Origin of the sequence: Sphaerothrix gracilis Ecp01 (assembly GCF_030405905.1) — a bacterium.
Lineage (GTDB): Bacteria > Cyanobacteriota > Cyanobacteriia > Phormidesmidales > Phormidesmidaceae > Sphaerothrix > Sphaerothrix gracilis.
Window position 1 is genome coordinate 1 of the sequence record NZ_JASATW010000001.1, and the last position, 54129, is coordinate 54129.

General features: G+C 53.5%; 60 protein-coding genes, 1 pseudogene, 1 CRISPR repeat array and 1 riboswitch. Of the genes and pseudogenes, 25 read left to right on the forward strand and 36 right to left on the reverse strand.

Translation table 11 applies throughout. The annotated features are described in order from the left end of the window. The 5 genes and pseudogenes from QJQ48_RS00005 to QJQ48_RS00025 all read right to left on the reverse strand — a co-directional run. Window positions 1–107 (reverse strand): annotated as a pseudogene (locus QJQ48_RS00005) (IS701 family transposase); the annotation flags it as partial. A gap of 183 nt (window positions 108–290) precedes the next feature. After that, window positions 291–920, reverse strand: coding sequence for a cold shock domain-containing protein (locus QJQ48_RS00010; protein WP_346289122.1), 630 nt, complete (start codon window positions 918–920; stop codon window positions 291–293). Window positions 921–978: 58 nt separating this feature from the next. Beyond that, on the reverse strand, window positions 979–2070 hold the full coding sequence (locus QJQ48_RS00015) for a DJ-1/PfpI/YhbO family deglycase/protease (protein WP_346289123.1): 1092 nt from the start codon (window positions 2068–2070) through the stop codon (window positions 979–981). A 463-nt stretch (window positions 2071–2533) separates the two neighbouring features. Continuing rightward, window positions 2534–3061 (reverse strand): orange carotenoid protein N-terminal domain-containing protein, encoded by a 528-nt coding sequence (locus QJQ48_RS00020; protein ID WP_346289124.1) that lies wholly within the window; start codon window positions 3059–3061, stop codon window positions 2534–2536. A 153-nt stretch (window positions 3062–3214) separates the two neighbouring features. Next, on the reverse strand, window positions 3215–3469 hold the full coding sequence (locus tag QJQ48_RS00025) for a hypothetical protein (protein ID WP_346289125.1): 255 nt from the start codon (window positions 3467–3469) through the stop codon (window positions 3215–3217). A gap of 401 nt (window positions 3470–3870) precedes the next feature. On the opposite strand from QJQ48_RS00025, the gene QJQ48_RS00030 reads away from it, so the two are divergent. Together QJQ48_RS00030 and QJQ48_RS00035 are read left to right on the forward strand one after the other, a co-directional pair. After that, the gene (locus QJQ48_RS00030) at window positions 3871–5274 is read left to right on the forward strand and encodes a hypothetical protein (RefSeq protein ID WP_346289126.1); all 1404 of its coding nucleotides are present in this window, start codon (window positions 3871–3873) and stop codon (window positions 5272–5274) included. Between the two features lie 173 nt (window positions 5275–5447). Then, complete coding sequence (locus tag QJQ48_RS00035; protein ID WP_346289127.1) at window positions 5448–6230, forward strand: cobyrinic acid a,c-diamide synthase; 783 nt, start codon at window positions 5448–5450, stop codon at window positions 6228–6230. Window positions 6231–6388: 158 nt separating this feature from the next. Here QJQ48_RS00035 and QJQ48_RS00040 read toward each other — a convergent pair whose 3' ends face one another. Then, window positions 6389–7288, reverse strand: coding sequence for an alpha/beta fold hydrolase (locus QJQ48_RS00040; protein WP_346289128.1), 900 nt, complete (start codon window positions 7286–7288; stop codon window positions 6389–6391). A 139-nt stretch (window positions 7289–7427) separates the two neighbouring features. Between QJQ48_RS00040 and QJQ48_RS00045 the strand changes: the two genes are divergently transcribed. Then, window positions 7428–8486 carry a hypothetical protein gene (locus tag QJQ48_RS00045; protein WP_346289129.1) on the forward strand — a complete coding sequence of 353 codons (1059 nt, stop codon included), beginning with the start codon at window positions 7428–7430 and terminating at the stop codon, window positions 8484–8486. Window positions 8487–8577: 91 nt separating this feature from the next. Next, window positions 8578–9114, forward strand: coding sequence for a gamma-glutamylcyclotransferase (locus tag QJQ48_RS00050; RefSeq protein WP_346289455.1), 537 nt, complete (start codon window positions 8578–8580; stop codon window positions 9112–9114). Here QJQ48_RS00050 and tsaB read toward each other — a convergent pair. The 3 genes from tsaB to psb34 form a co-directional block, all read right to left on the reverse strand. Next, window positions 9111–9716, reverse strand: coding sequence for a tRNA (adenosine(37)-N6)-threonylcarbamoyltransferase complex dimerization subunit type 1 TsaB (gene tsaB / locus QJQ48_RS00055; protein ID WP_346289130.1), 606 nt, complete (start codon window positions 9714–9716; stop codon window positions 9111–9113). The genes QJQ48_RS00050 and tsaB overlap by 4 nt on opposite strands. Then, entirely contained in the window at window positions 9716–10633 is a 918-nt protein-coding gene (locus QJQ48_RS00060) for a pentapeptide repeat-containing protein (protein WP_346289131.1), read from the reverse strand. Before QJQ48_RS00060 ends, tsaB begins: the two co-directional genes overlap by 1 nt. Window positions 10634–10901: 268 nt before the next feature. Further along, window positions 10902–11072: a photosystem II assembly protein Psb34 gene (psb34, locus tag QJQ48_RS00065; RefSeq protein WP_346289132.1), complete on the reverse strand. Its 171-nt coding sequence runs from the start codon at window positions 11070–11072 to the stop codon at window positions 10902–10904. Window positions 11073–11300: 228 nt separating this feature from the next. Between psb34 and QJQ48_RS00070 the strand changes: the two genes are divergently transcribed. From QJQ48_RS00070 to QJQ48_RS00080, 3 genes are all read left to right on the forward strand, one after another. Then, on the forward strand, window positions 11301–11960 hold the full coding sequence (locus QJQ48_RS00070; RefSeq protein ID WP_346289133.1) for a hypothetical protein: 660 nt from the start codon (window positions 11301–11303) through the stop codon (window positions 11958–11960). A gap of 63 nt (window positions 11961–12023) precedes the next feature. Next, on the forward strand, window positions 12024–12542 hold the full coding sequence (locus QJQ48_RS00075) for a hypothetical protein (RefSeq protein ID WP_346289134.1): 519 nt from the start codon (window positions 12024–12026) through the stop codon (window positions 12540–12542). Continuing rightward, window positions 12443–12712, forward strand: a complete 270-nt coding sequence (locus QJQ48_RS00080) for a hypothetical protein (protein WP_346289456.1) — start codon at window positions 12443–12445, stop codon at window positions 12710–12712. The genes QJQ48_RS00075 and QJQ48_RS00080 overlap by 100 nt, the downstream gene beginning before the upstream one ends. A 7-nt stretch (window positions 12713–12719) precedes the next feature. Here QJQ48_RS00080 and QJQ48_RS00085 read toward each other — a convergent pair whose 3' ends face one another. The 3 genes from QJQ48_RS00085 to QJQ48_RS00095 form a co-directional block, all read right to left on the reverse strand. Beyond that, window positions 12720–13478, reverse strand: a complete 759-nt coding sequence (locus QJQ48_RS00085; RefSeq protein ID WP_346289135.1) for an aspartyl/asparaginyl beta-hydroxylase domain-containing protein — start codon at window positions 13476–13478, stop codon at window positions 12720–12722. A gap of 88 nt (window positions 13479–13566) precedes the next feature. Next, window positions 13567–14596: a CRISPR direct-repeat array (repeat unit 37 nt; unit sequence GTTTCAATCCCCGTGAGGGGTTTTTGGGGGTTTCGAC). Window positions 14597–14995: 399 nt separating this feature from the next. Then, complete coding sequence (locus tag QJQ48_RS00090; protein WP_346289136.1) at window positions 14996–16243, reverse strand: hypothetical protein; 1248 nt, start codon at window positions 16241–16243, stop codon at window positions 14996–14998. An 8-nt stretch (window positions 16244–16251) separates the two neighbouring features. Next, a complete protein-coding gene (locus QJQ48_RS00095) occupies window positions 16252–16713 on the reverse strand; it encodes a hypothetical protein (RefSeq protein ID WP_346289137.1) in 462 nt (153 codons plus the stop codon). A gap of 602 nt (window positions 16714–17315) precedes the next feature. On the opposite strand from QJQ48_RS00095, the gene QJQ48_RS00100 reads away from it, so the two are divergent. Next, window positions 17316–17579 carry a hypothetical protein gene (locus QJQ48_RS00100; RefSeq protein ID WP_346289138.1) on the forward strand — a complete coding sequence of 88 codons (264 nt, stop codon included), beginning with the start codon at window positions 17316–17318 and terminating at the stop codon, window positions 17577–17579. A gap of 64 nt (window positions 17580–17643) precedes the next feature. Here the strand turns inward: QJQ48_RS00100 and rodA are convergent, their stop codons facing one another. The 3 genes from rodA to QJQ48_RS00115 all read right to left on the reverse strand — a co-directional run bounded on the left by rodA (window position 17644) and on the right by QJQ48_RS00115 (window position 20642). Continuing rightward, entirely contained in the window at window positions 17644–18906 is a 1263-nt protein-coding gene (gene rodA / locus QJQ48_RS00105; protein WP_346289139.1) for a rod shape-determining protein RodA, read from the reverse strand. Between the two features lies 1 nt (window position 18907). Continuing rightward, on the reverse strand, window positions 18908–19981 hold the full coding sequence (locus QJQ48_RS00110; protein ID WP_346289140.1) for an Mrp/NBP35 family ATP-binding protein: 1074 nt from the start codon (window positions 19979–19981) through the stop codon (window positions 18908–18910). Window positions 19982–20111: 130 nt separating this feature from the next. Further along, window positions 20112–20642 carry an SRPBCC family protein gene (locus QJQ48_RS00115; RefSeq protein ID WP_346289141.1) on the reverse strand — a complete coding sequence of 177 codons (531 nt, stop codon included), beginning with the start codon at window positions 20640–20642 and terminating at the stop codon, window positions 20112–20114. A 317-nt stretch (window positions 20643–20959) separates the two neighbouring features. On the opposite strand from QJQ48_RS00115, the gene hemF reads away from it, so the two are divergent. Both hemF and QJQ48_RS00125 read left to right on the forward strand, forming a co-directional pair. After that, window positions 20960–21988 carry an oxygen-dependent coproporphyrinogen oxidase gene (gene hemF, locus QJQ48_RS00120; protein WP_346289142.1) on the forward strand — a complete coding sequence of 343 codons (1029 nt, stop codon included), beginning with the start codon at window positions 20960–20962 and terminating at the stop codon, window positions 21986–21988. A gap of 238 nt (window positions 21989–22226) precedes the next feature. Further along, a complete protein-coding gene (locus QJQ48_RS00125; RefSeq protein ID WP_346289143.1) occupies window positions 22227–22586 on the forward strand; it encodes an STAS domain-containing protein in 360 nt (119 codons plus the stop codon). Here QJQ48_RS00125 and QJQ48_RS00130 read toward each other — a convergent pair. Next, window positions 22583–23212 carry a chromophore lyase CpcT/CpeT gene (locus tag QJQ48_RS00130; protein WP_346289144.1) on the reverse strand — a complete coding sequence of 210 codons (630 nt, stop codon included), beginning with the start codon at window positions 23210–23212 and terminating at the stop codon, window positions 22583–22585. The two genes, QJQ48_RS00125 and QJQ48_RS00130, sit on opposite strands and share 4 nt — an antisense overlap. A 112-nt stretch (window positions 23213–23324) precedes the next feature. Here QJQ48_RS00130 and psb29 point away from each other — a divergent pair, with 112 nt between their 5' ends. Further along, the gene (psb29, locus tag QJQ48_RS00135) at window positions 23325–24056 is read left to right on the forward strand and encodes a photosystem II biogenesis protein Psp29 (protein ID WP_346289145.1); all 732 of its coding nucleotides are present in this window, start codon (window positions 23325–23327) and stop codon (window positions 24054–24056) included. Window positions 24057–24141: 85 nt separating this feature from the next. Here psb29 and QJQ48_RS00140 read toward each other — a convergent pair whose 3' ends face one another. The 7 genes from QJQ48_RS00140 to petN form a co-directional block, all read right to left on the reverse strand. Beyond that, complete coding sequence (locus tag QJQ48_RS00140; protein WP_346289146.1) at window positions 24142–25128, reverse strand: putative 2-dehydropantoate 2-reductase; 987 nt, start codon at window positions 25126–25128, stop codon at window positions 24142–24144. A gap of 2 nt (window positions 25129–25130) precedes the next feature. Further along, window positions 25131–25775 (reverse strand): C-phycocyanin alpha-cysteine-84 phycocyanobilin lyase subunit CpcF, encoded by a 645-nt coding sequence (cpcF, locus tag QJQ48_RS00145; RefSeq protein ID WP_346289147.1) that lies wholly within the window; start codon window positions 25773–25775, stop codon window positions 25131–25133. Between the two features lie 38 nt (window positions 25776–25813). Beyond that, window positions 25814–26863: a cobalamin biosynthesis protein CobW gene (gene cobW / locus QJQ48_RS00150; RefSeq protein WP_346289148.1), complete on the reverse strand. Its 1050-nt coding sequence runs from the start codon at window positions 26861–26863 to the stop codon at window positions 25814–25816. 5 nt (window positions 26864–26868) lie between these two features. Then, complete coding sequence (locus QJQ48_RS00155; RefSeq protein ID WP_346289149.1) at window positions 26869–27507, reverse strand: HupE/UreJ family protein; 639 nt, start codon at window positions 27505–27507, stop codon at window positions 26869–26871. 11 nt (window positions 27508–27518) lie between these two features. Next, a riboswitch (cobalamin riboswitch) is annotated at window positions 27519–27764 on the reverse strand. A gap of 95 nt (window positions 27765–27859) precedes the next feature. After that, a complete protein-coding gene (locus tag QJQ48_RS00160; protein WP_346289150.1) occupies window positions 27860–29197 on the reverse strand; it encodes a 16S rRNA (cytosine(967)-C(5))-methyltransferase in 1338 nt (445 codons plus the stop codon). A gap of 71 nt (window positions 29198–29268) precedes the next feature. Then, window positions 29269–29436 (reverse strand): hypothetical protein, encoded by a 168-nt coding sequence (locus QJQ48_RS00165; RefSeq protein ID WP_346289151.1) that lies wholly within the window; start codon window positions 29434–29436, stop codon window positions 29269–29271. 13 nt (window positions 29437–29449) lie between these two features. Next, on the reverse strand, window positions 29450–29539 hold the full coding sequence (gene petN / locus QJQ48_RS00170; RefSeq protein ID WP_075599400.1) for a cytochrome b6-f complex subunit PetN: 90 nt from the start codon (window positions 29537–29539) through the stop codon (window positions 29450–29452). An 83-nt stretch (window positions 29540–29622) separates the two neighbouring features. Here petN and QJQ48_RS00175 point away from each other — a divergent pair, with 83 nt between their 5' ends. Next, a complete protein-coding gene (locus QJQ48_RS00175) occupies window positions 29623–30078 on the forward strand; it encodes a hypothetical protein (RefSeq protein WP_346289152.1) in 456 nt (151 codons plus the stop codon). Here QJQ48_RS00175 and QJQ48_RS00180 read toward each other — a convergent pair. Further along, window positions 30075–30746 carry an SDR family oxidoreductase gene (locus QJQ48_RS00180; protein WP_346289153.1) on the reverse strand — a complete coding sequence of 224 codons (672 nt, stop codon included), beginning with the start codon at window positions 30744–30746 and terminating at the stop codon, window positions 30075–30077. The two genes, QJQ48_RS00175 and QJQ48_RS00180, sit on opposite strands and share 4 nt — an antisense overlap. Before the next feature lie 2 nt (window positions 30747–30748). Between QJQ48_RS00180 and QJQ48_RS00185 the strand changes: the two genes are divergently transcribed. From QJQ48_RS00185 to QJQ48_RS00195, 3 genes are all read left to right on the forward strand, one after another. Continuing rightward, window positions 30749–30979, forward strand: a complete 231-nt coding sequence (locus QJQ48_RS00185; RefSeq protein ID WP_346289154.1) for a hypothetical protein — start codon at window positions 30749–30751, stop codon at window positions 30977–30979. Between the two features lie 34 nt (window positions 30980–31013). Continuing rightward, window positions 31014–31622: an ATP-dependent Clp endopeptidase proteolytic subunit ClpP gene (gene clpP, locus QJQ48_RS00190; protein ID WP_346289155.1), complete on the forward strand. Its 609-nt coding sequence runs from the start codon at window positions 31014–31016 to the stop codon at window positions 31620–31622. Between the two features lie 136 nt (window positions 31623–31758). Continuing rightward, a complete protein-coding gene (locus QJQ48_RS00195; protein WP_346289156.1) occupies window positions 31759–32241 on the forward strand; it encodes a sterol desaturase family protein in 483 nt (160 codons plus the stop codon). An 87-nt stretch (window positions 32242–32328) separates the two neighbouring features. Here QJQ48_RS00195 and QJQ48_RS00200 read toward each other — a convergent pair whose 3' ends face one another. Together QJQ48_RS00200 and QJQ48_RS00205 are read right to left on the reverse strand one after the other, a co-directional pair. Further along, on the reverse strand, window positions 32329–32604 hold the full coding sequence (locus tag QJQ48_RS00200; RefSeq protein WP_346289157.1) for a hypothetical protein: 276 nt from the start codon (window positions 32602–32604) through the stop codon (window positions 32329–32331). A 290-nt stretch (window positions 32605–32894) separates the two neighbouring features. Continuing rightward, window positions 32895–33725: a Cof-type HAD-IIB family hydrolase gene (locus QJQ48_RS00205; protein WP_346289158.1), complete on the reverse strand. Its 831-nt coding sequence runs from the start codon at window positions 33723–33725 to the stop codon at window positions 32895–32897. Between the two features lie 97 nt (window positions 33726–33822). Between QJQ48_RS00205 and QJQ48_RS00210 the strand changes: the two genes are divergently transcribed. After that, the gene (locus QJQ48_RS00210; RefSeq protein WP_346289159.1) at window positions 33823–34782 is read left to right on the forward strand and encodes a cation diffusion facilitator family transporter; all 960 of its coding nucleotides are present in this window, start codon (window positions 33823–33825) and stop codon (window positions 34780–34782) included. Window positions 34783–34881: 99 nt separating this feature from the next. Here QJQ48_RS00210 and QJQ48_RS00215 read toward each other — a convergent pair whose 3' ends face one another. After that, on the reverse strand, window positions 34882–36198 hold the full coding sequence (locus QJQ48_RS00215) for a dihydroorotase (RefSeq protein ID WP_346289160.1): 1317 nt from the start codon (window positions 36196–36198) through the stop codon (window positions 34882–34884). A gap of 204 nt (window positions 36199–36402) precedes the next feature. On the opposite strand from QJQ48_RS00215, the gene lepB reads away from it, so the two are divergent. Beyond that, entirely contained in the window at window positions 36403–36960 is a 558-nt protein-coding gene (lepB, locus tag QJQ48_RS00220; RefSeq protein ID WP_346289457.1) for a signal peptidase I, read from the forward strand. Here lepB and QJQ48_RS00225 read toward each other — a convergent pair. Next, window positions 36957–37655, reverse strand: coding sequence for an MBL fold metallo-hydrolase (locus QJQ48_RS00225; RefSeq protein ID WP_346289161.1), 699 nt, complete (start codon window positions 37653–37655; stop codon window positions 36957–36959). The genes lepB and QJQ48_RS00225 overlap by 4 nt on opposite strands. A 224-nt stretch (window positions 37656–37879) precedes the next feature. Continuing rightward, entirely contained in the window at window positions 37880–39808 is a 1929-nt protein-coding gene (gene dnaK, locus QJQ48_RS00230; protein ID WP_346289162.1) for a molecular chaperone DnaK, read from the reverse strand. Between the two features lie 193 nt (window positions 39809–40001). Here dnaK and QJQ48_RS00235 point away from each other — a divergent pair, with 193 nt between their 5' ends. The 5 genes from QJQ48_RS00235 to QJQ48_RS00255 all read left to right on the forward strand — a co-directional run bounded on the left by QJQ48_RS00235 (window position 40002) and on the right by QJQ48_RS00255 (window position 43342). Beyond that, a complete protein-coding gene (locus QJQ48_RS00235; RefSeq protein ID WP_346289163.1) occupies window positions 40002–40271 on the forward strand; it encodes a hypothetical protein in 270 nt (89 codons plus the stop codon). Between the two features lie 29 nt (window positions 40272–40300). After that, complete coding sequence (locus QJQ48_RS00240; protein WP_346289458.1) at window positions 40301–40756, forward strand: cupin domain-containing protein; 456 nt, start codon at window positions 40301–40303, stop codon at window positions 40754–40756. Window positions 40757–40789: 33 nt separating this feature from the next. Next, entirely contained in the window at window positions 40790–41434 is a 645-nt protein-coding gene (locus QJQ48_RS00245; RefSeq protein ID WP_346289164.1) for a hypothetical protein, read from the forward strand. Between the two features lie 154 nt (window positions 41435–41588). Continuing rightward, window positions 41589–41837, forward strand: a complete 249-nt coding sequence (locus QJQ48_RS00250) for an NfeD family protein (RefSeq protein WP_346289165.1) — start codon at window positions 41589–41591, stop codon at window positions 41835–41837. Window positions 41838–41941: 104 nt separating this feature from the next. Continuing rightward, window positions 41942–43342 carry a peptidoglycan-binding protein gene (locus QJQ48_RS00255; RefSeq protein ID WP_346289166.1) on the forward strand — a complete coding sequence of 467 codons (1401 nt, stop codon included), beginning with the start codon at window positions 41942–41944 and terminating at the stop codon, window positions 43340–43342. Window positions 43343–43769: 427 nt separating this feature from the next. Here QJQ48_RS00255 and QJQ48_RS00260 read toward each other — a convergent pair whose 3' ends face one another. Further along, entirely contained in the window at window positions 43770–45320 is a 1551-nt protein-coding gene (locus tag QJQ48_RS00260; RefSeq protein WP_346289167.1) for a sulfatase, read from the reverse strand. 338 nt (window positions 45321–45658) lie between these two features. Then, a complete protein-coding gene (locus tag QJQ48_RS00265; protein WP_346289168.1) occupies window positions 45659–46588 on the reverse strand; it encodes an NAD-dependent epimerase/dehydratase family protein in 930 nt (309 codons plus the stop codon). A gap of 109 nt (window positions 46589–46697) precedes the next feature. On the opposite strand from QJQ48_RS00265, the gene hisIE reads away from it, so the two are divergent. Then, window positions 46698–47342 carry a bifunctional phosphoribosyl-AMP cyclohydrolase/phosphoribosyl-ATP diphosphatase HisIE gene (gene hisIE / locus QJQ48_RS00270; protein WP_346289169.1) on the forward strand — a complete coding sequence of 215 codons (645 nt, stop codon included), beginning with the start codon at window positions 46698–46700 and terminating at the stop codon, window positions 47340–47342. Between the two features lie 59 nt (window positions 47343–47401). On the opposite strand, the gene QJQ48_RS00275 is transcribed toward hisIE, so the two are convergent. The 3 genes from QJQ48_RS00275 to QJQ48_RS00285 are packed head-to-tail and all read right to left on the reverse strand — an operon-like array spanning window position 47402 to window position 50028. Then, entirely contained in the window at window positions 47402–47821 is a 420-nt protein-coding gene (locus QJQ48_RS00275) for an acyl-CoA thioesterase (protein ID WP_346289170.1), read from the reverse strand. Next, window positions 47821–49155: a M23 family metallopeptidase gene (locus tag QJQ48_RS00280; protein ID WP_346289171.1), complete on the reverse strand. Its 1335-nt coding sequence runs from the start codon at window positions 49153–49155 to the stop codon at window positions 47821–47823. Before QJQ48_RS00280 ends, QJQ48_RS00275 begins: the two co-directional genes overlap by 1 nt. A gap of 54 nt (window positions 49156–49209) precedes the next feature. Further along, complete coding sequence (locus QJQ48_RS00285) at window positions 49210–50028, reverse strand: biotin--[acetyl-CoA-carboxylase] ligase (protein ID WP_346289172.1); 819 nt, start codon at window positions 50026–50028, stop codon at window positions 49210–49212. 129 nt (window positions 50029–50157) lie between these two features. Here QJQ48_RS00285 and pgeF point away from each other — a divergent pair, with 129 nt between their 5' ends. Next, window positions 50158–50955 carry a peptidoglycan editing factor PgeF gene (gene pgeF, locus QJQ48_RS00290; RefSeq protein ID WP_346289173.1) on the forward strand — a complete coding sequence of 266 codons (798 nt, stop codon included), beginning with the start codon at window positions 50158–50160 and terminating at the stop codon, window positions 50953–50955. An 80-nt stretch (window positions 50956–51035) separates the two neighbouring features. Here the strand turns inward: pgeF and hslO are convergent, their stop codons facing one another. Further along, window positions 51036–51941 (reverse strand): Hsp33 family molecular chaperone HslO, encoded by a 906-nt coding sequence (gene hslO / locus QJQ48_RS00295; protein ID WP_346289174.1) that lies wholly within the window; start codon window positions 51939–51941, stop codon window positions 51036–51038. Between the two features lie 202 nt (window positions 51942–52143). On the opposite strand from hslO, the gene QJQ48_RS00300 reads away from it, so the two are divergent. Further along, a complete protein-coding gene (locus QJQ48_RS00300) occupies window positions 52144–52539 on the forward strand; it encodes a hypothetical protein (RefSeq protein ID WP_346289175.1) in 396 nt (131 codons plus the stop codon). A gap of 191 nt (window positions 52540–52730) precedes the next feature. Here QJQ48_RS00300 and hisD read toward each other — a convergent pair whose 3' ends face one another. Continuing rightward, complete coding sequence (hisD, locus tag QJQ48_RS00305; protein WP_346289176.1) at window positions 52731–54080, reverse strand: histidinol dehydrogenase; 1350 nt, start codon at window positions 54078–54080, stop codon at window positions 52731–52733. Window positions 54081–54129: the final 49 nt, after the last annotated feature.

The following is a 54129-nucleotide window of genomic DNA, read 5'->3' on the forward strand; positions in this document are numbered from 1 at the left end:
ATCTCAGCCAGTTCGCAACAGCCAGACCCTTGTGGTTGGGCCAGCAGATAGCGCACATAGAGATTGAGCGTGCAATGAGCGGTGGAGGGTTTAGTGAGAATACGCAAAGGACTAAGGGATGCAACACCTTTGAATTTCAACCCACAAATTTACTCAACTGTCAATGCGTAAGTCCTGTTCATATCCAAGATCAGCAATACCTTTGTCTGAACTTGCATCGCCCATCCTTTCAATGTCACAAGCGAATAGCAGGGATAGGGGATTGACCGATCACCCCCCTACCGCCTCATCTATCGCCAACCTGCCGGCGGCTTCGCTACTGTCGTTTCTTCCTCGTCAGCGCCTTTGCCCGCTCGCTCGCCTGGCTTGTTGATTAGCTGTACCGTGGTCGCCTGCGGCCCTTCCTGTCCGTCCGTCACCATAAAGCGCACGCCGCTGCCAACCGTCAAGCGATCGAAGTCATCGTGCAGCACGCTGTTTTGATGAAAATAGATTTCCTGACCCGACATCGACTTCAAAAAGCCATAGCCTTCATTGGAGAATAGCTTCGTGACAATACCGCCTACGGCCTGATCAGGATGCTGCTTAACTTTTTGCTGCTGGCGATCGACCAGCTCCGTTAGCTGCCGCTGGGCCGCTTCAAAGGCGTCTCGAATCAACGCCTCTGGTGGCTGATATTGGGTGCCTTTATCCGGGCTTTTATCCACCGCTAACTCATGTCCGGGGGGAACTGTCAAATTAATTCTGACCCGATAGGGAGAACCGGCCTCAGGGTGTTCGTGTACCTGCTCAACAGCAACGTGACAGCCAATGATGTGGTCGCACACCATTTCTAACTTGTCTACTTTCTCTTGAATGAGCGTTTCTAAAGCGTCTGTTTTTTCGACGCCGCGATAAACAGTTTCTAGTGGAACTTGCATGAAATCTCCTATGATGCTTCGTTTTTCAAATGGCTAAGCCAGCTATTTTGGGTCATAGCTAGCTCACAGCCAACGTGGTGGGGGTGGGCGGCTCAACCTGAGCGCCGGCCCGCGCCCGGTAGAAATCAGAAAAGCGTTGTTCGTGGCGAGCCAGATTGGCTTCGATTTGGCTCAAAACCTGAACCGTTGTCGGATCGGTGAGCTGACTGGCGAGGTGTAGGGCATCTACAACACCCGTTTGAATATCGCCCAGTGCCCGCCGGGTAATAGCCATTTCGTCGCTAGACTGGAGCCAACCTTGCAGCGTCGCGAAGGCTTCACTGCCCATCGCCTGCCAGGTCACCTGCTCGTCAAAGGCGGCCAAACGCTGCTCTAACAGGTTTACATGCTGCCGCTTGGTGGTAATGACTTCCTGCAGAATCACCTGCAGTTCTACGCCGCTAACCTTCTCAGCATATTTTTCAAAGGCAGCTAAGGTATAGCGTTCGCCCACGATAGCCGCATTGAGCGCATTTAAAATGTCCTGCCGGCTAGAGCCACCCCAATCTGCCGCAAGCTGCCACCAGCTATAGTGCTGATCGCTGGGGTCGGGCATGGCCTTGCCGCTGAGGTCAAGTCTCAACGCAGTGAGCAGCATGGTGGTAAACAGAGGCAAGTCGCCGGGCTGACGAGCGGTAATCAAATTGCCATCGACAATAACCGGCTCATCAATGTAGGTGGCACCAGCGTTTTGCATGTCTTTGCGAATAGAGCGATAGCCAGTGGCCTGTCTCCCTCGTAGCTGATCGGCCTCAATGAGTACTTGGGGGCCGTGACAAACAGCCGCCACCACCTTTTCCTGAGCGATCGCGTTCATGACCAAGCGCACCGCATGGGGGTTCATTCGCACGTAGTCTGGGGCACCCCCACCCGGAATGATAATGGCATCAAAGTCCTCAGAGCGAACTTCCGTGGGGGTCGCATCTGGTCTGATGGTCACCTGCTCTCGCTGGCCGACGTACTCATCGTTCATGCGTGAACCCAGCACAACTACTTTGACGCCCGCCTGCTTGAGGGCGTTGTAGGGGACCTGAAACTCAGAATCTTCAAACTGATTTTCAACTAAAATAGCAACTCGTTTTGCTGCGCTTCTATTGGGTTGAGAAACCATAGAAAAATCTCCTTAAATCTTGATGCCTAACCGCAAAGTGCTTGGCGTTCGGCTAAAAATTTGTAGACTGAGTGATCGTTAATTAAGTAGCAGTCAATTATTGTTTTTATAGAAAAATTAGTCTGTATTACTAAATTAACAATCTCCTAAGCGATGAACGTCGCTCTACGGGAAGATTTCGCCTCTATAGGGCTACCGATAGATTCAATAGCGAAGGGCAGCGCGGTCACTATTAGCCCTGTAGATCAAGATCGTAAAAATAGCGGAGTCATTGACTGACTCCGCCAGAGCTGTTAGTTAATCGGTAATAGCTACACTATCTCAGCCTGCTGGAATGACTGGCTTAAAAATGTAGGTTGAGCCAACAACGGAAATTTCAACAGAAGTTTTGTCGATGTTGAATTTCGCTCTGCTCAACGCCAACCTACAAAAGCCCTAATTGTAGCTGTGTCACGCCACTACTTTAGAGGCTGGGGGTTTTACCCGTTTCATTCTGAGAAGCGATTTCCTTAACTTCGCTGTAGCCCATGTTGCTGGCGGCTTCCCGGAGAACGGAAATTTGCGACTCAAACTCTAGGCTTTCGACTTGCTTAAGCGCTTGACTGACAGCATTGCTAGGCTCATAGTCTCCGGGCATGTCTACCACGCGATCGCCCATTGCCTCAGCCCAGATATACCAAACCAGTAGCTGATTGTTGTCAGTCAGGCCACCATAGGCACGAGACGATTCGCTATCTTTGCCTTCAACAATCTCTCGCATAATTGCGAGTTGAGCATCGTTATCCAGGTCAAAATAACCAGAGGCTAAAGTATCGACTATTTCAGGCTCAGCCGCGTTAGGTGCTGCCGGAGTCACAGAGTCTCCCATTTTTTCGTAAACATAGTAAAGTAACGCTAGCTTTTCGTCTGTGCCTAGCTTGCTATAAGCCTGATAAACCTGCTTGGCTTCATCTGAAAGCACATGAGATTGAGCATTGTTAGCAGAAACCATAAATAGTTTTCTCCAAACTTTTAATCTACGTAGCTAGCAGCTCTAAACTGATAGCTAGCCTCAGATTTAACAGATTGCGACAATCGCTTCTCCCATCCGAGGTTATAAATTTGGCTATTATGGCTACAACCTCCCTGCGTCCACTGTGGCTTTCTAAAGCTCTGCCGGCGTGTCAGGCGCTACCTCAATGCCGCCCTGCCGCTTTACCTGCTGCTGCTCGGTGACTAAATCTTCTAGCTGATTAAATTCGACCCCCATATTTTGACAGGCCTGCTTAAGGGTCGTGATGAAGCGTTCAGTATCCTCACCAAAGCCACACTGCTTGGCTGCCACTGCTAGACCCTGCTTGGCGTTTGACTTGGCACAATCAATGAGGATGACGCCCTCTAAAGGTTTTTCAGAAGCCATATTTATCTAAGTTTTACTCACAACTGACTGCTAAATTTGTAGCTATGGGAATAAAATAGCTTTCTCTGCAACAACAGAGATTGTTAGCGATCGCCCGCAAATTCGCATCTGTCTGTAGAGCGACTTAGCCTATAGAGTTTCGCTTTGTCTACCCCTAGCCAGATGTTTTTTAGGGTTAGAATCGCGTTTGACAACAGCAGCCTAACCGGGGCGTATTCCTCTAAAGTGTTTACGAGCAGCAGCCAACGGCTAACCAGGAAGATCTAAATTTGGGCAGGCTGTCTTGGCGATCGCCTAATGCATTCAAGCCTTGAAAGATGGCGGATTAGGGCTGTGCCAGCGGTACCCTGCTTATGTTCACTTATTTAGGGCATTCTGGGATCTAGTGAGGAGTCAGCAAAATGGAAAATTCGCAGCCAACTGACTGGACAAAAGTTTGGGGTAAGTTCATGGCGATTGTGATGATCGTCAACCTGCTTTTAGTCCTCTTTAATATTACATATATTCCTTTAAGAGACTTGTATCTAAAGCGTTTGCCGCTGATTGTTCGTCAGTACGATCAGATTAAAGGTATTGAAGCGAATGAAGTCACCGAAAATTATTTAAATACAGTTGAAAAATTAGATACAGCGATCGCTCAAAACGGCCTTTCAGCCGCCGAAAGTCTAGCCACACTGAAGCTGCTACAAAATCAAAGCCTTGCAATTGTTGATGAAAATCCGTTTTTGATTGCCAATAAATCAGCTACCTTTGCCCGCCTGAAGCGGCGCTTACGCGCTTATATTGGCACTGAGTCAAATCGGGAAGCTTTTCTGACTTTCTGGAGTCCAGCTTACCTAAAACAACAGGGATGGCCTAACGTTAAAGCTTTTTTTGATCAAAATCTGCGACCTCTCATTGCCTCTAACTACTTTCGAGAAACTAATGAAGTCGGGCAGTTTGTCGATGAATTTTGGCGGATAGATATTTACTTTGTCATCTTTTTTGCCATCGAATTTTTTCTGAGAACAGTTGCTATCAGCCGTCAAAAAGAAGGGGTTTCCTGGCCAGATGCGATCGCCCGCCGCTGGTACGAGTTGCCCCTGTTTTTTCCTTTCTGGCGCTGGCTGCGGGTGGTGCCAACAGCGGTGCGGATTCATCGCTCGCGGCTGTTTAACCTAGAACGGTTGCTGGGACAGGCCACCCACGAACCTGCCGCTTACCTGGCTGAGCGCGTTTCTCGCTTTGCTCTAGTGCGGGCGATTAACCAGGCCAAAGAAGCCGTTAACACGGGCAGCATTACCGCTCTAGACCAGACTTCTAGCCAGTACGTCCAGGTTGGCGACGCCGAAAAATTTGATAAGCTCACCGATCGCCTGCTGCAGTTAGTCATTTATCAGGTGATGCCCACTATCAAGCCCGATTTAGAAGCCCTGCTGCGCCATAGCCTGCAGAGAACACTGAAGGAGTCAGATCTATACGAAGGACTGCAGCGAATTCCAGGGGTACAGGCCATTCCGCAGGATATGGTAGCCCCCGTCTCCGATTATCTGGCTCAGGCAACTTGTGACGTATTGGCCAACTCCTATGCCGACGTTGAAGGCCGGGTGCTAGTTGATCAGCTCAGTGCTGACTTCCGCTATGCCCTGGGCCAAGAACTGCAGGCTGGCAGCAACCAGAGCGAACTGCAAAAGCTACTGAGCGATCTTTTAGAAGAAATGAAGTTGAACTATATTCAAAAGTCGAAGCAGCAGAATCCTGAAGACACTTTAGAAGAAGTCGATCAGCTAGATGAAAGTGCGCCTGCTGACTTTGATCAAGGCTGAAACAGGATAGGGAAAAGCCGCGTCTACACAAACAGGGGACAAAAGTTGAAGTCCGCATCAACCATCGTCCAGTTTGTAAAGCCTTTGCGGTAATTTTGGGCTTGCTAGAAAGAAGTCCAGATAAGCTGAGATTTAACCGAAGGTTGTCTGCAGCACCTATCAATTGCTAAGCGATGCATTCTCAAAGCCAGCTACCGTCGATCAAAGAGACAGACAGCGTTTTAGGAACGTTGCCTCAGCAAGCAAAGGAGTGGCTGGAGAGCTTGCCCTGGGCGCAGCGGCGCTATGTGCTGTCGCTCTGTCACCTGATGTGTGCCACCCCGCCTGAGATGCAGGCTCGCTTTTTAGACGAGTATACGGCTGATGGGCTGATCTCCCGCATTATTCAAGACCGAGATACCCAGCAGCGAGTCAACAGCTACTTGCAGCAGGTGCATATCAAAACCCATCTGAGTGAGCCAGTCATTAGACGCTATATCCGTCAGTTTTACGTCCATTCAGCCCAGGATTTACGCCAGCAGCCAGGTCTTTATTTAGAGTCCGCCTTGAAGCTGGTTGTCAGTACCGAAGAGCGTAATAGCGTTTTTCACTACATCTTAGGGTTTGAGATGATTAAGCTCATGTTTCGCATGAGCTGGTCGCAGCACGAACGGCTTTACCGCCTACAGATTAGCCAAGAAGACTTTATTCGGCAGTATATTCGCCCGATTCAGCACGCTCATCGACTCAACGGGTTAGTTATCCCCAAAGACGAAGGGCTGTTCTTTGCTCGCCGCGCCTATTTTGTGCAGATACCGAAAATTTCAGGCAAACGGCTCGTCGAACTGTGCATCGCTACTTTCTCAACCGAAACTGTTACCAGCTTTGGCTTTTCAATCATTCGTCATGCCAATGCTTTTCAGTTTGACTACGCCTATATCTACCAGTCAGAATCCACTGAAGCGATTTTGGAATAAGCCTGCGAGGCCAAGAAAAAATGGCTCAGGCAATCACTACCCAAGCCAGGAGTTGAAATCATAAAACGCACTTTCACAGTAACAGGCTGAAGCGGCGGCAAAGGGTGTTGAAAAACACAATCTTTGACTGAATACCGCATCGGCGGATAGGAAACACCCTACTCTGATAGAGCAGCTAGCCAGCTCAGGATAGCCGGATTTACCACTTCAGGTCGCTCATCGTGGGGACAGTGGCCCGTCTGCGGAATTGACTGGAAGGTGACACGCGGCTGGCGGCTGTCGTTTTGGCTGAGCTGGCGGTAAATTTTGGCTCCTTTGATAGGCGTCCAGGGATCGTTTTCGCCCCACAGCACCAGCAAAGGCTGTTGAATCTGGGGCAAGAGGTCTTCTGGCTTGGGGCCGGGAGGAGCCGTCACGATAGAGGCAAATACTTTTTGAGCACCCGGATCACAGGAGGGCTGATACAGCATGTCCACCAGTTCCTCTGTAATAGCGGCTCGATTGCGATAGACCTGCTGCAGCGAGCCGCGAATACGCCGTTTTTGCCGCACCCGATTAAAAACAAACGGCCCGGTCACTTTAGAACTGACTAGCTTAGTAAAAGCACCCATGACGATACGCAGCGGCAGTAGCAGCTCCTCTGGGCGATGATTGAGGCCGCCAGCGCAGTTGAGCAACACCCCGGCCTCAGCGATCTGAGGATGCTGGGCCAACATCATCAGGGTCAGCAAACCACCAATGGAATTGCCGATGAAGACAGCGGGCTGTTGCACATGGGTCTGACAAAAATCCTGCAGCAGCGATCGCCATAAGTCCAGCGTGTAATCTAAAGCGGGCTTATCCGACTCGCCAAAGCCTAGCAAATCTACGGCGTAAACCCGGTAGCCGGCCTCGGCTAAAACCGGAATATTTTTGCGCCAGTGCCCGATTGAGGCCCCAAAGCCGTGAATCAGCACCAGCGGCTGTCCCTCTCCCTGCACCGTATATTTAATTTGGTGACCTTGCCACTGCCAGCTAAACTTTTCCATCTCAGGCAGGGCGGCAACTGAAGCGGTCATGGCGTTTTTAATGAGGTTCTGCTCAATTTTTCTTTATCATAAAGGTTTTTTCCCGGCAGACGAGGGATATATCAGCCGATAGATCTCGGCTGCGGTTTGAAATGTTACTTCTCAAACAGCCCCTTACTAATATTGCGCTATGAGAAATTCCTTCCTACTTTTGCTGACAACGGTTGGCCTGCTGACGGTTCCGGCGAGTCTGCCCGCCCTAGCCCAGCGCGTCATCAACATTAGCCCTGAGGTCAATGATCAGGGGGTTGCGCCTGAAACCTCAATTTCTGGGCAGTTCGATACCGCTAACAGCGCGCCAGTCGATGTCAGCTCAGTGCGCATTTACGTCAACGACGCAGATGTCACCAGTCGCAGCACAATTACCGCTAGCTTCTTCAGCTATCGGCCTGCTCAGCCCTTACCACCGGGAACTGCCGAGGTGCGAGTTGAGTACCAGCCTACGGGCGGTATTCGCCGGGCTGTGGCCTGGGAATTTGCCGTCCAGCCGCCTCAGGTTGCGGCGGCAATCACCTCGGTGACGCACAATGCTGCTAGCAGTCCGCTTGCGGCTGGGGCTAACTTCTTAGCCACCGTCAATGCCACGCCGGGCGCAGAGGTGACGGTACTGCTGATTCAGGACGGGCAAACCGTGCGATCGCTGCCCACGCAAGAAGTCTCCAGCGGCGTCTACGTGGCGACCCTCCCGGTTCAGCCGGGGACTGTAATCAACGAAGGCATCGTTGTGGGTCGCCTGCAGCGTCAGGGGCAGCTTACCTATGCCGCCGCCGATCGCCCCGCCACCTTTAGCGGCACTGCGGCTGCCGTTTCAGAAGCGCCAGAAGTTAGCGAGACTGACACGGCAACCGAGACGACCACCGAGGCAGCCACCCCGGTGACGCTACAGCCCAGCTTCACCAACTACGATGACGGCGATTTTGTGATTGGCAACAGCTTTACTCTAGAGGGGCAGACCCAGCCCAGCGCCGCTGTGCAGGTGAAAGTGACTTCTAACACAGCGGTACTCGGCCCCTTCAGCGTGGGTAATACCCTTGTGGATCGAACCGTGCTGGCAGATGCTAATGGTGACTTTCAGGTGCTGGTGACGCCCTCGCTAGTTTCTAACGGTACCCGCTACCAGATCAGCGCCACGGCGGTTTTAGACAACCAAACAAGTCCAACAACTGAGCTAACCCTGATTCAGCAGTAGAGCGCGGCACTGGGAGATGGGGCTGCTCGTTTTTTGATAGAATGCTGCACAATTATTTTTGACTGATTACGTCAAGAGGCGATCGCTCCCAATGGCTGCAGCCCCGTCATCCGCACCCCCCCACGGCCCAAATAAATCTGAAACCCACTTCTACTACTTTGCCTATGGCTCCTGCATGTGCCCGGTCGATCTGAAGCGATCGCTGGTAGAAAAGACCCATGCCTACGTGGTGGGACCGGGGACGCTCAGCGGCTACAAACTGGGCTTTTATCGCAAATCACGGCTGCGCAACTGCGGCGTCCTCGACATTGTGCCGCAGCCCCATTCCACCGTCCAGGGAGTGCTCTACCGGCTGCCGTGGCGGCTGAGCGATCGCCTAGATCAGCGCGAAGAAGGCTACACCCAAACTTTCGTCACCATTGACTGCAACGGTCAGCAATATCCCAGCACCCGCACCTACACTGTCTTAGACAAGCTCACCCAGGAGATCGCGCCTAACGACTGGTACTTCAATATCGTGCTGCGGGGTGCCCTCACCTGCGGTCTGCCAGAGCAGTACTGCTGGCAGCTTTTTCACCATATGCACGAACTGCAGCAGCGGGGCGTAGGAGAACTGCGCTCGGCTTAAACCGGATGCTGGCCGTAGTAAGGCAGCGCGGCTGACCAGGGGGGGCGATCGCCCTGCTGCCACTGCGGCTGAGCCAGTTCCAGCACAGCCGTGACCGAGTCTGCTAGGCCGTTTTCGGCGAGCACTAGACGGTAGGGCTGAGGCCAGGCGGCGAGCTTAGACTGCCAGTCTGCCAAGGGCATGACCGTATCGGCTAGGACGGGAATCAAACCGCTGCTGGCAACCTGGTAAATCGCGCCGTACACTTCACCGCGCTGGGCTGGCATTTGCAGGGCGATTTGGGTGTCCTGTTCGGTGCGCGATCGCTGTGCCCAAGCAGCTAGGCTGGAAATGGCAAACAGGGGCAAATTTAGCGTCTGAGCCAGGGTGCGAGCGGTGACAACGCCAATGCGAGTGCCAGTAAAGCCGCCGGGGCCTTTAGCAACAGCCACGAAGCCGAAGTCTTGCCAGGAGTAGGGCTGAATAAAATCAGCCAGATACTCGTGCAGATGAACCGAGAGATCGCGGCCCAAAGGCCAAACCTGGTGACGCGAAACCGTCTCAAAATCGCTCAGCGCCAGCCCCAACTCCGGGCTGCTGGTATGGAGTGCTAGCCCTAACATTACTCTGGTAAAAAGGCCAGCTCACCAGGCAGCTTGGCTCCGGTCAAATCGGCTTCCGTCAGATCGGCATCGGTTAAAATTGCCTGACGCAAATCGGTATTCTGCAGAATAGCACCTTTGAAACTGGCTCCGGTAAAGTTGAGCTGGCTTAGATCCTGGCCTGACAAGTTGGCCTGACTCAGGTTGGCACCGCTGAAGTTACTTTCCTGTAGGTCTGCTTCGGTTAGATTAGCCCCGGTTAGGTCAGCTCCCAGCAGCGTGGCCCCGGTCAGGTTAGCCCCGGTCAGATCAGCCTGGGTCAGGGTGGCCCGGTTGAGGCGAGCGCCTTTAAGATTGGCCTGACTCAGATTGGCGGCGGCGAGATCGCTGTTGAGCAGACGGGCATCGCTCAGATCGGCTGCAGCCAAATTACACTGCTTCAGGTCAGAGCGCTGCAGGTCGGCCCGCTTGAGATGGGCAGCCTGCAAATTGGCCGCTTGCAGATTGACTCGGCCTAGTTCAGCGCCAATCAGGCTGGCCTGCGGCAGGTGGGCCTGGGAAAGATTGGCCTCACTCAGACCGGCTCGATTCAGGGTGGCTTGTTCAAGATTGCACTGGTGCAGATTGCTGCCGCTGAGATCGGCTCCCAGCAGATTGGCCTGGGTGAGATTGGCCTCTACTAGGTTGGCCTGGTTCAGATCAGCGCCGCTTAAGTCGGCCCCGGCTAAATTGGCCCGACTCAAATCTGCGCCCGTTAGCACCGTACCGATGAGCTTAGCGCGGCTCAGATCGGCAGTTTGAAGATTAACGGCTGTTAGCTTGCGCTGGCTCAGATCGGCCTGACTGAGATCGATCGGAACTGAGCTATTGTCAGTGCGCCACTGGTTCCACTGGTCGGGATATTGAAAAAGTTGCTGAAGGTGCTCCTGATTTGCCATAGTGCAGCCTGGTTCACTCATCTGTAGGTCTGGCTATTCATCCGCTGCAACCGCTGTGACAGGAATTCATGAAGTGCCAAACCGCTCGGACTTATCATTGCACACTTCTCTCGAACCTGTACCCTCAACAGTAACTGTGCGAGCTTCTGTCATTTTTAACAGCCGCGATCGCTGCTTTCAGGATAATCCTAAAAAAACTCACGAAGCCAGATTGCCTGAGCCTCGTGAGTTTTTCCACTCATAAATTGTAAGAATTAATTTAAGAAGCCTAGGAAACCGAAGCGGCAACGTAGAACAGGCCACTCACGAGAACCATTGCTAGAGCAGCCAGAATGGCGTAGTTACGCTTCTGGTTACCGCTGGGGGGTTCAGCCTGATACATTTTAGGCTCTCTAGCAAAGTTGTTGAGGCGACCGCCTTCTTCAGTTGTGTATGGCATAAGAAATTATCCATGTGACTTCGATTTAATTTATCTTAACAAAGATTCACGCAAATGCTATCGGCTTTAGAAAGATTTTTGAATTAGCGACTCTATCGCACGGGCTATGGCTGCGCTCAGATTTGCAATTGGCGGGGCAATGAGAACGAACGGGCGCTAGGCCAACATTTACGGAGTTTGCCGATCGCCCGCTGAAGTTCATAGCAGTGGTTTACAGGCGATGGCGCGATGGAACAGGCTTGGATTTTTGTCATTTTTATTCTGATTGCTGTGGGGCTGATAGGGCTGAGCCTCTATCTGGCCTATCGGCGCAGGCGGGCGATTGAAGCGATCGCGCCGCAGCTCGGACTCCAATTTATCGGTAAGGGCAATCAGCTTGTGCCGTCGGTGGTTTGGAGCTTCAACCTGTTTTCCAAAGGGCGATCGCGGCAAGTCTTCAATGTCCTCAAGGGGCAGGCCAATGGCGCTGATATTTTTCTATTCGACTACAGCTATCGCATTGGCAGCGGCAAGCACTCTAGCACCCAATATCACACCGTAGCGCTGCTCTGCGCTGAGTCCCTCGACCTGCCTGCCTTTTTGCTGACGCCAGAAAACTTGTTTCACAAAATTGGCAATCTCTTTGGCTACCACGACATCGACTTTGATGACTATCCTCTGTTTTCTGAGCGATATTTGCTGCGCGGCTCCGATGAGGCCCGCATCCGTCAGATCTTTGACTACCGGGTTATTCCCTTCTACGAAAAACGACAACGCATCTGCAGTGAAGGTTTAGGCAATGCGCTGATCTACTATCGGACGGAGGGCAGGCTCAACCCCGATCGCTGGGCAGAACTGCTCTCTAGCGCTCAGGAGGTCGTGGGGTTACTGAGGCCGTGGGGCCGCTGATAGGGCGGATTGACCAGCCCTCTGGCGTTTATGATCAAGAACGCAGACTAGATCCCATTGCCAATGGCGCGATCGCCCCGGCGGGCCGGACAAAACGTACGCAAAATGGCTTTGCACCGACGCTCTAAGGCGGTGTCTCTCTGGCTAGTGGCGCTGGGTCTGGCGATCGCTCCGGTGATTCTACAGCGAGCGATCGCGGAGTTTTCTAGGGCTGAGAAAAGGACGGCTCCGGCGCTGCCGCCCACTTTTGTCTATACCTACGGTTTGTTCTGGACAGGCTCAGCCGTGTCGGTGTGGCGGGGCAGAAAGTTTTGGCAGCGGGCTAACCGGGCCGATCAGGGGGCTAGGGCTGAAGAGGAAATTGCCCAGCTTTTGCAGCCGCTGACCGAGGCGGGCTGGCGGTTTGACTACAATATGCCCCTGGGCGGCGGCTGGGAGACGCTGATATTGTCTGCTTTTCACCGAAAAAGCGGGTCTATGTCATTGATGTCAAATCTCACGCGGGGGAGGTTCACTTTGACGGTAAGCTGCTCTATCGCCAGATGGGGCGGCAGACCTACGGCTTTGAAAAAGATTTTCTGAAGCAGTGTATGCGGCAGGCGCTGCAGGTGAAGCGACAGCTCCGCGTCCGCTATGTAACGGCGGTGTTGGCTTTTTCTCAGGCCAGCGTCAAGACCCAGCACGGTAAGCTGCGCGGGGTGTATGTGGTGCGGCGATCGCGCTTGATTAAGCTCCTGCAGCAGCTTGGCTAACGGGGGGTCATTTTAAGACCTTTTCAAACTGATTTTCCCAGTGGGCGTAGTTGGCTTTGGCCTGTTTTACGAGGGGCGACAGCACCAGCAGCCGCGAGAGCAGCCCGTTTACCCAGGACAGGGGAAAGTTGAAGGGCCGCGCAATGTCTAAAAACAGGACGACTCGGTAGCTATCGGTGCGGTTCCAGGCTTCGTGATAGTAGGTGTCGTCGAAGATGAGGCTGTCGCCTTCTTGCCAGTGGGCGATCTGGTTGCCGACGCGAATGCCGCAGGCGCTCTGGGGTTCCGGCACGATCAACCCCAAGTGATAGCGAATTAGTCCTTTGTGTTTGCCTCGGTGCTCTACGATATGTTTGCCGGGGGCGAGGATGGAGAAGAAGGCAACTTTTAGTCCTGGAATGGTTTGCAATAGTTTCCAGGTTTCGGGGCACTGCTGACAGTTTTTCTCGGCTACAAAGCCAAAGGCGCAGAAGTAGTAGGTTTTCCAGCCGTCGTCGGGGCTGATGCGCTGCTGGCGCGGCATGATGTCTTGGAAGTTGGGCAGGGCGTTGACGTATTGCAAGACCTGATCGAGTTCTTGTCGAATGGTTTGCCAGTTGGCTTCTAGGTCGTAGGCCCAGGGGAACTGATCTTTGGTGAAAAATGGGGTGTTGCCGACTTTGGAGGTTTCTCCTAGCCACGCTTCGAGGCGGCGGTAGCGGTGGCTGTCGAAGATTGGATGTATTGGTGTTTCAGGGCTTTGCGGTTCGATGGCGGAGGTTGACATGGTGACTGAACTGGCGTTTTAGCCTATTTATCTTCTCATTCCAGGCTAAAGAGAACCAGAATATTCTGAGATTTTTGGCTGTCCTGAGGTTTCAATCCCCGTGAGGGGTTTTTAGTGGTTTCGACCCGTAGCCATCTATTTTGCTATGCGTATTGTCCGCAAGTTTCAATCCCCGTGAGGGGTTTTTGGGGGTTTCGACTTCGACACTGTCCCTCCTTTTACTAGGTGCCTGCGAGGAGGATGTTTCAATCCCCGTGAGGGGTTTTTGGGGGTTTCGACCAGTCAGTTTTACTCTGCTGAGCACTCCCATTTCGTTTCAATCCCCGTGAGGGGTTTTTGGTGGTTTCGACGGCACTCGCTATCAATTGGGCTGTGGGGTCAAGGGTTTCAATTCCCGTGAGGGGTTTTTGGGGGTTTCGATGGATCGAATGGACTGAATTAATGGGGAATAAATATGTTTCAATCCCCGTGAGGGGTTTTTGGGAGTTTCGACGTTCTAGATAATACATCAGGATACGATAGAGACTCTAGGTTTCAATCCCCGTGAGGGGTTTTTGGGGGTTTCGACGCCTATGCCGAAGCCCTATACAAAGCCGGGGTTGTAGCACGTTTCAATCCCCGTGAGGGGGTTTTGGTGGTTTCGACGGCCGTCGGCCTAATTCATCGCGCCGATTGCTCTCGAACTGTTTCAATCCCCGTGAGGGGTTTTTGGGGGTTTCGACGCGGTTTACCTTCGTTCTGTAGGCGTCCCTAACCTGAACATTCTCAGTTTTAATCCCCGTGAGGGGTTTTTGGGGGTTTCGACCTGCAAGGCGAATCTCGCTGTGCCTTACGTCAGAGGGGCGATTGGTTTCAATCCCCGTGAGGGGTTTTTGGGGGTTTCGACTAGCCTCAAAAATATCAGCGTAGACCTGTTCCCAGCTATTTAGTGTTTCAATCCCCGTGAGGGGTTTTTGGGGGTTTCGACGCTACCTAAATTCACCTTTATCCTGTGGAAGTATACGGGCGCGTTTCAATCCCCGTGAGGGGTTTTTGGGGGTTTCGACAGTTTTTCGGCTGGGAACACGAGCTTTGTATTGTCGTTTCAATCCCCGTGAGGGGTTTTTGGGGGTTTCGACGGCGGGGGCTGAAAAAGTAGAGCCAAGGCTCGTTTCAGACCTCGTTTGCGCGAACCTCCAGAAATTAGATAGAAAAATACGATTTAGGCTCATGAAACAAATTGCCTAAATCGGGGAAAGCATTGAAACATATAAGCTACAGCGATCGCGCGGAACTCCCCAAGCCTCAAAATCGCTCAAACTCAAGACCCGTCGGCCTTTGGCTCGATAATTTATCCACCTGGCTACAAACAGCCCCCCACTCGCGCCGCAGCGCTTTCCCTATAAAATAGTGTCAAGTATTCACTTGTCTAGGTGCAAAAGCTGCCGTGTCAGACAGCTTTCGCCTAGTCTAGTCACTGCGCTCCGTCTTGTCCAGCTGCTTCGTTAAATGCAATAAACATAGATGCATTTGCAGACTCAACTAAGGCTAGGCTCTTGAAACTGCGTCAGAAATAAGCCAGATAAATCATCGTCAGGGTAGAAGGGGATATTGCTCCATGTTGCAGAAAGCCCAGCTCTCACCAACAGCAAGTTTTCTCCTGCACTTGTCTCCACAATAGGAAAACCTACTGTAGCCCCTTTAATATCGCCATTGCTAGCTAATATATCAAGCGTATCAGTTGGATTAATTTCAAGACTGTAGCTACCTGTTGAGCCTAGCTGAACATCAGGATCAAAATCTCCTCGATAAGCAGATAGCACCAGTCCCTGACCTGCATTTCCGGCGTGAAGATCGCTGATATACAACGTGCTGGGTGCTAAATCTGTTGAGCGAATATCAATTTGAACGAAAAACGGCTCGATTGGCTCAGGCGAATTTATCGTATAGACTGTGGCTTCGCCACTGGCAGTCTTGATAATTTTAGCCTCTCCGTTGATAGCGAGTAAACCCGCATAAATAATTCCATCAGCATGATTAGATGACCATGCTTGTTGCTGAGAAGTTAGCGAATTTAAGAAGTTTGGATCTAAAAGTGGAAACTTGGATCCCTTTCTAAAACCAAAACTAATATTCTCATTAGGTCTTGAAGAAAAGCCAAAGAAAGGATCGCTTTCAGTTGCATCAAAACCGGGAATTCCTATGCTTGCAATGCCGTCAATAATGCCATCTTCGCTGCTGGACTGCTGTACATTCGCATAGATACCAAAAGCTTTATCAAACTCTATTTCCGCCAAATTGTTTCCGGTAAAGCGAGGATATCCAGGATTTGTAAATTCAAGCTGACTGAGCTTAAATGACATGTTGGGCAGCTTTAACTTCACTGCTTTTGTCACAGCTTGATTATTATTATCAACACTGTCAATAAATACAGTAATGGGGCCTGTGAAATTAATTTCTGTGCTTCTTGCATCTGAATTTAGACATTCTTGTCCCGGTTCATAGGTAGGCAGACAGCCTTGTTGCAATGTGAATAAATTGCCATCTATTAGCAAACTAACAACGCGAATTCCTTGAGCCTCTAATAATTCAGGATTCTCATACTCCCAGGAAATCGTGACTGTTTCTCCTAGTGCAGGCGTTGCATTAGAGATGTTAGTAATTTTAAGCCCTAGACTAGGCGGCGGAGTGACAGTACCTTGATGATTGGACGCAATCAAGCTAGCTATACCAATAGCGACAACTAGCATGATGGAAATTTTTCTGAGCAATTTATTTATTTTCATGAGCTTATTCAGCAATCATTTCTATACCTGAAGCCATCAAGGCAAACAAAGAGAAAAATGAAAACTCCCCCAAAGGACGCGGCTATATCGCCAAAATCAAAGGCACAGCTATAACCAGGAAGCATAGTTTTCACAAACGGCTCTAGCCGAAATATTAATAAGCAAGAAAATTCATATCCAGTATTAATGAGCAGCCAAAATGCTGCTACAGCCAATAGCCAGTAAAGCTTTTTGGGTAAAAAAGCAGCGCTTAGAAAGGAAAATCCAGCGGCGTGAGCAAATGTGGGAAATGATTGATCAAAGCTCGGAAAATTGTTTTGTAAACAATCAACTGTCATCCTTTTTAAGGGAGCAATTAGCGCAGGTGAATAGGAGCGGCAAGTCAGGTAAAATATAGCTCCTAGAAAAATAAAGAAATATCCCCAAATTAAGCATCTTGCTGAATCCAGAGCGTATTCTTTGTTTTTCATAGAAACTTAGAACTGTTGACTCGCCTGCTCAGAATTTCTTGCCGAAGTCTCTGTACTCACCCAATAGCTACACAGGATTCGGATAGGATTTCCGCCGCCAGTTGATTTTTCTTCACGGTTGACGCCGATCGCTAAATACTTTACACTCAGCCATTAAGCTATAGCAGTTCTACTGTTACAGCTTGTTTACACACACAGGACTCGAAAACTTAGCGGCCCCTGAAGGTGGTCTCAACACCAACAGGAGCCTGACCCCCAAACTGAGCGAGCAGTCTGGCGGCTAGTGGTGCAGTGTACCACCAGCCACCTCGATTTGCGTTGCAATTTGTCGGGGTGGCTAAGTTTTTGGGTTTTGGGGCATGGGAAGGCAGGAGAAAAAGGCAGAAGTTAGAAGGCAGAGGGCAGGAGAGAAAGGTAGAAGGCAAAGGGCAGGGGGCAGAAATCAAGCGGTGGGTAGGATAAAGCCCGCACTTCATCGTTCTGCCTTCATCCTTCAGCCTTTACTCCATTCTTCAGCCTTTACTTCATCGTTCTGCCTTCATCCTTCAGCCTTTATTTCCGCCTTCCCCTCCCAGGCTCAAATTCACTCAAGGAGTACACTCATGTTTCAAGAGACGACTGCTAATCACGCCAGCGATCGCACTTCCCCCGCGATCGCCGTCCCCAGCCGCAAATCTGCCGATAGCGACGACCCGGTGCGGCTGCTGATGTTCGGCCCCCTGCCCTGCGTGCGGCTAGAAATCCACCGCCTACACGTCTTGGGCTATGCCGAAGCCACCGCCTGGAGCAAACCCCTGCCTACCGATCAGCCCAACGAGGTGATGGTGATTCTCACTAAGCGCTGTCGGCTAGCTGAGGGCGTATAGCGGGGGTTATTTAGTTTAGACGGCTCTCTGGCCTATCAGTGCGGACTAGGCAGCTAGCGCCTCCCTAGTCCGTAAACTTCAGTCGGTGGCGATGGTTGGCCACCGATTCCACCAGGCCAAGCGCAATGAAGTTCGTCAGCAGCGCCGAACGGCCATAGCTCATCCAGGGCAGCGGAATTCCCGTAATTGGGGCTAGGCCAATGGTCATGCTGATATTGACAATCACCTGAAACACAATCATCGACAGCACACCCACCGCCAGCAGCGAACCAAAATTGTCCTTGGCGTTCTGGGCAATAATCACCAGCCGCAGACAAATTATCCAGAAAGCCGCTAATACCGCGATCGCCCCTACAAAGCCCCATTCCTCGCCAATCGCCGAAAAGATAAAGTCCGTATGCTGCTCTGGAATAAAGTTGAGCTGAGTTTGGGTGCCCTGATGCAGTCCTCGCCCCCAAAGCTGACCAGCGCCAATCGCAATCCGCGACTGGATCAGGTGATAGCCGCCGCCCAAAGGATCCTTATCCGGATCGAGAAACAGAATAAGACGATCTTTTTGATAATCCTTGAGCAAGCCCCACAGCACGTCCCCCAGCTTGCCAGAAACCAGATTGACAGCCGTGGCCGCAATCGTGCTGAATAAGCGCCAGGGCAGCGTCAGCCAGGCAATAACGCCCATGCCTACCACCCAGACCAGCCAAACTGGAATATAGACGTGGAACAAGATGGCCGCCACCAGCGGCGACACCATCAAGACCAGCCAGCCCGGATTAGCGTTGCCCCAGTAGAGCATCCCAATCGTGATCGCCCCAAACACCAGCGAAGTACCCAGGTCAGGCTGCAAAAAGACCAGCGCCCACGGCACGGCAGTAATCGCCAGCGCCTTGATCATGCCCAGCAGTGTTGAAGCTTCCTTGCCCCGCAGCAGCGCCGCCAGCGTGATGATCAAGCCTAGCTTGGCAAACTCCGAGGGCTGGACGTTGAAGCCGCCAATTGTGATCCAGCGCTGGGCACCCAAGCCTGAAGTACCGATGAAAATAACGGCAATCAGGGAAAGATTGGTGGCCGCATAGATAATCCACTGCCAGTTCAGCAGCCCCTCATAGCGTGTTCGGGCAATCATGAGGGCCAGCACTAGACCAATCGACCCCAAAACCAGATGGTTCCAGCCAAATTCAGTCGTCTCTAAATTAATCTGGGTGCTGGTAATCACAATGCTGGCGAAAACTGTCAACGCTACCGGCAGCAAAAAGAGCAGCCAGTCAACTTCCTGCCAGGCTTGTAGCCACTTTTTCCAGCGTTTACCGACGAGGGTAGGTTGAGGCATATTAACTGAGCACAGCGACAGAAATGCGAGCAGCCACCTGCTGGGCAACCGCCTTGAGGGCTTGGGCTGAAGCGGAGTCAGGCGCGTTCACCACAATGGGTACGCCGCGATCGCCGCCCTCTCTGACCGGCATTTCTAGGGGCACGCAGCCCAGCAGCGGAATATCTAATTCATCCGCCGTTTTTTGCCCCCCTCCGGAGCCAAAGATGTCATATTGCTTGTCTGGCTGGTCGGGGGGAACAAAGTAGCTCATATTCTCCACGATGCCAATTACAGGCACCTGCAACTGCTGGAACATGCGCAACCCCCGGCGCGAATCCGACAGAGCCACCGTCTGAGGCGTAGTCACAATCAAGGCTCCGGCCATCGGCACTGCCTGCGCCAGGGTGAGCTGAGCGTCGCCCGTACCCGGTGGCATATCCACAATCAAATAGTCCAGCTCGCCCCACTGCACCTGATAGAGAAACTGACGGATGACGCCGTTGAGCATCGGCCCCCGCCAAATCACGGGCTGATCGCGATCGATCAAAAAGCCCATCGACACCATCTTGACGCCGTGGTTAAAAGCCGGTTCTAGAATATCGCCCTGCTCGCCCTGCCGCACCATCACGTCTGCCGCATCGAGGCCCATCATAGTGGGCGTATTAGGACCATAGATATCCGCATCAATTAGGCCCACCTTCGCTCCCATTTGGGCCAGCGCCACCGCAATGTTGACGGCCACGGTGCTTTTGCCCACGCCGCCCTTACCGCTGGAAATCGCCACGATATTTTTCACCCCGGCAATCCCTTGGCGATCGGGCAGAGAAGGCTGCTGAGGAGTTTCTGCCGTCACCTCCACGTCTACCGCCGTCACATCGGGGAGCTGCCGCACCGCCTTTTCACAATCTTCTACGATAAATTCGCGCAGCGGGCAGGCCGGGGTAGTCAGCACTAGGGTAAAGCTGACCCGCCCGTTATCTATCTGCACGTTGCGAATCATGTTGAGTTCGACCAGACTCCGGCGCAGCTCCGGGTCTTGAACCGGACGCAGCACGTCTAAAACCGCATCCTTGCTTAGAGAAGAAATTGCCATTGAGTAATAAGTTTTTAAAGTTCAGCCCCGGCAAATATTAAACGCAATTAACCGATGTTTAACAATCCTAGCTTTTTGTGCTGAATTTATCGCAATTGAGTCCAGGAGAGCTGAAACCTCTAGGCTATGACTAGCCCAGCAAATCCTGAGAAGGGCGTGAGGAAGAGGGATGCGGCCCAGCTAGAGCCTGTCTGGCTACCTGCTCAGCGGCGATCGCCAGCGCCGAAGCCACTTTGGCGGCGTGGGGCCGAATCAGCGACCAGGCCAGCGGAGAGAGCCAGCCCCGCAGCGTCACTGAATAGGAAATTTGGGTGCCGCAGACGGCTGACTCAATCCGGTAAGTCACTCGCTCCTCTAAACCCGGTAGCACATAGACGCGAATGCTGAGTAACTCCCGGTGATCAACCCGCTCCACAAAAATACGAATCGGCAGCGGAAAACGAGCGGTGAAAGCTTTGTAGATCAAGCCTGGCTTGGCGGTCAGGCCATTGGGCGCATTCGTGCTTTTGAGGAGGGGATGCCAGGAGACATCGGCCAGATTCACCACCACCTGCCACAGGACATCTACCGAAGCAGAACTCACCGTTTGGTAGGTGTTTGCTAGCGATCGCCTCACGCAGCTATGAGGCTGGCGAGAAATTTCCTGAATGCAGCTTTGCATCCGTTTCAACCAAAAGCAATTCATGGATACTGTCTCGATGGCAGAAGCAAGAAATTTGAGGATCCTCTAATTTTAGTCTTTTAATGATTATCCATGATGGCAATTGACCTGTAGCTGTAGGCGCAATCTTATCTAAAATTTTGACTGCCCCAACCTGATGGGATTAATGCGCTAAATTGGCTTATGGTTGCGCTCTGATCTGCAAAAACTGCAGTTAAAGCTGGCGCGGCCTGCCCCCCAGCGTCACAAATCTTTTCATCAACTGTAGGGGGCTGCTTGGTAATTTTTACTGTAGGTAACATTCTGCGTCGGCACCTATGACATCTTCACTCCCAAAATTCTCTAGCCAGTCATCTACTCTGCCACCCCAGGATTCTCGGCAGCGAGTGAGTCAAGCACTGCAGACGTTACAGGACAGCATTTGTCAGCAGCTAGAAACCCTAGATGGTCAAAGTACGTTTCAGGAAGACCAGTGGGAGCGCCCAGACGGGGGCGGCGGGCGATCGCGGGTGATTAAGCAGGGCGGCATTTTTGAGCAGGGCGGCGTCAACTTTTCTGAGGTTTGGGGCAAGAGTTTGCCACCCTCCATTCTGGTTCAGCGCCCAGAGGCCGCCGGACACGGCTTTTACGCTACGGGCACCTCGATGGTGCTCCACCCCCACAATCCCTACGTGCCGACAGTTCACCTCAACTATCGCTACTTTGAGGCTGGCCCGGTTTGGTGGTTTGGTGGCGGCATTGATTTGACCCCCTACTACCCCTTTGAAGCAGACGTAGTGCATTTTCACCAAACCCTGAAAGCGGCCTGCGATCGCCATCATCAGGAATACTATCCCGTCTTCAAGCGCTGGTGCGATGAGTACTTTTATCTCAAGCACCGCCAGGAACCCAGAGGCGTCGGCGGTATATTCTTCGACTATCAGGACGGCCAAGGCCATCTCTATCACGGCCCTGATGACAAAGGGCAGGCAGCCCAATACAGCCAGAAAATTGGCGAGCTGCCCACCCGTAACTGGGAAGACCTCTTTGCCTTCGTGCAGGAGTGCGGCAACGCCTTCCTGCCAGCCTATGTCCCCATCATTGAAAAGCGTAAAGACCTTGACTACAGCGATCGCCAGCGCGACTTTCAGCTCTATCGCCGGGGTCGCTATGTAGAGTTCAACTTAGTCTATGACCGGGGCACCATTTTTGGCTTACAGACCAACGGTCGCACCGAGTCAATCCTGATGTCTCTGCCGCCGCTGGTGCGCTGGGAATACAACTACTCAGTGCAGCCGGAAACGCCAGAAGCTAAGCTCTACGACATTTTTCTGCAGCCCCAGGACTGGGTCAACTGGTCAAGTTAGTCAGTGGGTAACAGGTCGGCGCTGTCTAGCCGGGTAAAGAGACGGAACTCAGTCACAACAAAAGTTCGTCAAAGAACTTAGCGTTCATTTTTGATATCATCTGGGCAACTTAAGGCTGTATCTTTTGCGTCAATGGGTACCAGCCGCCAACATCAGCTCGTCAAAGCGGCTGGCGCTAGGTAACCAATTTGATTGCAGGGAGTCTGTAATCTCCATAGGAGAAAGTGGCGACTCGAACATGGATCAAAAAACACTGACAACTGATGATGGAAAAACTGTGATCGTTCTGACGCCTTCGGGCCGACTGGACATCACAACCGCCTGGCAGTTTCGGCTGAAGCTACAGGAATGTATTTCGCGGGTTAGTCCCCACGTCGTCGTCAATCTCAGCCAGGTCAACTTCATTGACAGCTCTGGGCTGACCTCTTTAGTCGCAGGCATGCGAGATGCTGACAAAGTTAAGGGCAGCTTCCGCATTTGCAATGTTCATCCTGAAGCCAAGCTCGTCTTCGAGGTGACGATGATGGACTCAGTGTTTGAAATTTTTGACACTGAAGAAGACGCCCTTTCCGGCGTTCCTAGAGGCATTGCCAGCTAGATTTTCAGCTCGTGGCTATAGTCTTGCTGCTTGATCAGGCGAAACGGCCCTAGTCGAGGCCCCCATAAAATTTCTTGCGTAGCTGGATCAACACCTCTGTCAGAGCTCAGCAGTTGTACTTGGTTAGTGCCAGTATGCTGCTGAGTCTTTAGCTCAAAGCCCAGCTTGATGTAGCGAGTTTGCCCCTGATACTCAAAAGAGCAAAGGGTATTTTCCGGCATTTGAGCACTGACATCCAGAGCATTCTGGGTAGGCTGCAGAAACTTAACTTCGAGCTGACAGGTCGGCAACAAGGTTAGATCCTCAGCCGTGAGCTGCTTTAAAAGATCGAGGTTAAGAGCCGCGCCGCAAAACTGCTGCGGCTGCTTGAGGGCAAAAAACTGAATTTTAATCTGGGCGTCAGTTTCACTAATCTGAATCACCCGCTGACGATAGGGCGGATTGCCTGAAACCACGCTTACCTGCTCAATGAACAGCGTCGGCCAGGTGTCCGCGAAGCTGGGAATAGGTCTTTGCCAAACGCGCAGATGCACATACCAGGCAGGTTCATCTAGCGATTGCTGTCGATTTTCAAATTCTCCGGCCAGCGCCCGGCTGAGAGCAAGAAGGTTGGTTGAAAAAGGCATTCTAGAAACTGAGTTGAAAGAATCGAAAGGTATCTAGCTCCCGAATTCTGCCAGCTTGGCAAACGGGCCGCTAAAGTAGAGAATGGAATCACACACTCGCTAGCTTTCTACTGTGAATAACGTCCGCACTGTTTCTGACACAAAGCGTGCTTTTTACGCTCATCACACTCGCCCTATCAACTCTATTTATCGTCGCGTTGTCGAAGAGTTGATGGTCGAGATGCACCTGCTGTCTGTCAATGTGGACTTCAACTATGATCCACTATACGCCTTGGGCGTCGTCACCACTTTCGATCGCTTCATGCAGGGCTATCAGCCCGACCGGGATCGCGAATCTATTTTTCAGGCGCTCTGTCAGTCCGTTGAGCGCGATCCCCAGCAGTTTCGCGGCGATGCCGAACAGATCAAGCAATCCGTCGGATCTCTATCGATTGAGGATTTGAAGTCAAACCTAGAGCATCTAGAGGCCGCCCCCGATCATCAGCCCTGGCAAACGCTAAAGGCGATCGCCCACAACGACAAATATAAGTACAGCCGTCTGATGGCAATCGGGCTGTATACCCTAGTCGAAACCATCGATCCTGAGCTGGTCAAAGACGATAAGCAGCGAACAGAGCTGTTTACCCAGGTCTGTGAATCGCTCAATGTTTCCTACGACAAAGTTCAAAAAGACCTCGATTTGTATCGCAGCAACCTAGAGAAAATCACTCAGGCTCAGGCCGTGATGAAAGATATTTTAGAGGCCGATCGCAAGAAGCGTTTGCAGCGAGAGCAGGCGAAAGCAGGTGCGACCAGTGCCACCGAAAAGCCAGAAGAAACGTCAACCGAGGAGCCAGCTAGCTAGGACAAGACGACAGCCGGGGCGATCGCGCAGGCCGTTAAAACCTGGTCAAGTGCCCAAGTCCTGCCTCTAAGTCTTTCAGGTATCGTCAGTGAGGCTGGGAGCTGGCGTGAGCTGCTTGACAGCGGCGATTGAGAAACTGGAGCTGCTGGTAGAGCATTTGAATTCGCGGCACGGGCACCTGGGCCGCAGTAGCAGCTTTAATCGGATTGCCTAAGATAGCCTCAAGCTCTAAAGGTCTGCCCGTATCAAAGTCAATTTTCATGCTGGTGCGATAGGGCTGCATTTGCTCAGTATGCTCCAGCATGTCTGAGATTAGGCTATCAGGTAAACGCCGCTCCTGTCCTGGAGAGAGCTTTTCACCGCAGGCGTTCGCCGCTGCCACCACCTCTGCCATAAGCTGCTGAGCCAGCTGCCGCCCCTCCGGATCGGCCATCATTTCCTCAGTGGTCGCCTCTAGCACAACCGAAAGCCCGTTAAACGGAATATTCCACACCAGTTTGCGCCAGCGGGCCATATACAAATCTTCTGTGAGCTGCAGCGGCACATTCGCCCGCTTAAAATCCTGGGCGATCGCCTGCATAATTTCTGTAATTCCTGCAGGCTGCTGGGTTTGGCTATAGTGCCCCAGCATGATAGTGCCGTAATCCAGGTGGCGGATGTGCCCCGGCCCCACTTTATTGGAGCAGACAAAACAGAGGCCGCTGAGGATACGATCGCTGCCTGCGATCGCGGCGGCGGTGGTTTCTACCCCTAGACCATTTTGCAAAATTAGAACTGCCGTCTGCGGCCCCAGCAGCGGCGGCAATAGCTGAGCCAGCAGCCCGTTCTGAGTCGTTTTGAGCGCCACAATGATCACATCTACCGGCGGCATGTCGCTAACAGTCCGATAGGCATGCACCTCTGGCAGCTCAAAATCTCCCCAAACAGACTCAACCTGCAGTCCTCGCTGCTGTACCTGTTCGTAGTCGCTGTGCAGCAGAAAATGAACCTCAGCCCCAGCCCGCTGCAAACACGCCCCATAGAGGCCGCCAATGGCGCCTGTGCCTAAGACAGCATAGCTGAGAGTAGACATGGCTACTGCATTCCCAGTTCAGAGAGGGCAAGCTGCGATCGCGCCTGGATAGACGCCACCGGATCGGCCTCCACAAGCTGCGCCAAACGCTGCTGAATGCGCTGTCGCTGTTCTTCCTTTTCATTGGGGTGCAGGCGCTGAGCCAAAGACTGCAACCCGACTACAGCCGCATAGCGGACAATCCACTCGGCGTCGTGAGTTACCTGCAGCAGCGCCGTCACGGCCTGAGTCTGAGCCGCAGGCACTTCCACCTCGGTCATCTGAGACCAGTCCAAGTTGCCCAGTCCCCGCGCGGCGGCTCGCCGGACACTGAGAGCAAAATCAGCGGTAGCGGCATCCAGTAGCACAGCGAGCGATCGCGGATCGCCGATATTGGCTAAGGCTCGAATGGCCCAGGCCCTCGCCCCGTAGTTGTGATCGTCAAGCTGCTTGAGTAGCGGCGGGACAGCCTCGGGGCCCAGTACGGTTAACCCTTCTACGGCGGCCACCGCTGCCCCTGGATTATTGAATCCTAAAACCTCCAGCAGAGTGGGGATAGCCTCTGGGTGACGGACAGCCGCTAACGCCCGTACAGCTTTTAGCAAATCTAGAGGAGAGCTAGCCTGCTCTACCGCCTGAATTAAGCTGCTCACTGGCTGATTTTGCACCCTCAGTTCCCTCTCATACTGACTCAACGTACACTGGCTCACACAGGCTGGAGGTCGCCTGCCAGAGCCTTATGAATAGCCTCTGCCTCTAGGGACTGCCCAATCACGATTAGCTTTGTCACACGCGGCTCTTGGGGCTGCCAGGGGCGATCGTAGAAGCTGTCAAAGCGCTGCCCGACTCCCTGCAGTACCAGCCGCATCGCCTTATTGGGAACAGCGACAAAGCCCTTAATCCGGTAGATTTCCTGGGTTTGGCTGAGGTGCTGGAGGCGCTGAATCAGGTCGGCTGGATCAAAGGTCTGCTCCAGGACGATCGGTACCGAGGTAATATCATCGTCGTGTTCGTGCTCAGCTTCGTGATCGTGATGGCTGGGGCGACTGTCTAGGTTGTCTTCAACCGCTGCGTTAAAGCCCAGCAGCACTTCCGGGCTGATCTGTCCCTGATGGCAGGCGATCGCTTTAACGCCCTGCGGTAGCTCCTGCTGCAGCCAAGTTTGGACGCGATCGCGGTCGGCCTGGCTGACACAGTCAGATTTCGTTAGCAGCACTAAGTCGGCGCAGTTGAGCTGATCTTCAAACAGTTCTTCGATTGGGGTTTCGTGTTCGAGGCTGTCATCGGCCTGTCGCTGGGCCTCTAGCGCTTCTAAATCCCCCACGAGCCGACCGCTGGATAGAGCTTCACAGTCCACCACAGTAATCACGCCATCAACCGTGGCCTGAGTGCGAATTTCCGGCCAGCGAAACGCCTGCACCAGAGGCTTGGGCAGCGCCAGCCCAGAAGTTTCAATCACGATACAGTCAATCTGATCGCGCCGCGCCATCAGCGCCTGCATAGTTGGCAAAAATTCTTCCTGAACGGTGCAGCAGAGGCAGCCATTGGCCAGTTCTAAAATATTGCTGCCGGGATCTTCGTCCTCGTCGCAGATTTGGCAGGCTTTGAGCAACTCACCATCAATCCCGACTTCACCAAACTCATTGACTAAGACTGCAATGCGGCGATCGCCGTTGTTCTGAAGCAAGTGGCGGAGCAGCGTAGTTTTGCCAGCGCCTAGAAAGCCCGTGATCACAGTGACAGGAATTTTATGCATGGTGTTTAGCCCAACCACAATGAGGTTAACAGAGCAGACCCAAAGCCCGCGATCGCAAAGCCCGCAAACCGTAGGTTCAGCTGAGTCTGAGCGGCTGAGCGCTGCTGCATTTTCTGAGCGAGGCTATAGCTGGCAAAGGCGATCGCCAGCTGCACTAAACTAAAGCCAGCCAGGTAGGATAGCAGCGGCGACATTTCAGCCCCAATAATCGCTTCGCCGTAGGCATAGCCATGAAACAGCCCGGCAACGGCTGCAAACCCAATAGTCCAAGCTACCGGAGGCTTACTAGCCACAGCCAGCAAAATTCCCAGCACCAAAACAGAAGCCGAAACCGTCGTTTCTGGAGCCGGAAAGTTCAGGGCGGCTAGGTGCAAACCTGTGCCCGCAACGGCGCTGAGCACAAATGCGACGGGAACCGCTAGGCCCCAGCGCTGTAGGGCCGCTAATAATCCCACAGCAACCACAAAGACAAAGTGATCAGGACCAATCACCGGATGTCCAATACCAGAAAGCAGTCCAGCCCAGGCACTATCAGGAGTTTGGCCGCCAGAGGGATGATGGGCGACAGCAGGCAATGCCAGACACATCAATACCGCTAGCGCTACAGGCAGCGCTAGACCCCAGTTCACTCGAAAGTTTTTCATCCGTACCTCGCAGATGGGTTATACGCTTGGCAGGCATTCTGACTTAGAAGTTCGGCTGAGAAGTGACGTTGAAGTTGTAAATTTCAGTCTTTCAAACCGGAAAGATCAACCCTGCAATTCTCAAACCTATTCCTTCACAGCTGCGGGACAGCGCTGGACTTGCACCAGACTTTCCCCAATCTGAGCCTCGATGATGATCCTCTCAGCTCAAATCTCCAGCGGCTGACCCCCACTGGAACCAAAGCTCAACTAGCTTATCACGCAGGTCTGTACCAGGGCTGCCCCGCGATAGGAACCGTAAGGATAGGTCTAGCAACCCTCACCCAGACCTGCCCTGACCTCATCTCGCGCTTTAGGGCGATCGCAGCTTGGCTACAAAAAAGCCATCCATATCCTCCCTGTGGGGCCAGATCTTGATCCAGCCTTCAGGGGCCGCGATCGCTCGGATCTCCTCCTGTTGAGGGACTTCCAGCCGCCATTGAGGATGCGTTGCCAAAAACTCGGCAACAATTTCTTCGTTTTCAGCCGGGTGTAGCGTGCAGGTAGAGTAAACCAAAACGCCGCCGGGTTTGAGCCAGATAGCAGCTTGGTTGATGAGCTCGCTTTGAAGCTGGGTCAATTCCGCGATCCGTTCTGGAGACTGACGCCAGCGGGCATCGGCGTGGCGGTGCAGGGTGCCGAGTCCAGAACAGGGCACATCTAGCAGCACCCGATCGGCAGCTTGAGCAAACTGAGGTAGCGAGCGGCTGTCTCCGGTCAGCAGCTTAATCGAGCTGAGCTGCAGTCGATCGCTGTTTTGCTGCACCTTCTTAAGTCTGGAAGCGGCGCGATCGCAGGCCCAAACCTCACCGCGATCGCCCATCAGTTCCGCCAGGTGAGTAGATTTGCCGCCGGGCGCGGCGCAGGCATCGATTATCACCTCTCCCGGCTGCGGACTCACAATCTGGCTGACCAGCTGAGCGCTAGCATCCTGCACTGTCCACCAGCCCTCACCGTAGCCAGGGAGGCGGCTAATGCTGCCCACATGACTGGCTAGCCGCAGGGCTTGGGGCAGATGAGGGAGCCGGTATACCTCAATATCGGCAGCAGCAAAGGCAGCTTCGACGGCCTCTACCGTAGTTCGCAGCGGATTAATCCGCAGGTCGATAAAAGGCGTGCGGTTGAACCAGTCACAGAGAGCAGCCAACTCTTCAGGGGGCAAAAGCGGCTGCCAGATTTTAAGAATCCAGTCGGGGAAGCTGTGCAAAATCCCGAGCTGCTGAATCGGATCTTCGGGGAGCTGTAGCGGGTCGCCCGTTTCGGCCAGTCGCACATACTGCCGCAGCAGGCCGTTAACTACGCCTGAGAGCTTGCCTAAACGATGGTGCTTAGCTAAATCGACGCTGGTGTTGACGGCGGCAGAAACCGGGATTTGATCTAAATAGCGGAGCTGGTAAAGGCCCAGATGCAGAATTACCCGCAAATCAGGGGGCTGCTGGGTGGCCCGTTTTTGGCCGAGCTGATCGATCAGGGCGTCTAGGGTACGCTGCCGCCGGACGCTGCCATAGACCAGTTCGGTCAGCAGGGAGCGATCGCTGCTGACCAGCTCAGACTGGCTGAGGGCCTGATCGATAGCAATGTCGGTAAATGCGCCCCGATGTACGGCCCGAAGCGCCCAAAAAGCCTGCTGTCTGGCGGGTGAAGTCGTCAAGTCAATAAAATAGGGCGTTTTCGGCTAGCCGCAACGCCCTGTCAGAAATTTTGTCAGTCAAATCAAATGAATTATTTACGGCGTCGTGAGGACTGCTGTTCTCGGTTACGCCGACGGCGATCGCGCCATTCTGCGGCTGTGAGGTAGGCGACACCGCCTGTGACAACCACAAGCAGCGCAGCAGCGGCGATCGCTAGAAAGCTGTAAATTTGGGGCTGAAGCCCAGCACTCGTTTCCATAGCGTAGCTATTTTTAGAAGCCGTTGCGGCCCCAGACAACCATTGAAATTGAAAAAGTAAACACAACCAAGAGAGAAACCCAACCCAGCGTCAAAATGTCCATAGAGCGCAGACAAAGGCTTTGAATAACGTCATTCTCCATCATACGGTAAAGTCAGACTGGATTTATCGCATTTTGACTGGTTCATGACTTCAGCCTTTACGCCGCAGGAACGACTGGCCTCTCTCAAAGTCGGCGCGATCGCAGGCGCTACCACACTGCTGGTGGAAATATTGCGGCTGCTGGGTCAGCGGGCGATCGCGGTAGGCTGGCAGGGGGCGTTAGAGCTTGACCTGGCCGGACTCAGCGGCCTGACGTTTCTGGTCAGCAGTCTGATAGCGGGTCTTTCCGGCTTTCTCTTCGGCGTTACCTACCGCTACGCGGTGCGCACAGATGACAACCCACAGCTCAAATCAGGGGTTGTCGGCGCGTTTGGCCTAGTGCGAGGGCTGGCTCAGGTGGATGTGGGATCAGCCGTAGCCCAGAACTTTTGGCCGTTTTTGGCGGCGGCAATGGAGAGTCTGATTTTATTTGCGATCGCGGCGCTGGTTTTAGATTTAGGTTTCCGGCAGGACTGGCTTCATCCTTTTAGGTCAGATTAACCCAGCTCAAACACCTCAAACGAAGTCTCTGTGTTGACGGCTTGAGCATCTAAAGCAGACAGCACTTTGTAATGGGCTCTATCTGAAAACAGACAGGCACAAATTAGCTGGGCCACATCAGCCCGGTGAATCCAGCCCGAAACCCGGTAGTCTTCAGTCAGTACCCCATGACCTGTAGCGGGCTCAGATTTCAAGCCGCCGGGGCGAACAATGGTATAGGTCAGGCCGCTGGCGATCAAATGCTGCTCAGCCTTTTCTTTCTCCATCAGAATCGGGCCGAGCACTTCTTTGGCTCTAGGCGGCAGAGCAACCTCACTTTGACCTGTCCCAATTGAAGAAACCAGAATAAACCGGTTAACCCCCAGCTTGACCGCTGCATCCATCAGGTTCTTATTACCCAGAGAGTCCGCCCGTTGGCCCTCATCGTTCTGCGGCAAACCCCCGATAGTGCTGATGACGGCTTGCAGCGGCTGGCTAGCTGACATTGCCTGCTCAACAGCTGCCGCGTCTAAGGCATCGGCCAGAGCGATCGCAGCCCCCATTGCCTCTAGCTCTGGCTTAGCCGCTTCACTTCTCAGCAAGGCCGTCACCTGATGACCCTGCGGCAAGAGAATTTTGGCAACTTCCCGGCCTACCCCCCGGCTGGCTCCCGCGAGAAAAACGTGCATTTTTGTCTTCCTTACAAATTCCGGCGATCGCTTTTTATCTGCTGACTATCCGCCAGAATAAACCACCTCATTGCCATTTCCGCCAAAAACTATCAATTTACGCCTCCAAACCAGCATTCTTCACCTTTGCCCCTGCCTCATCTCCCCCATCTCCCCTATCTTCCCCATCTCCCTTTCCCCACTCCACCAAAGTCGGTTATCCCCCCCGTCCTAACTGCCTTGTCAATCGGTAGAATCAGATAAATGCAGTGTGATTAAGTAGACTCCATGATTCCAACCGTTATTGAGCAATCGGGTCGCGGCGAAAGAGCTTTTGATATTTACTCTCGCCTGCTGCGAGAGCGCATCGTTTTTCTAGGGCAAGAAGTATCCTCGGAGTCTGCAAACCTGATTGTGGCTCAGATGCTATTTCTAGAAGCCGAAGATCCTGAGAAAGATATTTACCTCTACATCAATTCTCCCGGCGGTTCTGTCTATGCAGGCTTGGGCATCTTCGACACGATGAACCACATCCGCCCTGACGTTTGCACGATTTGCGTCGGCCTAGCTGCTAGCATGGGCGCTTTCTTGCTCAGCGCGGGTAAAAAAGGTAAGCGCATGAGCCTGCCCAACGCCCGGATTATGATCCACCAGCCCCTTGGCGGTGCTCAGGGTCAGGCCACCGATATTGAAATTCAGGCCAAAGAAATTCTGCATATTAAGGATTTGCTCAACCACGCGATCGCTGACCACACCGGACAGCCCCTCGATCGGGTCGCTGAAGATACCGAGCGGGACTTCTTCATGTCTCCGACTGAAGCGGTGGAATATGGGCTGATCGATCAGGTAATCGATCGCCAGTCCGTTGGCAGTCGGCCTTTGGCAGTTCAAAGCTAGTTTTTTGAACTCTAAGCCAAATTATTAGGCAGCCCATTGGGCAAAGCGTCAGGAGTCAAATTGACTTCTGGCGCTTTATGAATTTTTGCTACAAAATAATGAGGCAGTGATGTTCTAGCTGGATGAGGAGAGTTTGATGCTTGCGGCTGTTTGTTTTGGGGTTGCTTTTGTCTTAGCTAGCCTGGTGGAATACTGGCTGCACCGCCTGATGCACGTTTCAGCTCGGATTGGCGAGCGCCACCGCGATCACCACCGCCGCAATGAGGGGCAGGGCGTGCTGTGGGAGTTTAGAGACTACGTGCGCGGCAGCTTCGTGGTGATGATTATTCCTTTCTTTTTCTCTCTAGAAGCGGGCTTGGGCTGGACGCTGGGCGCGATCGCCTATGCCGCCTTTTCTGCCTACGCCCATCAGCTCCAGCATGAAAATCCCCGCAAGTGCTTCTGGATGAAGATGCCCGTCCACTATGTGCACCATAAATATGGCATGTGGCACCACAACTTTGGTCTAGCCGTAGACTGGTGGGATCACATCTTTGGCACTTACAAGCCGGTCGAGTGGCCTGCTGCCGATGATCTGCAAATGCCGGAGCGATCGCGCTGGCAGCTTCGCTGGTGGTAAATTGCCTACAGAAATGCCTGAGTTCGCAAGGACTCAGGCATTTTAGGGAAGTAAAAGTTTGTCGCTAGACGCAGACTAAGCTGGCGACTATTCTGGATCTTCAGAAGGTAGCTCAACGTCTACGTCCGGGGTTGTAATGGTTTCTTCTTCCTGAGTGACTTCCACTTCAGGTACGGTGACCTCTTGCTGCTCCGTCCCTACCTCAACCTCAGGTCCTTCAACCTCATATTCAGGCACTTCACCCGGATCAACCTGCACATCTACGTCCGGAGCTTCTCCGGCCTCTTCTTTTGTGACTTCGCAGCTAGCGGCAAAGAGGGCTAAAAATGCGATCAGAGATCCGCGTAAAAGATTGCTACCCACAGAGCGTGATAGAAAATTTAGCATTTGATTTACCTTTAATTTGAAAAATAAATTGTAGATTCACACAGATAACATCATAAGCAAAATATCAAACAAATAGCCTCATCCATAAGAGCCAGATTTTGGAGAAATTTATTTCTTGCTATGGTCAGATGAATTTGATTTTTCTCTCTTTGAACTCCGTTTTGACCGGATAGTTTTTGCAAAAAAAATGTAGCCAGAAGCTTGCCTGTAGACTTGCTCAGTTTAAGCTTATTTAAACTTGAACAAAGTTTTAGCTGGGCTGGCCTTTAAAGCAAAAATTCTTCAATTGCTGCCGCAACGCCATGCTGTTCTACAGAAGGAGCGATCCATTCGGCAACCGCCTGCACGCCTGCTGGAGCCTCTCCCATTGCCACCCCAATACCGGCATATTGAATCATTTCTAAGTCGTTAAAGTTATCGCCTATCGTCATGACCTGATCAGCGGAGAGCTGGAGCAAATCCTCCGCCAAAAATTTAACGGCAGCTCCTTTGTTTGCCTGAGGGCTTGTGACTTCAAAAAAAGTAGAAACTGAGCTAGTGAAATAAAGATCCTCAGGACGATAATGCTGCCGCAATTCTGATAGCAGGGAGCGCACCACTTCCGGTTGAGGACTCAGCGCCAATAGCTTAGTTGTTTCTAAGGTCAGGTTGTTTTCTAAGAAAGTACGCAAATCTCCGGCAGCAATGGGCTGAATCTGCGATCGCGCCGCATATTCCTGCGTATCAGCAATGATTTCGCGTACGTGCAGGCGATCGTCAATATAGAGGTGAATTGACAGCGCCTGTTCCGCTTCTAGAGGCGCTAGGTACTCTAAAAGTCTCAGGGCGTGCTGACGAGGTAATGGGCTGTGCTGATAGAGCTTCTGAGTCAGCGGATCTTTAATCAAGGCTCCCTGATAGCTCATCAGCGGCAGGGTAGAATTAACTGCCTGATGAAACCGAATGGCGGAGCAGTACATGCGGCCTGTGGCGATCGCCACTTGAATCCCTTTTTGCTGAGCCGCTTGAATTGCTTTTAGCACCGTCGGTTCAATTTGATTTGAGCGACCGGATAGCGTACCGTCGATGTCGAGTACCAATAGCTGTATCTTGCTCAAGGTTGATCTCCTATGATGAACTCCTTACTTTTTAACTGAGCCTAGCAGCCATGATGGGATTAGGATTGCCTCAGCCACTTACAGGCTGGCCCTGCCGATGAAGGGGGGAATAACTCAGCGTCAACTGACTCGTCGCCTGCTGATGGTGACACTTTGGATGCTGCTGCTAATTTTGGCGGTTGAGGCCGGTGTAGGCTGGGTTAGTCAGTCCCTCAGCCTGCTGGCCGAATCTCTGCATACGCTGGTTGATGGCTTTAGCACTGTTTTAAGTCTGATTGCCGTGGCTTCGCCGCAGCGCACCTTAGGCCGCGAGATTTGGGGGCATGGCCGCACTGAGGTTGCCTGCACCCTGCTGCTGGTTTCTTTTCTAGGCTTTGCCGGATTTAGCCTGATTATTATCAGTTTGCAGCAAATGGAGACTGCTGCTCAGGGAACGGGGACTGCTTTTTCAGTCAATCTGGATGTGAGGCTTGTCCAGTTAGTGATGGCAATGATTCTGGTGCAGATTGGCATTGCACTATTCTGCGGCTATCAGGCTAAACAGCTCGACAGCCTTGCTTTCAAGCTCAATACTAATCATATTTTGCAGGATAGCTGGATCAGCCTAGCACTGCTGCTGGGGCTGCTGGGGGTTTTACGCGGCTATCGCTGGCTCGATCCTTTGCTCTCAATTTTGCTGGTGGGAATGGCGGGCCGCAGTCTATGGCAGGTGATGACGGCGCAGCTACCGATGCTGCTGCGGCCAACGGCGATCGCTCCGGAGGCGATCGCCCAGATTGTCAACACTGTTGAGGGCGTGCTGCGCTGTACTCGCATTCGCACGCGGGGCATGGTGGGGCGACAGGTCTGGGTAGAGGTGTGGCTGGTGCTGCACCCGGAATATCTGGTGCAGGCCCAGCAGATTGGCGAGCAGATTGAGGCTGTTATTCGCGATCGCTACGGCCCCGTCCGCGCCCTGATCTGGATTGAAGAAAACTTTACGCCCATGAGCGACATTGCCGAAGTGCTGCCAGCAGACGAACCTTACCCGTTTTCAGAAACGGACTACTGGGAATAGCTGGGATGAGCGTCGGTGCCTAGTCCATCTAAGCAGTGGACCAAACCAAGGCCAGCTTGGCTTGATCCCAGATAATTCTGGCGCTGACGTTCAAGGTATTCAGTTATCGAACTGTAGCGCCTTGCCCCGCACCGTATCGTCAAAATCACCGTGATCAAACGCCACCTGACCGCCCACAATCGTCATCACCGGCCAGCCCGTTAAATCCCACCCTTCAAAGGGACTCCAGCCGCATTTAGTCTGCAACTCTTCCCGCAGCACCGGGCGGTAGGTTTCGAGGTCAACCAGAATTAGATCGGCGTCATACCCCGGCGCGATCGCCCCTTTATTGGGAATTTGGTACGCCTTAGCCACAGCTGCAGACATCCAGTTTGCCACCTGCGCCACTGTGCAGCGCCCCCGCATAGCCTGGGTCAGCATCAGCGGCAGCGACGTTTCCACCCCCGGCATTCCCGAAGGTGTCGCCGGATAGCCCTTGCCCTTTTCTTCTAAGGTGTGGGGGGCATGGTCGGTGGCAATGAAGTCAATCACGCCGTCTAGCAGCGCCTGCCATAGCACCTCGTTATCATGGGTCGAGCGCAGAGGTGGATTCATTTGCGCTAGGGTGCCAATGGTTTCATAGGCCGCTGTATTGAGCAGCAAATGTTGGGGGGTGACTTCCGCTGTGACCCAGGCAGGCTTATCCTGCCGCAGCAGTTCAGCTTCCTCTGCCGTAGATAGGTGCAGAATATGCAGCCGTCGCTGATATTTCTTGGAAAGCTTCAGGGCTAGCTGGGTAGCCTCTAGGGCAGCCTGATTGTCCTGAATTTGGGAATGGACTTTGGGGTCGGTGCGTCCGGCAAACTGCTGCCGCCGCTCTAAAATACGAGCCTGGTTTTCGGCATGAACCGCAATTAGGCGATCGCCCTCAGCAAAAATTGGCTCGATCGCGGCTTCTGTATCTACCAGCAGCGGCCCGTGCTGGGATCCCATAAAGATTTTGATGCCGGGGGTGGGCTTAGCTGTCCGCAAATCTGGCAAATTCTTGGGCGTAGCCCCAATAAAAAAGCCATAGTTCACCAAAGACTTAGTCGCTGCCAGCTCCAGCTTAGAATCTAGCGTCGCCTGATCGATCGTTAGCGGCTTAGTATTGGGCATCTCCAGATATGAGGTGACGCCGCCGCGAGCGCAGGCATGGGAAGCGGTATAGAGGTCTTCTTTGTGCTCTAGTCCCGGCTCCCGGAAATGCACTTGCGGATCAATTACCCCTGGCAGCAGGGTTTGACCCTTAGCATCAACAACTCGTGCGCCTGGCACAGGTTCGATGGTGGCGGCCACCTGCGCAATGCGATCGCCCTCAAGGCTAACATCTCCGGTTGTAAATTCGCCGGAGGGCAGCAGAATGCGAGCGTTTTGAATCAGGAGTGTGGCTGTCATGGGAACAAATTTTTAAGCAGCAGAGGGCCGTGCAGATATCTTATCTTCTCTAACGCACCTAAGACTTTACAAAGAGATCGATCGCCTAGCAATAAATTGACTATGATCGGTTAGTTACTGCTCTTGTTAGGATTTAGGTTTTTGCCTGTGGCCGACAATTCCCACCAGTCTCCGCCGCCCGGTTCAGAGGAAGCCAAGCCGTCTGTGCCGTCTGCGCCGCCGGTCCAATCGCCGCCTACAGTCAATCCTTGGGTAGAAGCCATTCAAACCGTCGGGCTGAGCATCGTCTTAGCGCTCGGCATTCGCCACTTTGTCGCAGAGGCTCGCTATATTCCCTCAGGCTCTATGGAGCCGACGCTCCAGATCAACGATCGCTTAGTGGTTGAAAAAATTAGCTATCACTTCAATCAGCCCGATCGCGGCGATATTGTCGTCTTCTGGCCGCCGGACAATCTATTTCCGGCTGGCGGTCGCCGGGATGCTTTCATCAAGCGGATCATTGGCCTGCCAGGAGACACCGTTGAGGTGAGTGGGGGTCAGGTATTTGTCAACGAGCAGGCTTTAGCAGAAGACTATATCAAAGCGCCCCCTAACTATCAGTGGGGACCTGAAACCGTGCCGCCGGAGCAATATTTAGTGCTGGGAGACAACCGCAACAGCAGCTTTGACAGTCACTCCTGGGGCTTTGTCCCCCAAGAAAACATCATTGGCCGCGCTGTTGTCCGCTTTTGGCCACCTAGCCGCGTGGGAGGGCTAGACTAAGCGGAGGCCATAATGCGTCCGCAGCGCTCGTTAGCAGGAACCGCCTCCATTATTTTCTGCGGATTAGGCAGGTTGAGCTGTCCCATAAGCTCGATAAATTCGTCCCGGCTGTGCCCCTCAAAGCGGGGATTGAACTGTTGCTCCTCAGCAATGGTGGAAACTGTGTGGCCGCGATAATCATGGGCTGGATAAACCTGAGTATCATCGGGGAGCGTGAACAGCTTTTGCGTCACAGAGTCGTAAAGCACACCCGCATCCCCGCTTTGAAAATCGGTACGGCCACAGCCGCGAATGAATAAAGCATCGCCCGTTAAGACGCGATCGCTATTGATGAGATAGGCCATGTGGCTATCGGTGTGGCCGGGCGTGGCGATCGCCCGAATTTGAACTTGGCCGAGCGGGAGTAATTCGCCGTCTTGAATAAAGCGATCGGCGCAGGTCGCAGGAGCGCTAGCAGGCACGATGCCCTGACAGCCTGATAGCTCTCTTAGTCTGCTGGCACCCGTAATATGATCGGCGTGGATATGGGTTTCTAGGCAGAATCGCAGCTTCAGTCCTAGCTCTTGCAGTAGCTTGAAATCTCGCTCAACTTGCTCTAATACCGGATCGACGAGGACGGCAATTTGCTGCTGGGCATCGGCAATTAAATAGGTGTAGGTGTTGGAGGTTTGATCGAATAGCTGCCGAAAAATCATGGCTCATCCCTCCTGCTTTTCAATTTTCTAAAGGCAGTTTCTAACTATCTACCTTAATTATATTTTTATCTATGAGTAGAGTTTCAACGGCGGCTCTATCAGCAAAAAAAGCGGATGGAAAGAATCCATCCGCCCCTTGCTAGCCGGAGCAAGGCTGAGGCTATGTTTGGGCGAACAGGCGTCAGCGCTAGGCGATCGCCTGTTCAGCCAGTTATTGCAGCTTGCTACTTGTTGGCGTCTGACTCTGAAAACTCAGCGTCAATCACGTCATCTTCACTGCCCGTAGCGCTGGTGCTATCGCTGGGAGCAGCACCTGCATCAGCACCCGGAGCACCGGCGGCAGCGGCCCCATCACCTTGCTGATAGAGATTGCTGCTGACCGCGTAGAGAGACTGCTGCAGTTCGGTAGTGAGAGACTTAATCTTGTCAAAGTCTTCGCTTTCGATCGCGGCTCTCAGCTCTTTGATCTGGCCGTCAATCTTCTCTTTGTCAGCGGCAGGCACCTTATCGCCTAGCTCACCAATTTGCTTCTCAGCCTGATAGGTGAGGGAGTCTGCCTGGTTCTTGAGATCGATTCGCTCGCGGCGCTCTTTGTCAGCGGCTGCGTTGGCTTCGGCATCCTTCACCATCCGATCGACTTCGTTCTCATCTAGAGTAGAAGCCCCGGTGATGCTGATGGACTGCTCTTTGCCCGTACCTTTGTCCTTGGCCGTGACGTTGAGGATGCCGTTGGCATCAATGTCAAAGATGACCTCAATCTGAGGGACACCCCGAGGAGCCGGCGGAATGCCATCTAGGCGGAAGGTGCCCAAGCTCTTGTTGTCATTAGACATTTCCCGCTCACCCTGCAGCACATGGATTTCCACATTCTGCTGGCCGTCTACCGCCGTAGAAAAGACCTCAGACTTCTTGGTGGGAACGGTGGTGTTACGCGGAATTAGCTTAGTCATTACGCCACCCAGGGTTTCTACCCCCAAGGACAACGGCGTCACGTCTAGCAGCAGAATATCTTTGACTTCACCTGCCAAAACCCCTGCCTGAATAGCTGCCCCAACGGCAACCACTTCGTCCGGGTTAACGCTTTGGTTAGGCTCTTTGCCCAGAACTCGCTTCACCAGCTCTTTCACAGCCGGAATTCGGGTTGAACCACCCACCAGGACAATCTCATCGATATTCTCTTTGCTGAGCTTGGCATCTTTCAGCGCATTCTCAACCGGAATACGACAGCGATCGATTAGATCAGAAACCAGTTCCTCAAACTTGGCGCGAGTTAGCGTCGTGTCGAGGTGCTTAGGTCCGTCTTGGGTCGCCGTGATGAAGGGCAGGTTAATTTCGCTTTGGGTAGCGCTAGAGAGTTCAATCTTGGCTTTTTCAGCGGCTTCGGTCAGGCGCTGGAGCGCTTGCTTGTCTTTGCGCAGGTCAATACCTTCTGACTTGGCAAACTCTTCGGCTAGATAGTCAACAATCTTTTTGTCAAAGTCGTCACCACCGAGGTGAGTGTCACCTGAAGTCGAGAGAACTTCAAAGACGCCATCGCCCACTTCTAGAATGGAAACGTCGAAGGTACCGCCCCCTAAGTCAAAAACGAGAATTGTCTCGTTGCTCTTTTTGTCGAGGCCGTAGGCCAGTGAAGCCGCCGTTGGCTCGTTGATGATGCGCAGAACTTCGACTCCGGCAATGCGGCCAGCATCTTTGGTGGCCTGACGCTGGGAGTCATTGAAGTAAGCAGGCACTGTAATCACCGCCTGGGTGACGGTTTCGCCAATATACTTGCTCGCGTCATCTACCAGCTTGCGCAGCACCTGGGCTGCAATCTCTTCGGGGGCAAACTGCTTGTCTACGTTGGAAGACTCTAGGCGAACGTTACCGCCAGAGTTGAGGACGTTGTAAGCGACCTCGGTTGCTTCGTTGGTCACTTCGTCGAAGCGGCGACCGATGAAGCGCTTAACAGAATAAAAGGTGTTGCCTGGATTCATTACCGCCTGACGTTTGGCGATTTGACCGACGAGGCGATCGCCATTTTTGGCGTAGGCCACGACAGAAGGCGTAGTCCGAAAACCCTCGGCGTTAGCAATAACAGCAGGCTTACCACCTTCCATTACCGCTACACAAGAGTTAGTTGTTCCTAAATCGATGCCAACAACTTTGGCCATAAAATCTTGCTCCGGCTTAACAGCTATTTACTATAGTGCTAGGCAAAAGCGGTTCCCTGAAGGGGGGGTTACCGAACCTGAAGGTGAGGAATTGACGGGGTTTCAGATGTTAGGTGATCAACTAACTCACTTTGTATTAGGATGACCAAATTAGCTATTTTCGGATAGATACAGGCCATTGGAGATTTGCAAAATGACGGACTTGAATTCGACCCCCATAAGTAAAGCCGTTCTCAACAGTCTGAAAATCTTGGCAGAGCGAGGCGACCCGCAGGCGATTGAGGCGCTGGCGCGATCGCAGGAAATAGACTTTGATCTATCAGACGAAGACGCCAAAAACCTAGAGACAGAAGAGATCAAGGTAGTGCTGGAGTGGTCAGACGGCATGCATATTGTGACCGATCATGGCGCTAGCTTTATTCCTAAGGAAGCGATTCCAGATGAGGATGAAGAGAGAGAATAATCTTTATTCTTTTGCCAATTTTTACCGCCATGCTAATTGACCTTGATCAAGTTGCCGAGCAGAGCAGCACTGACTATCCCGCTCCCTTCAAAGCCCTAGTGGCCGGACGCCTTCGCAAGCGGGTCGGCAATGCAGCCGGCCTGACTAACTTCGGCGTCAATCTAGTGACGCTGCTGCCGGGGAGCAGTTCTGCCCTGCGCCACTGGCACGAAAAGCAAGATGAGTTCGTTTACGTTATTGCGGGCACACCGACGCTGATTACCTCAGCCGGGGAGCAGCTAATGACGCCTGGTATGATGGCAGGCTTTCCGGCGGCAACCGACAACGGCCATCACCTGGTTAATCGCTCTGATGCCCCCGTAGTCTATCTAGAAATTGGCGATCGCACTCCCGATGATATTGCCCACTACCCAGATGACGACCTAGTGGCGCATCACGCCGAAAACGGCTACGTTTTTACCCGGAAAGACGGCAGTTCTTACTGAAGTTGACCAGGCAAGCCCCCCCATTTTGAGTCAATGATGCGATCGCTAAGTCTGATCTTGTCTTTTAGCCTCACCCTAGCCGCTTGCCAAAGCGCCGCCCCCGAAGTTAGCCCCTCGCCAGCATCCTCTCTCGCCGACAGCGCTGCGCCACCGCCGCCGCCTGCGGGTGCTTTTATCGGCCAGCTTCAGCCTGAGCAAACCCAGCAGCTAGAGGCTCTGGGAATAGCCGTCGCCATTCCGACTGAGGTTGGCCCTGAGTTTCAGGTGGCCAAACTGGTAACGCAGCCCGCTACCCCTGATTTAGCGGCTAACTATCAAATTTTGTACCGAGACAATCGCGATCGCTGCTTTGTGATCGAATTTACCCCAGAGGGCATCGGCGGCTTACCGGAAACTGAGTTTCAGCAGCCTTTAGACTCACCGCTATTTGGCCCCGGCTATCAGCTCCACTATGGGCCATATACAGACCCGCAGTTGCGATCGCAGTTTCCAGCACCGGAGTTTGCCACCGACTGGATGCTAGGCGAGTCGGGAGCCTATCGGCTGGCGGGCGCGGCCTATATCAATCAGGCATTTGACAGTCAAACTAATTGCCAGGATATTTCACCAGCAGAGGCCCAACAGTTAGTGGCTTCAATGACCTATTTACAAAGTGATTTGCTCAACGTGGCCGAATAGGAGCTAGCGGTAAAGCAAGTGGGGTCAACCGAATATCTGGCACAGTGTTTACCGAATTGCTTTAAGCAATCTTTATAGTGACGGCATAGTATTTTTCCGGATGTCGCTGATCTCGTTTGATATCGGCTAGCCCGCTACTCTCAGGAAGAAAGCCATGACTTTTGAAACGGTGACCGAATTCTTTCAAGCTCCTGGTTTGGGTCGGGTTGAGCGGGCCATTGTGGCTGATCAGCGAGGCCGCGTTTTCTTCAACGGCACCTACTGGCCAGCCCAGTTTTACGATCTTGAGCAACAGGCGATCGCGGAAGCCAAAACCTGGGTCAGCGTTTTAGGCAGACGGGGGCTGACGCTGCTAGTGGTGCCGACGGTCACCACATCTGCCTATCTGGCACCTAATCGATAGAAAAGGCTGTTTCAGCAGCAGCAAAATCACTCTGGTGGCGGTGGTGAGTCACCTGCAGCAGAGCCATACTTAAACATAGAAAGTCACTGCGGGAGCCAACGGTTATGGATACCCTTGCTTACCTTCACTTACTGGTTCAGCACGAAGCAGATGACTATCCGGCTGTGACCTTATCCTGGCCGCATGTCTCCTTGCCCAATCGGGCCTGTCGGTTACTGCTGGGGGGAGCGCTGAGCGCGGCCCTGATGATGGGCGGCAGCGTTTACGCAGTTCCTGGCTATGTGGTCACTCAGGGCAATGAATTTCAGGTAGAAGCGCGATCGGGGCCGGGTATAGACTTTGACGTGGCGCGGACCCTGTTTGAAGGGGATGCCGTCGATCTGACTGGCAATATTCAAGACGGCTGGGCGGAGCTGTCTGATGGGACCTGGCTACCTGTAGAGCAGGTGAGGCGCAGCGTCATTCCTAATCCCGACCCAGACCCAGATCCTGACCCAGAACCGGATCCGGATCCTCCCACACCACCAGTCGAGCCGGAACCGCCTCAGCCAAACCCCGAACCGCCTCAGCCAAACCCTGAACCACTGCCGCCCACCGACACCTGGGGCAAGGTGGCACAGGTCGATGCTTATGGCTATCGGCTCAATGCCCGCTGGGGCCCAAATACCCAGTACGGCGTAGCCCGCATCCTCAACCCTAGCGAGCAAATTCGTCTCAGCGGTCAGGTGAGCAGCAACGGCTGGGTAGAGCTTATTGATGGTACCTGGGTGGCCGGCAACCTAATTGAGCCTGAGTACGGCGGTTTTAACGTGCCCGATAGAACAGGCAGCGATCGCCTCAACGCCGTTGTCTCAGCCTATGGCTACAATCTCAATGTCCGCTCTGGACCCGGCGTCACCTACAACATTGTGCGGGTGCTGGCAGACAGGCAGGCGATTGAAATTAGCGGACGCTACCGGGACGGCTGGGCCGAACTCAGCGACGGCAACTGGGTTGCGGGCAATCTGATTCGGCAGGTCAGCTCGGTTGAAGTTGATCCGCCCTCTCCACGACCACAAGACATCTCAACCATTTTGCGATTTGGCAGCCGGGGAGACAGCGTAGTCCGCCTGCAGAATCGCCTCAAAGAGCTGAACTATCTAGGTGAGGATCAGCCCGCTGACGGACTCTATGGCAGCACAACCGAGCAGGCCGTCATTGAGTTTCAGCGGGCACAGGGACTCCCCGTAGATGGGGTAGCGGGGGAGACAACTCTGGCCGTTCTCTTTGCGGAAACCACGGCTAGAAAGCCAGAACCCCAGAGAACCCTGCAGGTGGGCGATCGCATTCGCTTGGTCAATGACGGTATCGGCGGCATCTTTGTCTACGAACAACCCCTGACAGACAGCCGTATTCTCAGCACTTATGCCAGTGGGACGGAAGCAACGGTCAGCCAAATTAGCGCCGATGGCTGGGTGGCTCTCAGTTCCGGTGGCTGGGTGCTGCGTGAGTTTGTAGAGTTTTAGTCATCATGCCGTAACATAGTGTGTCGCAATGCTTAAGCAATGGTGAAAGAGTTTGTTAGTGGCGGCTGATCCCCGCTACAGTTTGGGTATCAGCTAGCTGCTGCAAAAGCCTAGCTAGAGGTCATCACAGACGTTTTGCTGTTTGGTCTGTTAACCGCTTTTTGAAGGAGAACGGTGTCAGAAAGGCGGATGACTTCACCCTGTCCAGGGTATGAGCTGAGGCCGTTAGGCAAAATCTACGGGTTGAATTGATGGCGCAGGGTTTTTACCGTTTCCCCTGCCTTGCAGTGTCCGAGGGAATGCGAAACCATTCACCAGAACAGTCTGAGGCGCTGACACAATGCAACCGCAAAGTTGAGCTAGATTTTGCCCAACTCAGTGAGGGTCTTAGTGAGCTAATCGCCAAGACCCTTCTACTTCTCATTCTTTAGTCTTCCAAATAGCCCAGTTCTTGTAATCGTCGCTGCACTTCAGGATCGTCAAATCCCGGTGCCCGCGTGGCTACAGCGGCTAGCGCCGCGGCGGTAGAGCGATCGCCCACAAAAGCCTGTAGGCACTCTTGCAGCACTTCCACATTCTCCGGCAGAATATCGCTGAGGTTGAGGTCTTCGCTGGGATCCTCAACCACGTCGTAAAGCTCCACCCGATCGCATCCGGTTTCAATCAGCTTGTGGCGACCCATCCACACGGCCCGCCGGGGCTGATCGCAGGCGCGATCGCGTACCAGATCCGGCTGCCGCTTCTGCATCAGGTTGACCACGTTCTGCGGCGGAACCGCTTCGGAAAAAACATGATCGCTAGAGCGATCGCTCGCCTGCACCAAACTCAGCGCCGCTTCCTCCGCCGTGGCTAGCCCCGCCGCCGCCACTGCCGTATGGAACAGGCGGCGAGTAGAAACGACCTGATTCACTCTGGCTCCCTGGGGAAGCTGATTTTGCGGATCACGAATAATCAGCGGCACCTGCACCAGTTCGTTATAAATAGACAGGCTGTGGCCCATCAGCTGCTTTTCCCCCAGGTGTTCGCCGTGATCGGCGCAGATAATTACCAGGGTCTTATCCAGTCGGCCTGACTGTTTGAGCTGCTGAAAAAACTTGCCAAGCTGCATGTCTTGATAGGCCACTTCAGCATCGTACATGCCGTCTAAGGTCTTCTTTTGCTGCTCGTCCAGCGCCCCGGTCAGCGGGGCCAGCCAGCCGTAAACATCGCTGTTGAAACGCTGCAAAAAGTTACGGGCATCCCGGTCTTTCAGCACGTGGGGCGCAAACTGTTCCACATACTGGCGGGGCGGATGGTAGGGCATGTGGGTGCCCATCAGATTGACAAAGGTAAAAATTGGCTGCTCTGGTTGGGTGCCTGGGCGATCGATCAGCAGCTTAGCCGTATCTTCTAGAGACTTAGCCGTATTGCCCTTAAAGCTCAGGGCCGTCTGCCATAGCGGCACCATCAGCGGCGTAAACGACAGGGCCAGCAGCGTGTCAGAGCGGGCAAAGGCATCCTGCACCTGATTGAGAATTTTAGCCAAGACGCCCTTGAAAAACTGACGGTAGCGCCCAATCAAGCCGGGAGACTTGCCTGCCTGGTTGGGGCGCGAGGTCAATAGGCCGCTGTAGTTCAAAAAGCTGTCAAAACCGCGCCGCAAACCATTATTGATCACACCGACCAGGGGATTGTTGCAAAAGCCTGCCGTGTAGTAGCCGCCTTTCTGCAGCCGCTCCGCCAGGGTTTCAGCTTGCTCAGACATCACAGAATAAGACTGAAACATCTGGTGCTCAGACGGATATAGGCCAGTGAACATAGAGGCGTGGGAAGGAACCGTCCACTGGGCAGCAGCGATCGCATTGTTGAATATTGTCGCCTCAGCAGCCAGGGCATCTAGTTGCGGGGAGGTGGGCTGGTCATAGCCATAGCAAGACAGGCGATCGGCACGCTGGGTGTCTAAAACGAGGAATAGGATGTCGGGTTGCTGAGTAGACATATCAGAAAATTTAAAGGTCGAAGACCAGAGAAATAACCGCTCTATAAATGGATTTAAGCTGCATTTACCCTAGCGTACGGGGAACTGGCTGTAGAGTCTCTACGGATGGATTTTGTTCTGCTGGCTTAGCTTGCAGGTAGGGTTAGAGCGTTAGCTCTAACTGGCGAGAACTTCACCCCTGCTGGGTTGCACTGTCCTACCCACAGCTTACTTAAACCTGCCTTCACTTAAATTCAAGCTAGAGCAATTAGCTTAAAGGCGGCTGAGATTGAGAATAATTCTCAATTAGAAATTTATCACACTAGCCGCTTCATCTGGAGTCCTCTCTGAACCTACTGCTAGCTGAGAATTTGATCGTCTAGGGAAAAGTCAATGTCGGCCTGCAGGCGCTGGGCGACAAGATAGTCGTGCTGGAAAGAATCTTTCAGGCCGCTGACGAGATCGAACTGGGGCTGCCAGCTGAGATCGGCTTTGGCTTTGGCAATCGAGGTAAAGAAGTGCTGTACCCGCATCGGAAAAGCCTTGCGCTTGCCGAAGTCAAACTGTTTGGGATCGTAGTGGACGATTTGCAGCTTTTCGGCAGACTTGCCCGCGGCCTCAGCGCAGGCTTTAGCTAAGCCGTCAAACGTGACCGCCTTTTCGCCAGAGATGTTGTAAATCTGCCCGATCGCTTGAGAATTGCCCAATACGGCTGCCATCGCCTCAGCCAAATCTTGCACATGCCCAAGCTGGGTCAGGGCCATACCGCTGCCAGGGATGGGAACCGGGCGATCGCGGACAATGCGGTCAAAGAACCAGGCTTCTAGGTCGTTATAATTTTGCGGCCCATAGATATAGACGGGGCGGACGGAGGTGAAGGGAACGCCCTGGGTTTTGAGGTAGTCTTCAGTGGCAAACTTACCCTTGTGGCGGCTGTTGGGATCGACGGCGTCGCCTTCGATGTGGGGCATCTGGTCAGACTTTTGGTAAACCCCGGCGGAGCTGACGTAGATAAAGTGCTGCAGTTTGCCTTTAAAAATTTCGACTAGGGGCTGGGTGTCGCTGAGTTCGCGTCCGTTGTTGTCAAAAATAGCGTCAAAAGATTCGCCAGCAAGTTTGTTTTTGAGCTGGGCTGCGTCTTTGCGATCGCCGTGAATTTGGCTAACGCCCTCCACGGGAGCAGGCTGGTTGCCGCGATTGAACAACACGACCTCATGGCCCTGCTTGACTAAAATCTGCGTCAGGTAAACGCCAATGAAGCGGGTGCCTCCCATGACTAAAATGCGCATGTTTTTCTCCCAAGCGGCCAACAACTTTTTATCTTAAGCTGCGGTGGGGCGGAATCAGCGCTCGCCAAAATGCTACCGTGACGGAAGACTCTGTTTCAACCACGTTCCCATGACTGCTTTTCAACCGCTGACCACCGCTGTACCTTTAGACAAAATTCGCTACAACGCGCAGGGACTAGTCCCTGCGATTGTGCAGGACTACCTAGACGGCACAGTGCTGATGCTGGCCTGGATGAACCGAGAGTCATTGCAGAAGACGCTAGAGACTGGAGATACCTGGTTTTGGAGTCGATCGCGGCAGGAACTTTGGCACAAAGGAGCTACTTCTGGGCACTTGCAGAAAGTGCAGTCAATTCGCTACGACTGCGACAGCGATGCCCTGCTGGTCACAGTGGAGCAAATCGGGGATGTCGCCTGTCATACGGGTGAGCGGAGCTGCTTTCATCAGGTGGAGGACAAAATTCAGCCGCCCCCTGCCGATACCCTGTCTCAGGTGTTTGCCGTGATTTGCGATCGCCGCGATCATCCCAAAGCAGAATCTTACACTAACAAGCTATTTGCCGGAGGAGATAATAAGATCCTCAAAAAGATTGGTGAGGAAGCAGCAGAAGTAGTAATGGCTTGCAAGGACGACGAGGCCGCTGATATTGCTGGCGAAGTGGCAGATTTGTTTTATCACACACTAGTAGCGCTGTCTCATCACCGGGTAGATTTGCAGGCGGTGTACCGCAAGCTGCAAGAACGGCGGCGCTGAAATTAGCAAAAGAGTCGCTTTCGTCCAACTCCATTTAGGCAATGGCCGTATTCTTCAACTCAGCCGGCAAACTGATCTAGCCAGCGCTGCAGCTCGGCTGAGAGGGCTTGACGCTGGCGGCTGGCAATCTCAATACAGACATGACGAGTCAGAGCTGTGACCGCAGGGCGATCGCCAGCTTCAGGTTCATGCGGCCAGATTTCATAAGTAATGGCAAAGCTGCTCTCAGTCATAGGTTCTGGAGCCAGCGTAATTGTTAGGCGATCGCCGCAAAAAAGGGGCTGATAAAAGTTAGCCTCCGCGTGAACGATGGGAACAGCGATCGCCCCGGCGCTAAAAAACGTCTTCAAGTCAAAGCCCATCTCTGCGAGCGAAGCTTCATAGGCTTCGTGGCAGAGATGGAGCAAATTAGCGAAGTAAACGACGCCCGCCGCGTCCGTTTCGCCAAAGCGAACGGTTCGCCCGTAGCAAAAAGCCACTAGCTGGCGTTGGGCTGGGCCGGACGGAAGGGCAGCTCTGGATTGGGGGCTGCTGGCTTAGCCGCTGGCGCAGCTTCTGCCTCACCACCTAAAACAAGACTTGCTAGCGGCCCATTAAGCGCCTGGTTAAAATTGCCCAGGGCATAGCGCAGCATCTCGTTTGGACTCATCGCCACCCAGCCGTCTCCGGTGAGCTGACGAACTTCAAAGTGCAGGTGCGGCCCAGTGGAGTTGCCCGTACTGCCAACTAAACCGATGACTTCGCCCTGCTCTACCCAATCCCCTGGCTGCACTAGCAGGCGAGACATGTGGCCGTAGAGCGTTTCTTGCGTACCCTCTTTATGCCGCAGAATCACCGTCAGACCGTAGCCGCCTACAAAGTCAGCGGTGGCAACGCGACCTGCCTGAGCGGCCACGATTGGCGTTCCCAGGGGTGCGCCCAAGTCAGTACCCGAGTGGAAGCGCTGGGTGCCATAGATGGGGTGGATGCGCCAGCCAAACAGGGAGGTAATCGGTGCGGGCACCGCCAGGGGAAAGATAAAGTCCTGAGCGCCCTGCCGCAGGCTATTGAGTGGACGCAGTAAGCGGTTGTAGTAGTCTCGTCCCGCTGCCGTACTGCCCCCGGAGAAATTGATACCGTTGGCGCTGATATTGACCGGGCCTACACTGACCGCTGGGCTGCCCCCATTGGCATTCCCGCGGCTGGCAACCGGGGCCGAATTTTCGGCAGGAAGCGGAGAAAGAGCCGGATTGGGATTACCGCTAGCACCGTTGGCCCCGCCGCACACGTTATTTGGGACTGCTTGACCCTGCTGCAGCGTAGCCTGACAGCCTGTAGAGCGCTCTGAGAAGACTAGCGTTGGATTTTCGGTCGCGCCAACGCTGTAGTCGGTGGGATCGACAAAAACAGAGTTGTATCCCTGGGGGACATTCTCAGCCGCTGGCACAGCCGTAGGCACGACTTCGCTGGCAGGTTCAGGCGCAGGCGCTGCTGCCGGAACGGGCAGGGCCGGTTCTGAAGCGGGCGCTGCTGTCGGGGCGGCCACCTCTGGCTTGACCGCAGGGGCTGCTTCAATGGTTAGTTCTTCTGCCTGGGCTAGAGACAGGGGAGCTGTCGGCGCGGGTGCGGGCGCGGGTGCTGTGGGTACTGTGGGTATCAGGTCTGCCGCTTTGGTCGATAATTCGTCAAGCGGCTGTTCATTAGGCAGCGATTCGGCCATGACTAAACCGCTGCTGATCAATCCCAATCCTCCGGCTAAACAAAAGCCGCGTAGCGTCAGCAGCGTTGCCCTACGCATCGGAAAATCTGACTTAGGGCTAGGCTTTGCAGGCATACCATCTCTCCCGTACTGAATGCAGTCTCAAAGATTGAATCAACAGCACAAATCTTAAGTATTGTATCCCAGAGCGATCGCTCCAGGGGGCAGGTCAATTTCGTCCTCGTCAGAGGGCTGCGTCGATTGTAACCGTATCCGCAGCAATCCGTGTTCAGAGACGCCAATGACGTCGCCAGAGTGCCCATCAATGCTAACAGTTTGGCCCAGATTGATTAAGAGACTTTCGTAGGTTTTGAGAAAAGTCACCGCGCCTACCTGCTGATAAAACTGATAGCCTTGCAAAATGCCTCGCAGCACCAGGGCTGCTACTGTTTCCGACTGGCTCAGAGGACTAGCCGGAAAGTCTACTAAAATTGACTGTAAATTGATGCCTGTTTGAGGCACCGCGTTGCTGACATTGAGGCCTACCCCAATCACCGCCTGAGTCACCTGTCCGGACTCCAGTCGGGTTTCTGTGAGAATACCGCCCAGCTTGCGGCCTTGCACAATCAAATCATTAGGCCATTTGAGCTGAACGGGAAGGCCCAAATTCCTGAAGGCGGTGGCAATGCCCCAGGCGCTATAAAGCGTCAGGCAGTGGGCTTGGCTAGCGGCTAGATCTGGCATCAGCCCCAGCGATAGATAAAGTCCTCCTGGTGGGGACTCCCAGGTGCGTCCCCGCTGACCTCGCCCGGCAGATTGCCGCTGCGCAATCACGACGGTTCCTGCCGGAGCGCCCTGCTTTAAAAGTCTCCAGAGCTGACTGCTGGTTGAATCTAGACAGTCAAACAGATGGATTTGACAGCGCGGTCGGATAGCGCCAAGCGATCGCTCAAGCCCTAGAGACGGGGCGGGGGCCGCTAGAGCCTGGTGTAGCCGGTGAAGATCCAAGCGGTCTAATTCAGAGAGTATAAAGGCGCTGCGGCCAGCTTAACATGCAGGTTATGCCTGATGGCCCACCCGACTGCCACAAAATTGACTAAGTTAAACAACAGATCCTTCTGCTAACACATTCGCCTCATGGAACCCTGGAATTGGCAAACTTGGAACGGCTCAGCCTATCTTACCTGCAGCCTGCTAGAGCGCTGGCCTCACGGTTTTTTTACGGCCCGGTTCTGGCCGCAGCCACCGGAGGAACTGGTGAACGCCCTGCAGCCAAACGCTTCTGTTCATCGAGTTCAGCAGGTTCATGGCGACCAGGTGGTGTCGCCCACTAAGCTGCCCCAGCCCGTCGCAGCCGCTCATGCTGTGCCCCTGCCGCCAGAACGCTCCCAGGCGGACGGGGTGCTAACCGACAGCCCGCTGCAAGCTGTTTGGGTGTGCAGTGCCGACTGTACGCCTGTCCTGATTGGCGATCGCGCAACCGGACAGGTGGCGGCTATTCACGCGGGCTGGCGCGGTACAGCCTTGAAGATTGTGCCTCAAGCGATCGCCAAGCTACAGGCCCAGGGCAGTCGCCTAGCCGATTTGCGGATTGCATTAGGGCCAGCGATCGCCGGTGAGGTCTATCAGGTTTCGACCCATGTGGCCGCCACCGTAGGGGCGACCCTGGTAGAGGCCGATTGCTTCAGCACGTCGGTAGACCTAGTTAGACATTTACAGCAGCAGGAAAAGCCGCCGCTGCTGCCAGATCCCGAACCCGGACGGGCCAAATTAGACGTGCGGCGAGTGAATCAAATGCAGCTAGAGCAGCTAGGCATAGACCCGGCCCAGATTGCCGTTGCGCCTCACTGCACTTTTCAAGCGCCAGAGCAGTTTTTCTCCTACCGCCGCACCCGCGAGAAGAAGGTGCAGTGGTCGGGCATTGTGAGCGTCTAGAGCCACGTCTGCGATCGCTTAGCTGAAGAGTGCGGCTGCCTAAGGGCGAGCAGGGTATCTATCAGGTACCCAATGGGAGTTTAGGATGAGGCTGTTTCCAACTTCAAATCGGCAATTAGCTGTGATAGCTGATCGCTGTTGGCGTTGTAAACCTGATTGCAAAAATGGCAGGTAACTTCAGCCCCATCATCTTTTTCAATCATGTCAGCAAGTTCTTCCTGACCTAACAGCTTTAAAGCGCCCAACATCCGGTCTTCTGAGCAGGGACAATTGAACCGGACTAGCTGAGTCTCCGGGAAGATATCCAGTCCCATATCGCCTACTAGGTGATCAAAAATCTGCGGCAGCGTCTTGTTTTGCCGCAGCAGGGGCGTAAATCCGCTGAGCTTGGCAAGGCGAGACTCCAAGGTTGTAACTAGCTCTGGATCTTCGGCAGCCTTGGGCAAAACCTGCAGCAGTAGCCCACCCGCTGCTTCCACGCCGTTGGCTCCCACAAACACTCCCAAAATCAGCGCCGAAGGTGTCTGCTCAGAAGTGGCTAGATAGTAGGTTAAGTCCTCGCCAATTTCGCCAGAAACCAGCTCTACCGTACTGGAATAGGGGTAGCCATAGCCCACATCCCGCACAACATAAACATAGCCGTCTGAGCCAACCGCGCCGCCCACATCAAGCTTGCCCTGACTGTTCAGCGGCAGCTCAATCGCCGGGTTGTCTACGTAGCCCCGGACGGTTCCATCTAGGCCCGCGTCAATCAAAATGCCGCCCAAAGGACCATCCCCTTTAACTCGGATATTCACCCGCGACTGGGGCCGCTTCATGTTGGAGGCTAGCAGCAGCCCTGCTGACATCGTGCGGCCTAGAGCGGCTGTGGCTACATAGGAAAGATGATGACGCTGTCGAGCAACTTCAGTCAGCTTAGTTGTGATGACGCCAACAACTCGAATGCCCCCCTCTGCAGCGGTCGCTCGAACTAATTGATCTGCCATTGAGAACCCTGTCTGCTTAACAATTTTCAATATTTCTATTCTAAAAGGTGCAGCTCGGCTTTCTTGCCCAAGCGAGGGGAAGATTCCCCCCGGCGATCGCCGTCATTATCCGGCACCGCCAATATTAGCCAAACTTCCCGCCGTGGCTTAAAGCTTCTGTCATACTGGAAATGCAGTGAGGGTAAATTTCTTCAAGGTCGCTATGTTAGGGACATTTCAGCAGAGCAATTTGCGAATTGAGGTGAATGCACCTGAGGCTGCTATTCGGGAACAGCTTGTTCTACCAGATCAGTTTCGGCAGTGGCTTTGGCCGCAGCGATTTTCTGCCGGCCTGCCTGCTGAACTCACGCCCGGACTGACCTTCAGCAGCTATATTGGGCCAGTCGAAATTCAGCACCAGGTCAAATCAGTCGCTCCGAATTACCTGGAGTTTTTGCTCTACGGCGGTATTGATGGTTTTCATCGCTGGTATTGGGGCGATGGCTGGCTGCAGTCTCACCTAGAAGGTCGTTCGCTATTTCCGCTCAATTTAGGGCAAACGCTTAATTTATTGCGGCTCCGTCAGCATTTAGAAGTTCCAGTGCCCGCCGCGAACTGAACGGCTCTAGGTTAGGTAGGCGCAGTCAAACATGAGCAAATGTAGGTTGCGGTTGAAGCACGTTGGCACAGCTTTGCCTGAGGCAAGAAAAAACACCCGCATGGGTTACGCTGTCCCTCTAGCGCCGCCACGCCCGGCGGTTTTTAGCCATCCTAAAAATAATTAAGTCCGCCTACTTAGGCGTCAGATCACTAGCTAGACTCTGGGCTGGTAGCGTCAAAGGTAGAGCGACCGGAATCGCCGTCAGTCATTTGTACCCGCAACCTGACTGAGGCACCATGCGAAGGCAATCCTTCAGCGGCAGTCAGAGCGTCAATCGCGCCCGCCACCCGTTCTAAAGCCTGCGGTGAATACTGAATCAGGCTGGAATGCTTCATGAAGGTTTCTGTGCTAAGAGCAGACGCATAGCGGGCGGCACCTGAAGTTGGCAGAGTGTGGTTTGGGCCCGCTAAGTAATCCCCTACCGCTTCGGGCGTAGAGTGTCCCAAGAAAATAGCCCCGGCATGGCGAATATGTTCTAAAAGCTGCCAGGGATCCTCAATCTCTAGCTCTAAATGTTCGGGGGCAAACTCATTGGATAAGTGAGCTGCGGTCTCTAAAGAATCGACTACGATGGCAATGCCGTAGTGGGCGATCGCCTTTTCGGTTAGAGTCTGACGCGGATGATCAACCAGTTGGCGCTCTACCTCAGCCGTCACCTGTTCAGCCAGATCAGCGCTAGGCGTAATTAAAATAGCGGCTGCTAGAGGATCATGCTCGGCCTGAGCCAATAGATCGGCCGCTACGTGAGTGGGATTAGCGGTGTGGTCGGCGATGACAAGTACTTCAGAAGGCCCCGCCAGGGAGTCAATCCCCACGGTGCCGTAAACCAGCTTTTTGGCTAAAGTGACATAAATATTGCCTGGGCCAGTAATCACGTCTACTTTAGGAATTGTCTCGGTGCCGTAGGCCAGGGCCGCGATCGCCTGTGCTCCCCCTACGCGATAAATTTCCTGCACGCCTGCTTCTTGAGCGGCTACCAAAACGGCTGGATTTAGCGTTCCGCCCTCGCCGGGAGGCGTCACCATCACCAATCGCGGAACACCTGCCACCTTCGCTGGAATCGCATTCATCAGCACGGTGCTGGGGTAAGCCGCTCGTCCACCGGGAACGTAGATACCGGCGCAGTCTACCGGCGTATAGCGCTTGCCCAAAACCACCTCGTTCTCGCCAAAATTCACCCAGCTTTTGGGCATCCGCTGACGGTGAAAGTGCTCGATATTGCGGCAGGCTAGCTGAATTGCGTCCAAAAGCTTCTTGGAAACCTGCTGATAGGCCGCATCTAGCTCTGCTCCCCGCACTCTTAGCTGCTCTCGGCTCAGATCCTGCCGGTCGAACTCCGCCGTGTAGTGTAGAACAGCCTGATCGCCGAGCCGCTTGACCGTCTGCAGCACCTCCCTCACCGTCGCCTCTTTATGTACGACCTGACTGTCGTGAGTGCGTGAACAAATACGCTGAAGTTCTGCTTTTGCCTCAGCCAACTGATGAATAATTCGCAGCATTACAGCAGGATAGTGGGAAAAACCAACTTTTGAAGATGACCGCTTGGAG

Coding starts and splice junctions, on each gene's coding strand:
- QJQ48_RS00035 (WP_346289127.1), top strand. CDS start 5,448: ATGCATTCTCAAAGCCAGCTACCGTCGATCAAAGAGACAGACAGCGTT.
- QJQ48_RS00025 (WP_346289125.1), bottom strand. CDS start 3,469: ATGGCTTCTGAAAAACCTTTAGAGGGCGTCATCCTCATTGATTGTGCC.
- QJQ48_RS00100 (WP_346289138.1), top strand. CDS start 17,316: ATGTTTCAAGAGACGACTGCTAATCACGCCAGCGATCGCACTTCCCCC.
- tsaB (WP_346289130.1), bottom strand. CDS start 9,716: ATGTTAGGGCTAGCACTCCATACCAGCAGCCCGGAGTTGGGGCTGGCG.
- QJQ48_RS00010 (WP_346289122.1), bottom strand. CDS start 920: ATGCAAGTTCCACTAGAAACTGTTTATCGCGGCGTCGAAAAAACAGAC.
- dnaK (WP_346289162.1), bottom strand. CDS start 39,808: ATGGCCAAAGTTGTTGGCATCGATTTAGGAACAACTAACTCTTGTGTA.
- rodA (WP_346289139.1), bottom strand. CDS start 18,906: ATGCCTCAACCTACCCTCGTCGGTAAACGCTGGAAAAAGTGGCTACAA.
- QJQ48_RS00300 (WP_346289175.1), top strand. CDS start 52,144: ATGTTAGGGACATTTCAGCAGAGCAATTTGCGAATTGAGGTGAATGCA.
- QJQ48_RS00215 (WP_346289160.1), bottom strand. CDS start 36,198: ATGACAGCCACACTCCTGATTCAAAACGCTCGCATTCTGCTGCCCTCC.
- clpP (WP_346289155.1), top strand. CDS start 31,014: ATGATTCCAACCGTTATTGAGCAATCGGGTCGCGGCGAAAGAGCTTTT.
- QJQ48_RS00225 (WP_346289161.1), bottom strand. CDS start 37,655: ATGATTTTTCGGCAGCTATTCGATCAAACCTCCAACACCTACACCTAT.
- pgeF (WP_346289173.1), top strand. CDS start 50,158: ATGGAACCCTGGAATTGGCAAACTTGGAACGGCTCAGCCTATCTTACC.
- QJQ48_RS00090 (WP_346289136.1), bottom strand. CDS start 16,243: ATGAAAATAAATAAATTGCTCAGAAAAATTTCCATCATGCTAGTTGTC.
- petN (WP_075599400.1), bottom strand. CDS start 29,539: ATGGACATTTTGACGCTGGGTTGGGTTTCTCTCTTGGTTGTGTTTACT.
- QJQ48_RS00020 (WP_346289124.1), bottom strand. CDS start 3,061: ATGGTTTCTGCTAACAATGCTCAATCTCATGTGCTTTCAGATGAAGCC.
- QJQ48_RS00250 (WP_346289165.1), top strand. CDS start 41,589: ATGACTTTTGAAACGGTGACCGAATTCTTTCAAGCTCCTGGTTTGGGT.
- hemF (WP_346289142.1), top strand. CDS start 20,960: ATGACATCTTCACTCCCAAAATTCTCTAGCCAGTCATCTACTCTGCCA.
- QJQ48_RS00245 (WP_346289164.1), top strand. CDS start 40,790: ATGATGCGATCGCTAAGTCTGATCTTGTCTTTTAGCCTCACCCTAGCC.
- QJQ48_RS00110 (WP_346289140.1), bottom strand. CDS start 19,981: ATGGCAATTTCTTCTCTAAGCAAGGATGCGGTTTTAGACGTGCTGCGT.
- QJQ48_RS00030 (WP_346289126.1), top strand. CDS start 3,871: ATGGAAAATTCGCAGCCAACTGACTGGACAAAAGTTTGGGGTAAGTTC.
- hslO (WP_346289174.1), bottom strand. CDS start 51,941: ATGGCAGATCAATTAGTTCGAGCGACCGCTGCAGAGGGGGGCATTCGA.
- psb34 (WP_346289132.1), bottom strand. CDS start 11,072: ATGCCATACACAACTGAAGAAGGCGGTCGCCTCAACAACTTTGCTAGA.
- QJQ48_RS00070 (WP_346289133.1), top strand. CDS start 11,301: ATGGAACAGGCTTGGATTTTTGTCATTTTTATTCTGATTGCTGTGGGG.
- QJQ48_RS00125 (WP_346289143.1), top strand. CDS start 22,227: ATGGATCAAAAAACACTGACAACTGATGATGGAAAAACTGTGATCGTT.
- QJQ48_RS00140 (WP_346289146.1), bottom strand. CDS start 25,128: ATGTCTACTCTCAGCTATGCTGTCTTAGGCACAGGCGCCATTGGCGGC.
- hisIE (WP_346289169.1), top strand. CDS start 46,698: ATGACTGCTTTTCAACCGCTGACCACCGCTGTACCTTTAGACAAAATT.
- QJQ48_RS00040 (WP_346289128.1), bottom strand. CDS start 7,288: ATGACCGCTTCAGTTGCCGCCCTGCCTGAGATGGAAAAGTTTAGCTGG.
- QJQ48_RS00015 (WP_346289123.1), bottom strand. CDS start 2,070: ATGGTTTCTCAACCCAATAGAAGCGCAGCAAAACGAGTTGCTATTTTA.
- QJQ48_RS00255 (WP_346289166.1), top strand. CDS start 41,942: ATGGATACCCTTGCTTACCTTCACTTACTGGTTCAGCACGAAGCAGAT.
- QJQ48_RS00085 (WP_346289135.1), bottom strand. CDS start 13,478: ATGTCAACCTCCGCCATCGAACCGCAAAGCCCTGAAACACCAATACAT.
- QJQ48_RS00280 (WP_346289171.1), bottom strand. CDS start 49,155: ATGCCTGCAAAGCCTAGCCCTAAGTCAGATTTTCCGATGCGTAGGGCA.
- QJQ48_RS00240 (WP_346289458.1), top strand. CDS start 40,301: ATGCTAATTGACCTTGATCAAGTTGCCGAGCAGAGCAGCACTGACTAT.
- QJQ48_RS00050 (WP_346289455.1), top strand. CDS start 8,578: ATGGCTGCAGCCCCGTCATCCGCACCCCCCCACGGCCCAAATAAATCT.
- QJQ48_RS00165 (WP_346289151.1), bottom strand. CDS start 29,436: ATGGAAACGAGTGCTGGGCTTCAGCCCCAAATTTACAGCTTTCTAGCG.
- QJQ48_RS00265 (WP_346289168.1), bottom strand. CDS start 46,588: ATGCGCATTTTAGTCATGGGAGGCACCCGCTTCATTGGCGTTTACCTG.
- QJQ48_RS00210 (WP_346289159.1), top strand. CDS start 33,823: ATGAAGGGGGGAATAACTCAGCGTCAACTGACTCGTCGCCTGCTGATG.
- QJQ48_RS00095 (WP_346289137.1), bottom strand. CDS start 16,713: ATGAAAAACAAAGAATACGCTCTGGATTCAGCAAGATGCTTAATTTGG.
- QJQ48_RS00235 (WP_346289163.1), top strand. CDS start 40,002: ATGACGGACTTGAATTCGACCCCCATAAGTAAAGCCGTTCTCAACAGT.
- QJQ48_RS00175 (WP_346289152.1), top strand. CDS start 29,623: ATGACTTCAGCCTTTACGCCGCAGGAACGACTGGCCTCTCTCAAAGTC.
- QJQ48_RS00180 (WP_346289153.1), bottom strand. CDS start 30,746: ATGCACGTTTTTCTCGCGGGAGCCAGCCGGGGGGTAGGCCGGGAAGTT.
- QJQ48_RS00195 (WP_346289156.1), top strand. CDS start 31,759: ATGCTTGCGGCTGTTTGTTTTGGGGTTGCTTTTGTCTTAGCTAGCCTG.
- QJQ48_RS00060 (WP_346289131.1), bottom strand. CDS start 10,633: ATGGCAAATCAGGAGCACCTTCAGCAACTTTTTCAATATCCCGACCAG.
- QJQ48_RS00260 (WP_346289167.1), bottom strand. CDS start 45,320: ATGTCTACTCAGCAACCCGACATCCTATTCCTCGTTTTAGACACCCAG.
- QJQ48_RS00115 (WP_346289141.1), bottom strand. CDS start 20,642: ATGCAAAGCTGCATTCAGGAAATTTCTCGCCAGCCTCATAGCTGCGTG.
- QJQ48_RS00130 (WP_346289144.1), bottom strand. CDS start 23,212: ATGCCTTTTTCAACCAACCTTCTTGCTCTCAGCCGGGCGCTGGCCGGA.
- QJQ48_RS00155 (WP_346289149.1), bottom strand. CDS start 27,507: ATGAAAAACTTTCGAGTGAACTGGGGTCTAGCGCTGCCTGTAGCGCTA.
- hisD (WP_346289176.1), bottom strand. CDS start 54,080: ATGCTGCGAATTATTCATCAGTTGGCTGAGGCAAAAGCAGAACTTCAG.
- cobW (WP_346289148.1), bottom strand. CDS start 26,863: ATGCATAAAATTCCTGTCACTGTGATCACGGGCTTTCTAGGCGCTGGC.
- QJQ48_RS00045 (WP_346289129.1), top strand. CDS start 7,428: ATGAGAAATTCCTTCCTACTTTTGCTGACAACGGTTGGCCTGCTGACG.
- QJQ48_RS00075 (WP_346289134.1), top strand. CDS start 12,024: ATGGCGCGATCGCCCCGGCGGGCCGGACAAAACGTACGCAAAATGGCT.